At 68.0% G+C, this 56112-nt stretch carries 53 protein-coding genes (1 of these 53 only partly in view); 26 read left to right on the forward strand and 27 right to left on the reverse strand.

What is annotated here, in order from left to right:
• Window positions 1–94 precede the first annotated feature (94 nt).
• Complete coding sequence (locus tag ABE463_RS06610) at window positions 95–2227, reverse strand: methyl-accepting chemotaxis protein (RefSeq protein WP_346467609.1); 2133 nt, start codon at window positions 2225–2227, stop codon at window positions 95–97.
• Between the two features lie 181 nt (window positions 2228–2408).
• Between ABE463_RS06610 and ABE463_RS06615 the strand changes: the two genes are divergently transcribed.
• Both ABE463_RS06615 and ABE463_RS06620 read left to right on the forward strand, forming a co-directional pair.
• Window positions 2409–2861, forward strand: a complete 453-nt coding sequence (locus tag ABE463_RS06615; RefSeq protein WP_346467610.1) for an Rrf2 family transcriptional regulator — start codon at window positions 2409–2411, stop codon at window positions 2859–2861.
• Window positions 2851–3759 carry an NAD(P)/FAD-dependent oxidoreductase gene (locus ABE463_RS06620; protein ID WP_346467611.1) on the forward strand — a complete coding sequence of 303 codons (909 nt, stop codon included), beginning with the start codon at window positions 2851–2853 and terminating at the stop codon, window positions 3757–3759. Before ABE463_RS06615 ends, ABE463_RS06620 begins: the two co-directional genes overlap by 11 nt.
• Window positions 3760–3851: 92 nt before the next feature.
• Here ABE463_RS06620 and ABE463_RS06625 read toward each other — a convergent pair whose 3' ends face one another.
• Window positions 3852–4811: an aldo/keto reductase gene (locus ABE463_RS06625; protein WP_346467612.1), complete on the reverse strand. Its 960-nt coding sequence runs from the start codon at window positions 4809–4811 to the stop codon at window positions 3852–3854.
• Window positions 4812–5035: 224 nt separating this feature from the next.
• Between ABE463_RS06625 and ABE463_RS06630 the strand changes: the two genes are divergently transcribed.
• Window positions 5036–5845 carry a methyltransferase gene (locus ABE463_RS06630; RefSeq protein WP_259262074.1) on the forward strand — a complete coding sequence of 270 codons (810 nt, stop codon included), beginning with the start codon at window positions 5036–5038 and terminating at the stop codon, window positions 5843–5845.
• A gap of 127 nt (window positions 5846–5972) precedes the next feature.
• Entirely contained in the window at window positions 5973–6515 is a 543-nt protein-coding gene (locus ABE463_RS06635; RefSeq protein WP_346467803.1) for a pseudouridine synthase, read from the forward strand.
• 56 nt (window positions 6516–6571) lie between these two features.
• Here the strand turns inward: ABE463_RS06635 and ABE463_RS06640 are convergent, their stop codons facing one another.
• Both ABE463_RS06640 and hrpB read right to left on the reverse strand, forming a co-directional pair.
• Window positions 6572–6961 carry a hypothetical protein gene (locus ABE463_RS06640; RefSeq protein WP_123729857.1) on the reverse strand — a complete coding sequence of 130 codons (390 nt, stop codon included), beginning with the start codon at window positions 6959–6961 and terminating at the stop codon, window positions 6572–6574.
• 183 nt (window positions 6962–7144) lie between these two features.
• Window positions 7145–9649 (reverse strand): ATP-dependent helicase HrpB, encoded by a 2505-nt coding sequence (gene hrpB, locus ABE463_RS06645; RefSeq protein ID WP_346467613.1) that lies wholly within the window; start codon window positions 9647–9649, stop codon window positions 7145–7147.
• A gap of 90 nt (window positions 9650–9739) precedes the next feature.
• Here hrpB and ABE463_RS06650 point away from each other — a divergent pair, with 90 nt between their 5' ends.
• Both ABE463_RS06650 and ABE463_RS06655 read left to right on the forward strand, forming a co-directional pair.
• Window positions 9740–10261, forward strand: coding sequence for a hypothetical protein (locus ABE463_RS06650; RefSeq protein WP_346467614.1), 522 nt, complete (start codon window positions 9740–9742; stop codon window positions 10259–10261).
• Between the two features lie 52 nt (window positions 10262–10313).
• On the forward strand, window positions 10314–11111 hold the full coding sequence (locus tag ABE463_RS06655) for a TatD family hydrolase (protein WP_346467615.1): 798 nt from the start codon (window positions 10314–10316) through the stop codon (window positions 11109–11111).
• A gap of 22 nt (window positions 11112–11133) precedes the next feature.
• Here ABE463_RS06655 and ABE463_RS06660 read toward each other — a convergent pair whose 3' ends face one another.
• From ABE463_RS06660 to ABE463_RS06675, 4 genes are read right to left on the reverse strand one after another with little or no spacing between them, the layout of a single operon-like run.
• A complete protein-coding gene (locus ABE463_RS06660) occupies window positions 11134–12030 on the reverse strand; it encodes an NAD-dependent epimerase/dehydratase family protein (protein WP_346467616.1) in 897 nt (298 codons plus the stop codon).
• Window positions 12031–12035: 5 nt separating this feature from the next.
• Window positions 12036–12974: a 2-dehydropantoate 2-reductase gene (gene panE / locus ABE463_RS06665; RefSeq protein WP_346467617.1), complete on the reverse strand. Its 939-nt coding sequence runs from the start codon at window positions 12972–12974 to the stop codon at window positions 12036–12038.
• Window positions 12974–13774, reverse strand: coding sequence for an ABC transporter permease (locus ABE463_RS06670; RefSeq protein ID WP_019185458.1), 801 nt, complete (start codon window positions 13772–13774; stop codon window positions 12974–12976). The genes panE and ABE463_RS06670 overlap by 1 nt, the downstream gene beginning before the upstream one ends.
• Window positions 13771–14730, reverse strand: coding sequence for an ABC transporter ATP-binding protein (locus ABE463_RS06675; RefSeq protein WP_121040818.1), 960 nt, complete (start codon window positions 14728–14730; stop codon window positions 13771–13773). Before ABE463_RS06675 ends, ABE463_RS06670 begins: the two co-directional genes overlap by 4 nt.
• Before the next feature lie 104 nt (window positions 14731–14834).
• Here ABE463_RS06675 and ABE463_RS06680 point away from each other — a divergent pair, with 104 nt between their 5' ends.
• The 5 genes from ABE463_RS06680 to ABE463_RS06700 all read left to right on the forward strand — a co-directional run bounded on the left by ABE463_RS06680 (window position 14835) and on the right by ABE463_RS06700 (window position 20453).
• Window positions 14835–15584 carry a ferredoxin--NADP reductase gene (locus ABE463_RS06680; RefSeq protein WP_346467618.1) on the forward strand — a complete coding sequence of 250 codons (750 nt, stop codon included), beginning with the start codon at window positions 14835–14837 and terminating at the stop codon, window positions 15582–15584.
• A gap of 97 nt (window positions 15585–15681) precedes the next feature.
• Entirely contained in the window at window positions 15682–16851 is a 1170-nt protein-coding gene (locus tag ABE463_RS06685; protein WP_346467619.1) for a GGDEF domain-containing protein, read from the forward strand.
• Window positions 16852–16982: 131 nt separating this feature from the next.
• On the forward strand, window positions 16983–18491 hold the full coding sequence (locus tag ABE463_RS06690; RefSeq protein WP_259261996.1) for an alpha/beta hydrolase: 1509 nt from the start codon (window positions 16983–16985) through the stop codon (window positions 18489–18491).
• 34 nt (window positions 18492–18525) lie between these two features.
• Entirely contained in the window at window positions 18526–19272 is a 747-nt protein-coding gene (locus ABE463_RS06695; RefSeq protein ID WP_259261997.1) for an ATP-binding cassette domain-containing protein, read from the forward strand.
• Window positions 19269–20453: an ABC transporter permease gene (locus tag ABE463_RS06700; RefSeq protein WP_121040808.1), complete on the forward strand. Its 1185-nt coding sequence runs from the start codon at window positions 19269–19271 to the stop codon at window positions 20451–20453. Before ABE463_RS06695 ends, ABE463_RS06700 begins: the two co-directional genes overlap by 4 nt.
• A gap of 87 nt (window positions 20454–20540) precedes the next feature.
• Here the strand turns inward: ABE463_RS06700 and ABE463_RS06705 are convergent, their stop codons facing one another.
• From ABE463_RS06705 to ABE463_RS06715, 3 genes are all read right to left on the reverse strand, one after another.
• A complete protein-coding gene (locus ABE463_RS06705) occupies window positions 20541–21269 on the reverse strand; it encodes a transposase (RefSeq protein WP_346467620.1) in 729 nt (242 codons plus the stop codon).
• Window positions 21270–21459: 190 nt separating this feature from the next.
• The gene (locus ABE463_RS06710; protein WP_259261999.1) at window positions 21460–22455 is read right to left on the reverse strand and encodes an energy transducer TonB; all 996 of its coding nucleotides are present in this window, start codon (window positions 22453–22455) and stop codon (window positions 21460–21462) included.
• 187 nt (window positions 22456–22642) lie between these two features.
• Window positions 22643–23254: a TIGR00645 family protein gene (locus ABE463_RS06715; RefSeq protein WP_121040802.1), complete on the reverse strand. Its 612-nt coding sequence runs from the start codon at window positions 23252–23254 to the stop codon at window positions 22643–22645.
• A gap of 106 nt (window positions 23255–23360) precedes the next feature.
• Between ABE463_RS06715 and ABE463_RS06720 the strand changes: the two genes are divergently transcribed.
• The 4 genes from ABE463_RS06720 (at window position 23361) to ABE463_RS06735 (ending at window position 28889) form a co-directional block, all read left to right on the forward strand.
• The gene (locus ABE463_RS06720; RefSeq protein ID WP_346467621.1) at window positions 23361–24050 is read left to right on the forward strand and encodes a glutathione binding-like protein; all 690 of its coding nucleotides are present in this window, start codon (window positions 23361–23363) and stop codon (window positions 24048–24050) included.
• A 170-nt stretch (window positions 24051–24220) separates the two neighbouring features.
• A complete protein-coding gene (locus ABE463_RS06725; RefSeq protein ID WP_346467622.1) occupies window positions 24221–26449 on the forward strand; it encodes a S9 family peptidase in 2229 nt (742 codons plus the stop codon).
• Between the two features lie 39 nt (window positions 26450–26488).
• On the forward strand, window positions 26489–26998 hold the full coding sequence (locus tag ABE463_RS06730) for a cytochrome c oxidase assembly factor Coa1 family protein (protein WP_346467623.1): 510 nt from the start codon (window positions 26489–26491) through the stop codon (window positions 26996–26998).
• Window positions 26999–27077: 79 nt separating this feature from the next.
• Entirely contained in the window at window positions 27078–28889 is a 1812-nt protein-coding gene (locus ABE463_RS06735) for a DUF885 domain-containing protein (protein ID WP_346467624.1), read from the forward strand.
• 83 nt (window positions 28890–28972) lie between these two features.
• Here ABE463_RS06735 and ABE463_RS06740 read toward each other — a convergent pair whose 3' ends face one another.
• Window positions 28973–29431: a hypothetical protein gene (locus ABE463_RS06740; protein WP_019185443.1), complete on the reverse strand. Its 459-nt coding sequence runs from the start codon at window positions 29429–29431 to the stop codon at window positions 28973–28975.
• A gap of 181 nt (window positions 29432–29612) precedes the next feature.
• On the opposite strand from ABE463_RS06740, the gene ABE463_RS06745 reads away from it, so the two are divergent.
• The 4 genes from ABE463_RS06745 (at window position 29613) to ABE463_RS06760 (ending at window position 32246) form a co-directional block, all read left to right on the forward strand.
• Window positions 29613–29861 (forward strand): hypothetical protein, encoded by a 249-nt coding sequence (locus tag ABE463_RS06745; protein WP_019185442.1) that lies wholly within the window; start codon window positions 29613–29615, stop codon window positions 29859–29861.
• A gap of 134 nt (window positions 29862–29995) precedes the next feature.
• A complete protein-coding gene (locus ABE463_RS06750) occupies window positions 29996–30913 on the forward strand; it encodes a bestrophin family protein (RefSeq protein ID WP_346467625.1) in 918 nt (305 codons plus the stop codon).
• A gap of 39 nt (window positions 30914–30952) precedes the next feature.
• Window positions 30953–31942: a porphobilinogen synthase gene (gene hemB / locus ABE463_RS06755; protein WP_346467626.1), complete on the forward strand. Its 990-nt coding sequence runs from the start codon at window positions 30953–30955 to the stop codon at window positions 31940–31942.
• A gap of 43 nt (window positions 31943–31985) precedes the next feature.
• A complete protein-coding gene (locus tag ABE463_RS06760) occupies window positions 31986–32246 on the forward strand; it encodes an SHOCT domain-containing protein (protein WP_346467627.1) in 261 nt (86 codons plus the stop codon).
• Window positions 32247–32311: 65 nt separating this feature from the next.
• Here ABE463_RS06760 and ABE463_RS06765 read toward each other — a convergent pair whose 3' ends face one another.
• Window positions 32312–33184 carry a TolB-like protein gene (locus tag ABE463_RS06765; protein ID WP_346467628.1) on the reverse strand — a complete coding sequence of 291 codons (873 nt, stop codon included), beginning with the start codon at window positions 33182–33184 and terminating at the stop codon, window positions 32312–32314.
• Window positions 33185–33237: 53 nt separating this feature from the next.
• On the opposite strand from ABE463_RS06765, the gene aroE reads away from it, so the two are divergent.
• The 3 genes from aroE to dinG all read left to right on the forward strand — a co-directional run bounded on the left by aroE (window position 33238) and on the right by dinG (window position 36700).
• Window positions 33238–34083, forward strand: a complete 846-nt coding sequence (gene aroE / locus ABE463_RS06770; RefSeq protein ID WP_259262009.1) for a shikimate dehydrogenase — start codon at window positions 33238–33240, stop codon at window positions 34081–34083.
• Between the two features lie 10 nt (window positions 34084–34093).
• A complete protein-coding gene (locus ABE463_RS06775) occupies window positions 34094–34456 on the forward strand; it encodes a hypothetical protein (RefSeq protein WP_259262010.1) in 363 nt (120 codons plus the stop codon).
• Window positions 34457–34597: 141 nt separating this feature from the next.
• Window positions 34598–36700, forward strand: coding sequence for an ATP-dependent DNA helicase DinG (dinG, locus tag ABE463_RS06780; RefSeq protein WP_259262011.1), 2103 nt, complete (start codon window positions 34598–34600; stop codon window positions 36698–36700).
• Window positions 36701–36725: 25 nt separating this feature from the next.
• Here the strand turns inward: dinG and ABE463_RS06785 are convergent, their stop codons facing one another.
• Genes ABE463_RS06785 through ilvD form a run of 3 tightly spaced genes read right to left on the reverse strand, consistent with a single transcriptional unit; the run spans window position 36726 to window position 40471 of the window.
• Window positions 36726–37415, reverse strand: coding sequence for a hypothetical protein (locus ABE463_RS06785; protein WP_346467629.1), 690 nt, complete (start codon window positions 37413–37415; stop codon window positions 36726–36728).
• 4 nt (window positions 37416–37419) lie between these two features.
• Complete coding sequence (locus tag ABE463_RS06790) at window positions 37420–38595, reverse strand: DUF418 domain-containing protein (RefSeq protein WP_346467630.1); 1176 nt, start codon at window positions 38593–38595, stop codon at window positions 37420–37422.
• A gap of 37 nt (window positions 38596–38632) precedes the next feature.
• Window positions 38633–40471 (reverse strand): dihydroxy-acid dehydratase, encoded by a 1839-nt coding sequence (gene ilvD / locus ABE463_RS06795; RefSeq protein ID WP_346467804.1) that lies wholly within the window; start codon window positions 40469–40471, stop codon window positions 38633–38635.
• A 213-nt stretch (window positions 40472–40684) separates the two neighbouring features.
• Here ilvD and ABE463_RS06800 point away from each other — a divergent pair, with 213 nt between their 5' ends.
• Window positions 40685–41248, forward strand: coding sequence for a DUF1190 domain-containing protein (locus tag ABE463_RS06800; RefSeq protein ID WP_259262015.1), 564 nt, complete (start codon window positions 40685–40687; stop codon window positions 41246–41248).
• 3 nt (window positions 41249–41251) lie between these two features.
• The gene (locus tag ABE463_RS06805; protein WP_346467631.1) at window positions 41252–42430 is read left to right on the forward strand and encodes a glutathionylspermidine synthase family protein; all 1179 of its coding nucleotides are present in this window, start codon (window positions 41252–41254) and stop codon (window positions 42428–42430) included.
• A 3-nt stretch (window positions 42431–42433) separates the two neighbouring features.
• Here the strand turns inward: ABE463_RS06805 and ABE463_RS06810 are convergent, their stop codons facing one another.
• From ABE463_RS06810 to ABE463_RS06850, 9 genes are all read right to left on the reverse strand, one after another.
• Window positions 42434–43732, reverse strand: coding sequence for a DUF58 domain-containing protein (locus ABE463_RS06810; protein ID WP_346467632.1), 1299 nt, complete (start codon window positions 43730–43732; stop codon window positions 42434–42436).
• A 31-nt stretch (window positions 43733–43763) separates the two neighbouring features.
• On the reverse strand, window positions 43764–44777 hold the full coding sequence (locus tag ABE463_RS06815; RefSeq protein ID WP_121040770.1) for a MoxR family ATPase: 1014 nt from the start codon (window positions 44775–44777) through the stop codon (window positions 43764–43766).
• Window positions 44774–45952, reverse strand: coding sequence for a DUF4350 domain-containing protein (locus tag ABE463_RS06820; protein WP_346467633.1), 1179 nt, complete (start codon window positions 45950–45952; stop codon window positions 44774–44776). The genes ABE463_RS06815 and ABE463_RS06820 overlap by 4 nt, the downstream gene beginning before the upstream one ends.
• Window positions 45949–47628 (reverse strand): DUF4129 domain-containing protein, encoded by a 1680-nt coding sequence (locus tag ABE463_RS06825; RefSeq protein WP_346467634.1) that lies wholly within the window; start codon window positions 47626–47628, stop codon window positions 45949–45951. Before ABE463_RS06825 ends, ABE463_RS06820 begins: the two co-directional genes overlap by 4 nt.
• Entirely contained in the window at window positions 47618–48610 is a 993-nt protein-coding gene (locus tag ABE463_RS06830; RefSeq protein ID WP_346467635.1) for a stage II sporulation protein M, read from the reverse strand. The genes ABE463_RS06825 and ABE463_RS06830 overlap by 11 nt, the downstream gene beginning before the upstream one ends.
• Window positions 48607–49296 carry an RDD family protein gene (locus tag ABE463_RS06835; RefSeq protein WP_346467805.1) on the reverse strand — a complete coding sequence of 230 codons (690 nt, stop codon included), beginning with the start codon at window positions 49294–49296 and terminating at the stop codon, window positions 48607–48609. The genes ABE463_RS06830 and ABE463_RS06835 overlap by 4 nt, the downstream gene beginning before the upstream one ends.
• 121 nt (window positions 49297–49417) lie before the next feature.
• Complete coding sequence (locus ABE463_RS06840) at window positions 49418–49948, reverse strand: gamma carbonic anhydrase family protein (RefSeq protein WP_259262021.1); 531 nt, start codon at window positions 49946–49948, stop codon at window positions 49418–49420.
• A gap of 70 nt (window positions 49949–50018) precedes the next feature.
• The gene (mnmG, locus tag ABE463_RS06845) at window positions 50019–51908 is read right to left on the reverse strand and encodes a tRNA uridine-5-carboxymethylaminomethyl(34) synthesis enzyme MnmG (RefSeq protein WP_346467636.1); all 1890 of its coding nucleotides are present in this window, start codon (window positions 51906–51908) and stop codon (window positions 50019–50021) included.
• 493 nt (window positions 51909–52401) lie between these two features.
• Window positions 52402–52932, reverse strand: a complete 531-nt coding sequence (locus ABE463_RS06850) for a hypothetical protein (protein ID WP_346467637.1) — start codon at window positions 52930–52932, stop codon at window positions 52402–52404.
• A 148-nt stretch (window positions 52933–53080) separates the two neighbouring features.
• Between ABE463_RS06850 and ABE463_RS06855 the strand changes: the two genes are divergently transcribed.
• On the forward strand, window positions 53081–54040 hold the full coding sequence (locus tag ABE463_RS06855; RefSeq protein WP_346467638.1) for a pyridoxal-phosphate dependent enzyme: 960 nt from the start codon (window positions 53081–53083) through the stop codon (window positions 54038–54040).
• Window positions 54025–54642: a YdcF family protein gene (locus tag ABE463_RS06860; RefSeq protein ID WP_346467639.1), complete on the forward strand. Its 618-nt coding sequence runs from the start codon at window positions 54025–54027 to the stop codon at window positions 54640–54642. The genes ABE463_RS06855 and ABE463_RS06860 overlap by 16 nt, the downstream gene beginning before the upstream one ends.
• A 28-nt stretch (window positions 54643–54670) precedes the next feature.
• Here ABE463_RS06860 and bioC read toward each other — a convergent pair whose 3' ends face one another.
• The gene (gene bioC, locus ABE463_RS06865) at window positions 54671–55555 is read right to left on the reverse strand and encodes a malonyl-ACP O-methyltransferase BioC (protein ID WP_346467640.1); all 885 of its coding nucleotides are present in this window, start codon (window positions 55553–55555) and stop codon (window positions 54671–54673) included.
• A 37-nt stretch (window positions 55556–55592) separates the two neighbouring features.
• Window positions 55593–56112, reverse strand: the 3' portion of a protein-coding gene (locus tag ABE463_RS06870; RefSeq protein ID WP_346467641.1) for an SDR family oxidoreductase. It continues 263 nt past the right edge of the window; the window shows 520 of its 783 coding nt (coding positions 264–783); its start codon lies beyond the right edge, outside the window; its stop codon occupies window positions 55593–55595.

Here is a 56112-nt window from a genome sequence, read left to right on the forward strand (position 1 = left end):
TGGTTTTTTGTGTTTGTTGTATCTCGGGGGTTTGGTTTTGGGGGCCCCCCCCACCGCGGGTTGGGGCGGGCGGGGGCCGCCCACTACGGCTGCATCACGCCGCGCGCGCCAATCCGCTCACCGCCCCGCGCCCGGCATCCAGCACGAACACATCCACCGCCGCATTCAAGGCGACGGCCTGCTCTTCCATGCTGCGCGCCGCCGCGGAGGCTTCCTCCACCAAGGCCGCGTTCTGCTGCGTGGTCTCGTCCATCTGCACCACCGTCTGGTTGACCTGCTCGATGCCGGCCGACTGCTCCTGCGACGCGGCGGCAATGTCGGCCATGATGTCGGTGACGCGCTGCACGCTGCCGACGATCTCGCCCATGGTCTGCCCGGCCTGCCGCACCAGCGCTGCGCCGCTGTCGACATCGGCCACGGACTGATCGATCAACGCCTTGATCTCCTTGGCCGCACCGGCCGAACGCTGCGCCAGCGTCCGCACTTCGCTGGCGACCACCGCAAAACCACGGCCCTGCTCCCCGGCGCGCGCCGCTTCCACGGCGGCGTTGAGCGCCAGGATGTTGGTCTGGAAGGCGATGCCGTCGATGACGCTGATGATCTCGGCGATCTGCCGCGACGAGCGCTGGATGGCGCTCATGGTGGTGACTACCTGGCCGACCACCTCACCGCCCTGCGAAGCGACGGACGCGGCGCTGATCGAGAGCTGGTTGGCCTGTCGCGCGTGCTCGGCATTCTGACGCACGGTGGAGGTCAGCTCTTCCATCGAGGCGGCGGTCTCTTCCAGATTCGCTGCCTGCTGCTCGGTGCGGCGCGACAGATCGCTGTTGCCCGCGGCGATCTCGCCCGCGGCCGTCTGGATGGACTGGGCCGCATGCTTGATGTCGCCAACGATGGTGGTCAGCTGGCCGGTGGTGCGGGCCATGTCGTCGCGCATGCGCGCGAACACACCGTGGAAATCGCCGTGCATGCGCGCGCTGAGATTCCCGCCGGCAATCGCCTGCAGCACGCGTGAGACCTCGCCCAGATCCTGCTCGGTGGTCTGCATCAGGCGGTTGAGGCCGCCGACCATCTCGCCGAAATCGTGCTGGTAGCGCGCTTGATCACCACGCAGGCTGAAATCACCCAACGCCGCCGCTTCGGCCAGTCGCTTGATCTCGGCATTGATCGCGCCGAGGTTGGCCTTGGCCGTGTCCAGTGCCTGGGTGATCACCGCCTTCTCGCCGGGCAGGCGTTCCATGTCCAGCGACAGGTCACCGACCGCATAGCGGCCCATGATCTCGATGGCGCGCAGCTTCACTTGGATGTGGTTGGCGACCAGGGTGTTGTTCTCGCGGATCATCTGACCATAGGCGCCGGGCAGCGCGTCGGCATCCATGCGGTAGCTGATCTGGCCGGCGTCATGGCGCTGGGCCATCGTTGCCTGGGCGGTCAGTACGGCCTTCAGGGTCTGGGTCACCTCGCTCATCGCCGTGCCGAGACGGCCGATCTCGTCGCGGCTGCGCACCACCACCGTGTGCTCCAGATCGCCGCGTGCGACGGCACGGGCGGCCGCTTCCACCGCGATCACCGGTGCGATCACCGCGCGTCGCAGCCACAGCGCCAGCACCACCAGCAGTACCGCGGCGGCCAGCGCCGTCGTGATCGCCGATGCCACCAGCGCGGCACGTGCGCGCTCGGAGGTGGCATTGGTTTCAAATTCGGCACGTTCGTTGGCGCGTGTCGCCAGCGCGTCCAGCGTGGTCCCAACGCTGCGGTCCGCGCCACGTACCAGCGCATCGGCCGCCTGGGTGTCATAGCCACTGGCGGCAAACGCCTCCAGCGCACCGCGGTAGCGGGCCTCAAGGGCACGATGTTCGGTCACGAACTGGCTGGCCAGCGTGCGCGTCTGCTCGTCGCGGCTGGTGGCGAGTGTGCCCGCCAATTCGGCGATGCGGCGTCCTTCCGCATCGAATGCCGCCAGGTGGCGTTCGCGCTGTGCGTCGTCCGCCCCGCGGATCAATACGTTCTTCCACTCCTGCACCTGCAGGCGGAACTCGCGCTGCAGCAGCTCGGCCTGTGCCTTGCGGGCAAGCTCGGGAGGGACCTCGGTGGAGAGGTTGCGCCACGCCGAACCGAGCCCGGCCAGGGCGGCGAGGACGATGATGATCAGGCCAAGCGACAGCGCGCCCAGCAGTTTGAACTGAAGACTCAGGGCGCGTGGATGCGCCGGTGCGGAGGACGTCATGGGAAATGAAAAGTGGGGAAGGGCAATGCGGTATCGGTCTGCCTAAAGCAGGCTGAAGTGCGATGCCAATCACGGTTACCGTTCCATTAAACGTTGTGATGACGGCGTGTAGATGAAAATTGGTCACACATGGAACGAAACAGGACTGGACAGGCAACTATTATGTAACTATCGTAGTTACATGAAATCCAGCAACCAGTTCTCCGACGCGCTGCACGTGATGGCCCATCTGGTCGGCCAGGACGGCCCGCGCACCTCCGAGCAGCTCGCCACCTGCCTGCCAACCCATCCGGTGGTGATCCGGCGCCTGCTGTCCGCTCTGCACAAGGGCGGGCTGGTCACCAGTGTGCGTGGCCATGGCGGCGGCAGCCAGCTGGCCCGGGAACCGGCGCAGATCACGCTGTATGACGTGTACGTGGCCATCGGTGCGCCTGCGCTGCTGCACACCGGCGCCCGCGAGACCGGGCGCGGCTGCCCGGTGCAGCGCGTGGTCAACGACGCGCTCGACGACAGTTACCGCCAGGCCCAGGCCCTGCTCGAGGCCCGCCTGCAGGACACCACCCTGGCCACCCTGGGCGAGGCCTTCGCCCGCCATCTGGCCCACCACGCTGCAGGAGTTCCCCATGACCTTTGATGCGATTGTCGTCGGCGGCAGTTTCGCCGGCCTGTCCGCCGCCCTGATCCTGGCGCGCGCCCGCCGCGAGGTGCTGGTGATCGACAGCGGCCTGCCGCGCAACCGCTTCGCCGCGCATTCGCACGGCGTGCTCGGCCAGGACGGCATCGCCGGCGCCGAGCTGCTGCGCAACGCCAAGACCCAGCTGCTGGACTACCCCACGGTGCGGTGGATCAGTGACACGGTCACCACCGCCCAACCAACCGTGGATGGCTTTGTGGTCGGCACCGAAAACGGTGACAGCTGGGCCACGCGCAAGCTGCTGCTGGCGACCGGCATCCGCGACGAACTGCCCGAATTGCCCGGCCTGGCCGAGCGCTGGGGCCACAGCGTCGTGCACTGCCCGTACTGCCACGGCTACGAAATCGGCGGCGGCGCGATCGGGCTGCTGGGCGGGCATGAGAAGTCCGCCACCATGGCCGCGTTGCTCGCCGACTGGGGCGACGTCACCCTGTTCGCGCACGGCATGACGCTGGAGGCCGACGACCTGGCCGCGCTGCAGCGCCGCGGGGTCAGCATCGAGCATGCGGCGGTGGTTGGCCTGGAAGGCGAGGCGCCAGCCCTGAGTGCCGCCGTGCTCGCCGATGGCCGCCGGGTTGAACTGCGCGCGCTGTTCGTCACCGCCCGGCAGCACATGGCGGCACCGCTGGTCGAGCAGCTCGGCTGTGCGCTGGAGGACAGCCCGATCGGCGTGCTCATCCAGGTCGACGCGGGCAAGCAGACCAGCGTGCCCGGCATCTACGCGGCGGGCGATGCAACGCTGGTGGGCAATATCAGCCTGGCCAGCGCCGAAGGCGTGCGCGCCGGGGTGAGCATGCACCACGCGCTCGTCGCCGAGGACAGCCGGGCCAGCCGATAACATCAGGGGCTCGGCCGGTCCGGGAGCGGAACGCCCGCCCCAAACGGAAACAACCGCCCTGCGGCGGCTGTCCGTGGCAAAGACCTCTGGGCTCAGGCCTGTTCGGCGCTGGCGTCATCCAGCTGCTGAACATCCTGCGCCGACAGCGCGACGTTCGCGGCCGCCAGCACCTCCTTCAACTGCTCGACACTGGTCGCACTCACGATCGGTGCGGTGATGCCGGGGCGCGCGATCAACCACGCGATCGCCACCTGCGATGGACTCACACCATGCGTGCTGGCCGCATCGTCCAGCGCGCCCAGGATGCGCAGGCCGCGCGGATTGACATACTTGTCGACCACGCTCTGGCCGCGCGCGCTGCTCTTGCCCGCGTCGGCAGTGCTGCGGTACTTGCCGCTGAGGAAGCCGCTGGCCAGCGAGTAGTAGCTGATCACCCCCAGCTGCGCCTCGCGCACCACCGCTTCCAACCCGGCCTCATAACCGGCGCGGTCGTACAGGTTGTACTCCGGCTGCAGCGTTTCATAGCGTGGCAGTTTGTAGTCGGCCGATACCCTCAAGGCATCGCGCAGACGCTCGGCGCTGTAATTGGAGGCACCGATCGCGCGCACCTTGCCTTGTTCGATCAGGCGGCCGAACGCGGCCAGCGTGGTCTCCAGCGGGGTGGCTTCATCATCTTCGTGCGCTTGGTACAGATCGATCACATCGGTCTGCAGGCGGCGCAGCGAATCCTCCACCGCGGCGGTGATGTTGTCAGCGGACAAGCCAGGGCGCTCGGCCCACTTGGCGACCTTGGTCGCCAGCACGACCTTGTCGCGCTTGCCGCTGTGCTTGAACCAGCGGCCCAGAATGGTTTCCGATTCGCCGCCCTGGTTGCCGGGCACCCATGCCGAATATGCATCGGCGGTGTCGACCAGGTTGAAGCCGGCATCAACGAAGGCATCGAGCAGGGCGAAGGACGTCTTCTCGTCCGCACTCCAGCCGAAGACATTGCCGCCGAAGGCGATGGGGGCGACATGGAGGCCGGAACGACCGAGTTCGCGCGTAGCAGTCATGGGTGATGTTCTCCCTGGGAATCGTTTCCACAGGATACGGCCGGCGTGGTGACAGCGTTGGGGCAGCAGGCACAAAACAGTGTTCCGGATTGCTGCGTCGCACTAACGTTTTGTGAACACCTGTACACGCTTCGCTGCTAGTCTCGCGGCATCCCGCTACCGGAAGCTCGCCGATGAAAGCCCGTTCGTTGACCTGTGCCTGCCTGTTCACTGTTTCCACCCTGATGCTTGCCACGCCCGCGATGGCGATCAAGCCCGCCGGCCCGAACGCGCAGGTCGCGATCACCCCGGCCGTGCAGAAGGCCGTGCAGGACAGCCGCCGCGATCCGGCCAACGTCAAGCGCGATGCGTATCGCCATCCGGCGCAGACGCTGTCGTTCTTCGGCGTCGCACCGGGGCAGACCGTCATCGAAGTCACCCCGGGCAGCGGCTGGTATTCGGAAATCCTGGCGCCGCTGCTGCACGACAAGGGCCAGTACGTCGCCGCCGTGGTCGACCCGATGGCCGTGGCGGAGGGACGGGGCCGCGACTACCAGCAGCGCAGCCGCGATGGGCTGGACAAGAAGTTCGCCGGCAACGCCGCGGTGTTCGGCAAGAGCCGCGTTGTGGCCTATGACCCGAAGGCACCGGTGTTCGGCCCGGCCAACTCGGCGGACGTGGTGCTGACCTTCCGCAACGTGCACAACTGGCGCAGCAGCGGCCAGGCCGAAGGCATGTTCAAGGGCTTCTTCTCGGTGCTCAAGCCGGGCGGCGTGCTCGGCGTGGTGGAACACCGCGCCAAGGCCGATGTACCGGCAGACGACAAGACCGGTTACGTAGGCCAGCAGCAGGTGATCGCGATGGCCAAGGCGGCCGGTTTCGAACTGGCTGGCAGCAGTGAGATCAACACCAACCCGCGCGACACCAAGGATTACCCGAACGGTGTGTGGACGCTGCCGCCGACCAACCAGCATGACGCGGCCGATGAGGCCAAGTACCAGGCGATCGGCGAAAGCGACCGCATGACGCTGCGCTTCGTGAAGCCGGGCAAGTAAGACACCCCGCGCGGGTGACCGCCCGCGCGTCCTGCTCAAATGAAGATCATCGGCTGACGTTCGCCGCGGATCGCGGCGGCGGCACGGGGATGGGACAATGGGCCATCCCACCGCCGCTGTTGCCTCGATGCTGATCGCCTTCAACAAACCGTTCAACGTGCTGTGCCAGTTCACCGACCGCAGCCAGCCGCCGCGCGCGACCCTGGCCGGTTTCGGGCTGCCACCGGCGGTGTACGCGGCTGGCCGGCTGGATTACGACAGCGAAGGCCTGCTGCTGCTCACCGATGACGGCGGCCTCGCACACCAGTTGACCGATCCGCGGCACAAGGCCGACAAAACCTATTGGGTGCAGGTGGAAGGCACGGTGACCGATGAGCAGGTCCAGGCGCTGCGCCGTGGCGTGCTGCTCAACGATGGGCCAACGCTGCCGGCCGGTGTCGAACGGCTGGAACCGTCGCCTGAGCTGTGGCCGCGCACGCCGCCGGTGCGTTTCCGCAAGACGGTGCCCGATGCGTGGCTGGCGATCACGCTGCGCGAAGGCCGCAACCGGCAGGTGCGACGCATGACCGCGGCGGTCGGACTGCCCACGTTGCGCCTGGTGCGTGTCTCAATGGGCGCGCATGCGATCGGCGATCTTCAACCCGGCCAATGGCGCGAGATCGGATACTAAAAAACCGCCGGTAGCGACCGGCGGTTTCGATGCACGTGCGGTAACGCGTCAGCGAATCAGGCGTCGCTGCCGATATCGCTGGTTTCGTCCACCACGGTCTCGTTGCGGCGGTTGCGTGCGCTGATGCGCTGCGCCTGGCCGTTCACCACGCCGCCGTTGGCAAGCTTCTTCTTCTGCTGCTTGCGGTACAGCGCGTAGCCCAGCAGCCCCACGCCGACAGCGGCGGCGGCGATGGTCACGGCCGGATTGCGGCGCACCACCTTGGCGGCGACCTTGCTGCCGGTCTTGACCGCGCCGAGTGCGGCACCGGTCTTGATCCAGTCGGTGGCCTGCGGCCCGAAGTGACGCAGGTTGCTGCCGGCATGCTTGAGGCCGTCACCGGCGGTGCTGGCGAGGTCCAGGGCACGCTCGAGGGCGCGGTCGGTAATCACAGTCAATCTGCTCATGGGGGGTCCTTGCCTAAAGGTTCTGATCCAGTGTCGCGCGGTGGCCGTGTAGGGCGTGTTATCCATTTGCTACGACCGGATCACGACTGTAGCCGGTTCCTTGCGCTGCGCGAGCCACGTGCCCGGCGATGGTCAGGTGACAGCCATGAATGCGCGCATCGGGTGAGGAAGGGGGCGGGCTGCTCACGTGCCGCGCGGCTTGGCGCGGTGTGTCGCGTTCGCCGTCCACGGATCGTCCGGCCACGGATGCCGGGGATACCGCCCCTTCATTTCCTTCTTCACCTCGGCGTAGGTGTTCGCCCAGAAGTTGCGCAGGTCCTGGGTGACCTGCAGCGGGCGGCCGCCAGGGGACAGCAGGTGCAGCGTCAACGGAATGCGGCCGTCGGCGATGCGCGGGGTATCGCTCAGGCCGAACAGCTCCTGCAGTTTGACCGCCAGCACCGGCGCCTGCGGGCTGATGCCGTCGGCATCCACTGCGTAATGGATCGGGCGCTCCATGCCGGAGGGCACGGTGATGCGGACCGGGGCGTGGCGATCGATCAGCTGGCGTTGCGCCCACGGCAGTGGTGACTTCAACGCTTCGCCGAGGCTGGATTCGTCGAGGGCATCCAGGCGTGTCTTGCCATTGAACGCGGGCGTCAGCCAGGTCGGCAGCGTCGCCATCAACGCTGCATCGGAGACGTCCGGCAACGCCAGCTCCGGCATCCACGCACGCACGGCCAGCGCCCGTGCCTGCCACTGGCGCAGGCCGTCCGTCCACGGCAGTGCCTCCAGCCCGAGTTCGGCCACGGCCTCGGTCAGGGCCCTCGCGGCATGCGCGGGATCCACGCGACCGGCCGAGCGGCTGTCCAGCACGATGCGATCGAAACGGGTTTCGCGCCGCGCGACCAGCGCACGCTTCTCCCCGTCCCAGCGCACCACGTCCTCCTGCGTGAAGCGCGCCGGGAAGTCACGGCGCAGGCGGTTCTCGTCCACCGGCGCGGCGCGCAGCAGCAATGCGTCGCGCGCCTCATAGCGCAGTTCAACGGCAACCAGCCACGGCTCACCGCGCAGGTCGCTGGGATCAAACAAGCGCGCGCTGCGGCCGTTGGCCAGCAGGTAGCGCAGCGGATCGGTCGGGTGGCGGGCGGCGACCCGGTCCGGGAACGCATGTGCGAGCAGGTCGCCGAGCTGATGCGCTTCGACTGAGGAAGGGGGCGCGGCATCACAGCGCAGGCGTCGCCGCCACTGTTTGCTGGCGGCATCGATCGTGGCCAGGCCGCCGCGGTTGGCGTCGTGGGGTGCCCGCCCTTGGCGGAACGCCGCCAGCGCCCGCCACCGCGTGGCGAGCGCATCACCGCCCTGGCGCAGCGGATCGCGCGCTTCCACCAGCGCGGCCAGATCGCAGGCCAGGGCCTGCTCGACACCCCTGCCTGCCGCCATCAGCATCGCCGCCAGGCGCGGATGCGTGCCGAGGGTCAGCATGCGCCGGCCCAGCGGGGTCAGTGTGCCGCTGTCGCTGAGCGCGCCCAGGCGCTGCAGCAGTTCACGCGCGGCGGCCAGTGCACCGGCCGGCGGTGTATCGACGAAGCGCAGGTCGTCACTGCCCCAGGCAGCCAGTTCCAGTGCCAGCGAGGCCAGTTCCACCTGCGCGATCTCGGGCCGACGCTGTGCCTCCAACCGCTGCGACTGCGGCCACAAGCGCCACGCCCAGCCCTCGGCGACACGGCCGGCACGGCCGGCACGCTGATCGGCCGAGGCCTGCGCGATGTTCACCACGTCCAGGCGCGCGAAACCGCTGTTGGGGTCGTAACGCGGCTCGCGTGCCAGACCCGCGTCGATCACCACCCGCACGCCGGGCAGGGTCACCGATGACTCGGCCACGTTGGTGGCCAGTACCACGCGGCGCCGACCGCCGGGATCGGGCTGCAGCACCTGCGATTGCTGGTCCACCGGCAGCTCGCCATGCAGCGGCAGTACCTGCACGGCCGGATCCAGCACGGACTGCAGCGCGGTCTGCACGCGCGCGATCTCGCGCTGGCCGGGCAGGAACACCAGCACATCGCCAGGATGCTCGGCCAAGGCCTGCTCCACCGCTCGCCGTGCCTGCGGTTCCAGCGCCTCGTCGCGGCGGGACGGGAAATGCGCGATCGTCACCGGGAAGCTGCGGCCCTCGCTGCTCAGGCGCGGCGCATCGAGAAACTGCGCCAGTCGCTCGCCATCCAGCGTGGCCGACATCACCACGATGCGCAGGTCCTCGCGCAGCTGCGACTGCACGTCCAGCGCCAGGGCCAGGCCCAGATCAGCGGCCAGATGCCGTTCGTGGAATTCGTCGAACAGCAGCGCGCCCACGCCCTCCAGCAGCGGGTCGTCCTGCAGCATCCGGGTGAGGATGCCTTCAGTCACCACCTCGACACGGGTACGAGCGGAGATCTTGTTCTCGAAGCGGATGCGGTAACCGACGGTCTCACCGACGTTCTCGCCCAGCTGACGCGCCATGAACTGCGCGGCGCTGCGGGCGGCCACGCGGCGCGGCTCCAGCATGATGATCTTCCGGCCTTCCAGCCATGGCGCATCCAGCAAAGCCAGCGGCACCTGGGTGGTCTTGCCGGCGCCCGGTGACGCTTCCAGCACCAGGCGCGTGCCGCGCTCCAGCGTGGTCAGGATCTGCGGCAGCAGTGTGGAGATGGGGAGAATCGGGGGGCTCATGGCACAAGGATACGGCGTCCGCTGCGCAGCGCATTGCCAGCGCGCGGCGGGCGTGTTCCCCTGTGCCGCCCTGACCCCATGGATACCCCGATGCGCTGCGCTCTACGCGTGCTGTCGTTGTTGATCGCAGGCGCCATGGCGCCGTTCGCTGCCATCGCTGCCGAGCTGGCCACCGCCGAGGCGGACACGGCGCTGCACGCACCCTACGATGGCAACCACTGGGCCGTGCTCGTGCGGGCGCAGATCCAGGCGCGCTACCTGCCGGTGGGGTTGAGCGATGACGCTGCGATCCAGCGCGCACTGGCCGATGGCACGTTGCGCGAAGCGGTGTATCCGAGCCTGCAGCTGGCCGACGATGTGGCTTACATCACGCTGAAGGCATTGGCGGGCAGCACGCTGGACCGTCGCAAGGACATTCTGGGGTTGTGCCGGCGGACGGATGGCTTCGCGCTGCTGCTCGATGACACCCCTGATTGCGACGACGATGCCGCGCGCCGCCTGCGTTTCGACGCCACCGCCGACGGCGCGCTGACGTGCCGCGACTGCGCAGCGTTCGGCCTGCCTACGCGGTGGGAGCGCCATGATCGCCCCGCGCGCGGGGCGTCCGATTGAGCCTGCCGGGGCGCAGGTACAATGGCCGGGTTTCCCGTCCTGCAGCAGCCCCATGCAACTGATCGATATCGGCGCCAACCTCACCCACGATTCCTTTGATCGCGACCGCGACGCCGTGCTGGCGCGTGCGCGCGAGGCGGGGGTGGTGCAGATGGTGATCACCGGCGCCAGCCGCGAGCATTCGCCGATGGCGCTGGATCTGGCCCGCCAGCATCCGGGGTTTCTGTACGCGACCGCGGGCGTGCACCCGCACCATGCGGTGGAATACACCGACGAATGCGACGCGGAAATGCGCGCGCTGCACGCCCATGCCGAGGTGGTCGCCGTGGGCGAGTGCGGGCTGGACTACTTCCGTGATTTCTCGCCGCGCCCGGCGCAGCACCGTGCCTTCGAGCGCCAGCTGCAGCTCGCCGCCGAGAACGGCAAGCCGCTGTTCCTGCACCAGCGTGACGCCCATGCCGATTTCATGGCGCAGATGAAGAATTTCGACGGCAAGCTCGGCCCGGCGGTGGTGCATTGCTTCACCGGCGAGCGCCAGGAACTGTTCGACTACCTGGACCAGGACTGGTACATCGGCATCACCGGCTGGTTGTGCGATGAGCGCCGCGGCGCCCATCTGCGTGAGCTGGTCAAGCACATCCCGGCCAACCGCCTGATGATCGAGACCGACGCACCGTACCTGCTGCCGCGCACGCTCAAGCCGCTGCCGAAGGACCGTCGCAACGAGCCGATGTTCCTGTCGCACATTGTTGAAGAGCTGGCCCGCGATCGTGGGGAAGACGTGGCGACCACGGCCGCCAATGCGACGGCGGCTACGCGCGCGTTCTTCCGGTTGCCTGACGCGGCCTGAGAAGGTAGGTACCGGTCGTGGGCTACCGCAGCGCAGGGCGTCCGTCGCCGTGGGCCCACGCATCGTCCAGTCCTTCGCGGTACGTGGTGAAACGCGGCTGCCACTGCAGTGCCGCGCGCGTGGCGCGGCCATCGATGCGCTTGTTGCTGGTGTAGAAGCGGCGCAGGGAGGCGGCCACCTCCGGTGCGTCCCACGCCTGCGCGGCAGGCAGCGGCAGCCCACTCAGCACCGCTGCGTACGCCAGCACATCCTGTGACGGCGCTGGTTCGTCATCGCTGAGCAGATACAGCGCATGGCCTTCGGGGCGCTGCATTGCCGCGAGCAACCCGCTGGCCAGGTCCTCCACATGCAGCCGGTTGAACACCTGCCCCGGCCGCACCACCTGCCTTGCCTTGGCCTGCGCCAGCTGCACCAGCGCATTGCGCCCGCGCCCGTACAGGCCCGGCAGCCGGAACATCGCCGAGGCGATGCCGCGGGCCTGCGCGAGGGCCTGCCACTGCTGTTCCGCGTATAGACGTTTCAGGGCGGTCTCATCGGTCGCATCGGCGGTGGACGCCTCGTTGACCCAGCCGCCAGCGCGGTCGGCATACACCGCGGTCGAAGAGAGATAGCCCACCCAGCGCAGGGCAGGGCTGTCACTCAGCGCATCGGTGAGCAGGCGCAGGGCCGGGTCACCCTCTGCATCCGGTGGCACGGCGCAGACGATGGCCTCGGCCGTGCGGATTGCCTCGCACAGGCCCGCGCTGATCGGTTCGCCTGCCACCAGACGGTGGCGGAGCAGCCCATCCTCCGGCGCACTCGCCGGATCACGCACCGTGCCACTGCAGGCCACGCCGTGCGCGTGCAGCAGCGCGGCCAGATGCCGGCCGCTGTAGCCCAGGCCCAGCACCAGCACGCGGGCGGGCGGCGCGGTAGGCATCGTGCTCAGGCGCTGCGCAGCTGCTGGTAGGCCTGCAGGTGCGCATAGGCCACCGCCAGCAGCGGCGCCGCCTGTCCGGCTGCGCGTGCACGCACCAGCATGTCGCCGACGATATGCCCGGCCTCCACCTGCTGGCCGGCCTCCAGATCGCGCAGCATCGAGGCCTTCAAGGCCGAGCCGGCCTGGGTGGTCGCGGTCAGCGCGATCTCGCGTGCCTTGGCCGGAATCGGCTCGCCAGCCGCCTCGGCAACGGCCACGCATTCGTCGTAAAGTCCGCGCACGATCGCCGCACCGTCATCGGTGGCCACGATCGTGCCGACATCGGCGCGCATCAGGCACGTCGCCGCCGCCAACGTGGTCAGGAAGGTGTACTTGATCCACTGCTCCTGGCCGATGGTATCGGTGGCGACGTGGTCCACCCCGGCCTGCACACAGGCCGCCGCCAGCGCCAGCACGCGCGCGCTGCTGCCGGTGCCGTCGCGCTCGCCGAAGGTCAGCTTGGCCGCCGGCGCCAAGTGCACCACCGCGCCGTCGGCGGCCTTGGTCGCGCTGATGAAGCACAGCCCGCCCAGCACCGCGTCGCGGCCGAAGCGCGCATCGAGATCGGCGTAATGGCGCAGCCCGTTGAGGATCGGCAGCACCGTGGTGCGCGGGCCGACCGCCGGGGCGATCGCTTCTATCGAACTGGCCAGGTCGTAAGCCTTGCAGCTCAGGATCACCAGATCGAACGGCTCGGCGCTCGCCAGTGCGGGCAGCGCCTCGGCGGTGACGTGCTTGACCGGGAACGTCGCATCGCCCAGCGGGCTGCGCAGCACCAGCCCTGCCGCGTCCAGCTGCGCCGCGCGCGCCGGGCGCACCAGGAAGGTCACGTCCACGCCAGCCTGGGCCAGGCGACCACCGAAGTACCCGCCGGTGCCGCCGGCGCCGAGGATCAGGATGCGCATCAGCTGCGCATCCCCACACCACGCTTCAGCAGCCACAGTGCCAGCGCGGTCAGTGCGACCACGAAGCCGATCATCAGCGCGTAGGCCACCCACAGCGGCACGTCGCTGGTGCCCAGCAGGCCGTAGCGGAATGCGTTGACCATGTAGAAGATCGGGTTGGCGTGCGTGGCCGCTTCGGCCCACGTCGGCAGCAGCTTCACCGAATAGAACACGCCGCCCAGGTAGGTCAGCGGGGTCAGGATGAAGGTCGGCACGATCGCCACGTCATCGAACTTCTTGGCGTACACCGCATTGATGAAGCCGGCCAGCGAGAAGATCGTCGCGCCCAGCAGCACCGTGGTCAGCGTCACCAGCGGATGCGGGATGCGCACCGGGGTGAAGAACATCGCGATGATCAGCACGATCACGCCGACCATCAGGCCGCGCAGCACCGCACCGGACACATAGCCCCACAGGATCACCCAGTTCGGCATCGGGCTGACCAGCAGCTCTTCCACGTGGCGGCCGAACTTGGCGCCGAAGAACGAGGAGCTGATGTTGCCGTAGCTGTTCTGGATCACGCTCATCATCACCAGGCCCGGCACGATGAACTGCATGTAGCTGTAGCCGCCCATCTCGCCCACGCGCGAGCCGATCAGCCCGCCGAAGATCAGGAAGTACAGGGTCATGGTGATCGCCGGCGGCACCAGGGTCTGGCCCCAGATGCGCAGGATGCGCGCCACTTCACGGCGCACGATGGTCATCAGGGCGATGCGGTTGCGCTGGCCGTCGGTCAGGACCGGGGTCGGGGTACTGCTCATGCCACGTTCTCCTGGTTGCCGGTGAGGCGCACGAACAGCTCCTCCAGGCGGTTGCTCTTGGTGCGCATCGAACGCACCCGGATACCGGCGGCGTTCAAGGCGTCAAACACGCGGTTGAGGTCCATCGCACGCGGCATGTCCACATCCAGCGTGTGGCTGTCGGTGGCGATCAGGATCGCGCCGTCGATCTCCGGCAGCTGGGCCGGCAGGCTGCCGTCGATGTCGAACAGGAAGCCTTCCACGTCCAGCTTGGCCAACAGTTCGCGCATCGGGCCCTGGGTGACGATCTGGCCGTGATTGATGATGGCCAGGTTCCGGCACAGGTGCTCGGCTTCTTCCAGGTAATGGGTGGTGAGAATGATCGTGGTGCCGGCGGCGTTGATCTCCTTGAGCACGCGCCACATGTCGCGGCGGATCTCGATGTCCACGCCGGCGGTCGGCTCATCCAGGATCAGCAGGCGTGGGCGGGTCATCATCGCGCGGGCGATCATCAGCCGGCGCTTCATGCCGCCGGACAGGGTGCGGCTCATCACCTGCGCCTTCTCCCACAGGTGGGCGCGCTTGAGCTCTTCTTCGGCCATCTTCTCGGCCTCGGCACGCGCCACGCCATAGAAGCCGGCGTAGTTGACCAGGATGTCGAAGGGCTTTTCAAACAGGTTGAAGTTGATCTCCTGGGGGACCAGGCCGATCAGGCGCATGGTGGCGCTGCGGTTGCGCACCAGGTCGCTGCCGAATACCTCGACCTGGCCTTCGCTGAGGTTCACCAGCGAGCTGATGATGCCGATCAGGGTCGACTTGCCGGCGCCGTTGGGGCCCAGCAGGGCGAAGAAGTCGCCCGGGGCCACGTCCAGGGAGACGCCCTTCAGCGCCTGGGTGCCGTTGTCATAGGTTTTGCGGAGGTCACGCACCCGCAGGGCGGGCGCGGCGGTGGGCGCGGGAGTGTTCTGGGAAGCCAAGCTCTTGCCTTCGCGCCTAAGGGCTGGCGCTGGATAGGGGCGGGGAGCGGCTATTATAGAAGACCCCGAGGGCTCGCCCCGGCTACACACTGTCCCGAAACGTCGTGCCTGCCCAATTCCCCCTCAAACTGGTCGACCGGCGCATGCTGGCGCCCACCATCGGCCATTACCAGTTCCTGCGTGATGACGGCCAGCCGCTGGATTTCCAGCCCGGCCAGTTCATCCAGGTCCATTTCGAGTACGCCGACGGCACTGCCACCAAGCGCAGTTACTCGCTGGCGACCATTCATGATCATGCGCTCGGCGCGGGCGACGCGGTCGATATCGCGGTCAGTTTCGTCCCCGGCGGCGCCGCCACGGCCCTGTTCGAGGGCCTGGACATCGGGGGTCACGTCAGCGCCAGCGGCCCGTTCGGCCGGTTCTGCCTGCAGCCGGGCGACCACAACGCCCGCTACCTGCTGATCGCCACCGGAACCGGGGTCACCCCGTACCGGTCGATGCTGCCGCTGCTGGCGACCGCCATGGCCGAGCGCGGGGTGGAGGTGGTCCTGCTGCAGGGTGCCAGGACGCCGGCCGAACTGCTCTACAGCGAGGACTTCTATGCCTTCGCGGCTGCCCATCCGGGCTTCCGCTACGTGCCGTGCCTGTCCCGCGAGCTGCCGGAGAACCCCCATCCGGACGTGCGCCACGGCTACGTGCAGCAGCATCTGGCCGAATTCGCCCCGAACCCGGCCACCGATATCGCCTATCTGTGCGGCAACCCGGACATGGTCGATGCGACGTTCGAGGCGCTGAAAGACGCCGGCCTGCCCACGCCGCAGGTGCGGCGCGAGAAGTACGTCAGCAGTAAGTAGTCCCCCGGCAGCCGTGCCTCAGGGCAGGGCCGCCAGCGGCATCGGCGCGCAGCGGGAGGTAAGATGCGCCGCGCGCCGCTTCCGCCTGGCTGACCCGATGCCCCTGGATTTCCCCACCATCGCCGTGCTCGGCTTCCTGCTGTGCCTGGGCATCGCCATGGGCTTTTCACTGCTGCTGCTGGTACTGCGGCGGCAACCGGCACTGCGGCTGTGGACGGCCAGCCTGTGGATGCTCTCGGTCAGCCTGACGCTGGTGGCGCTGCGGCCCCATCTGCCGCAGGTTGCGGGCATCCTCGTCGGCAACCTCGCCGTCGCGCTGTCCGGTCTCCTCATGCTGTATGGCGTGGCGCGCCATCTGGGCCGCCGGCTGCCCGGGTGGGAGCCGCTGGCATTGGCCGCCACCTATCTCGGCGCCATCGCCTTTTTCCTGGTGGTCCATCCCAGCCTGGTCATCCGGCTGAATGCGTTCAGTGTATTCGCGGTGCTGCTCAACGCCTGGATGGCGTGGTTGCTGCTGCGCCACGCGCCGCCTGCCCAGCGCACCAGCTGCCGGCTGGCAGCGGCGGTGTTCGCCGCGCAGGCCCTGTTGTACCTGGTACGCCTGTTCCTGCCGGTGGCGCCGGATGCGGGCGAGGACATCATGCGCGCTGGTTCGCCGGTATTCGCCACGTATCTGGCCGGCCTGATACTGGAGCTGGCCCGTTGTTTCGCCTTGGTGCTGCTGCTGGTGGAACGGATGCTGGTCGATCTGCAGCGGCTGGCGCGCACCGACGTATTGACCGGCCTGCTCAACCGCGGTGCCGTGCTCGCTGATGGCGCGAACCTGTTGCAGGCGGTGCGCCGCACGCCGCGGCCGCTGGCCCTGCTGCTGCTGGACGTGGACCACTTCAAGCAGATCAACGACCGCTGGGGGCATCTGGCGGGCGATGCGGTGCTACGGCATGTGGCCGACGTGCTGGCCGGCTGCGTGGCCGACCGCGAGCACCTGCTCGGGCGCTATGGCGGCGAGGAGTTTGTTGTGGTGTTGCCCGGAGCCGATGCCGCGCAGGCACTGCAGTGTGCGGACCGGATCCGGCGTTCGCTGCGCGAATCACCGGCCCGCGTGGAGAGCCTGCTGGTGCCGGTCACGGCCAGCATCGGCCTCGCCATCGATGCGGGCCGTGACGACATCGCACGCCTGCTCGGCGACGCCGATACCGCGTTGTACCGTGCCAAAGCCGAGGGGCGCGACCGCACCATCAGCGCAGCGGCGATCCTGGTGGACTGACGCCGCTCGGCGGGTCCACAGGAAGATCTTCGTGCACCGGGCGCAACGGCGGCCTCAACGCGTGTAGTCACATCCGCGCCGCCCGGTCGTCATGGCATGCTGAGACCCTTCACTCCAGGACGAGATCGACCATGCGACTTCCCTGCCGTCCCCTGGCCAGCGCAGCAGTCCTGCTGCTGGCTGCCTGCCAGGCTGCCCCGGAGGCGACGCCCAAAGCGGCAGAGCGCCTCTACGGGACGCTGGCATTCCAGCCCTGCACCCTGACCAGCGCGCAGGCCAGCGCGAATGTCGAAGCCCAATGCACCACGCTGCAGGTGCCGGAGAACCCGGCGTCACCGGACGGTCGCAAGATCGGCTTGAACATCGCCTGGCTGGGCGCCGGCAACGATGGCGCGGGCAACGGCGACCCCGTCTTCTTCGTCGCCGGTGGCCCGGGCCAGGCCGCGACGGAGGTTGCCGCACCGGTCAACATGGCACTGCGCGACGTGCGCAAGCAGCGCGACATCTTCCTGATCGATCAGCGCGGTACCGGCAAGTCCAATCCGCTGAGCTGCCTGGATGCACAGGGCAAGGAACTGCCGCTGGACGAGAATGCGGCGCCGAGCAGCACGCTGATCGAGGACTACGCCCACCAGTGCGCGCAGTCGCTGACCGGCCGCGCCGATACCCGCTTCTACACCACCACCGAGGCCATCGGTGATCTGGATGCGGTGCGCAAGGCGCTGGGCGTGGACAAGGTCAACCTGGTCGGGGGCTCCTACGGCACCCGCGTGGCACAGCAGTACGCCGCGCGCTACCCGCAGCACACCCGCACGGTGGTGATCGATGGGGTGGTGCCGAACGATCTGGTGGTTGGCGGTGACTTCGCCAACACCTTCGAAGATGCGATCAGCCTGCAGTCGGCGCAGTGCCGCCAGGATCCGATCTGCGCCAAGCGCTTCCCGGTGGATACCCGCACGCAGCTGCGCAACGTCATGGCGACCCTGGCCAAGGCGCCGGTCGAGGTCGACTACCGCAACCCGGGCACCGGTCAGGCAGAGCATGGCGTACTGACCGCCGATTCGGTCACCGCCCTGGCGTTCATGTTCTCGTACATGCCCGAGCTGTCCTCGCTGCTGCCGGTCATGCTGGATGAAGCTGCACAGGGCCGTTATGCGCCGCTGATGTCGCTGAGCAAGATGGCCAGCCGCACCCTCGGCGTGCAGATGAACCGGGGCATGCAGTGGTCGGTGCTGTGCGCCGAAGATGCTGATCGCTACCAGGAAGGTGCGCAGGGCGACCGCGTGCTCGGCCCGGAAGTGGCGCGCATGTTCTTCGCCGCGTGCCCGGCCTGGAACGCCGGTTCGCGACCAAAGGATTTCACCGCGCCGTTCGCCTCGACGCTGCCGGTGCTGCTGCTGTCGGGCCAGTTCGATCCGGTCACACCGCCGCGCTACGCCGAGCAGGTGGTCAAGCAGCTGCCCAACGGCCGTCACCTGCTCGCCAAGGGGCAGGGCCACGGCACGATCAACGCCGGCTGCATGCCGCGCATCCTCGGGCAGTTCATCGACACGGCCGACGCCAAGTCGCTCGACGCCACCTGCCTGGATACCCTCAGCCCGGTGCCGGCATTCACCTCGTTCAATGGATGGGCCCCATGAACCGTACTTCGTACCGCACCGGGGAGAGGCGCGCATGATCGTCGCCGAGAACCTGCATAAAGCTTTCAAGACCAAGACCGGCCTGATCCAGGCCGTCCAGAACGTGGGCTTCCAGGCCGAAGACGGCCGCATCACCGGCCTGCTCGGTCCCAATGGTGCCGGCAAGACCACCACCATGCGCATGCTGTACACGCTGATGAAACCTGATCAGGGCCGCGTGCTGGTCGATGGCATCGACGCGGCGGTGGACCCGGTCGCAGTGCGTCGCCAGTTGGCGGTCCTGCCGGACGCGCGCGGGGTTTACAAGCGCCTGACCGCGCGCGAGAACATCGCCTACTTCGGCCAGCTGCACGGCCTGAGCGCGGCGCGGATCCGTGAGCGCACCAAGGTGTTGGCCACGGCGCTGGAGATGGATGACATCCTCGACCGTCAGACCGAAGGTTTCTCGCAGGGCCAGCGCACCAAGACCGCGATCGCCCGCGCGCTGGTGCACGACCCGCGCAATGTGATCCTGGATGAGCCCACCAACGGGCTGGACGTGATGACCACGCGCGCGCTGCGCGGGTTCCTGCGCGGGCTCCGCGACGAAGGCCGCTGCGTGATCTTCTCCAGCCACATCATGCAGGAGGTGGCGGCGCTGTGTGACCACGTGGTGATCATCGCGCAGGGCACGGTGATGGCCGCCGGCAGCGCCGATGAGCTGCGCGCACAGACCGGGGAGAGCAACCTGGAAGATGCCTTCGTCAAGGCGATCGGGACTGAAGAAGGATTGCACGCATGAGTTCGTTCGCCACGCTGTTGACCGTGATGCGCAAGGAACTGCGCGATCTCTCCCGTGACCGTCGCACGCTCGCGCTGACGCTGCTGCTGGGGCCGTTGCTGTACCCGGTATTGATCCTGGGCATGAGCAAACTGGCCGAAAGCCGGGTGAAGACGCAGATCGAGCAGCCGTTGGAAATTCCGATGATCGGCGGCGAGCATGCCCCCAATCTGGTGCGTTTTCTGGCGTCGCAGGGTCTGAATGCGACCGAGGCACCGAAAGACCTCACCGAGGCGATCCGCAGCCAGCGGATCGATGTGGCGCTGCGCATCAGCCCGGACTTCGGCAAGGACTGGGCCGACGGCCGCCCGGCGCTGGTCGAGATCATCAAGGACAGCACCCGCCGCGCTGCCGATATTCCCAGCAGCCGCCTGGAAGCGGCACTGGGCGGCTACAGCCAGCAGGTCGGTGCGCTGCGCCTTCTTGCCCGTGGCATCGATGCGCAGGTGGCGCGACCGCTGGACGTTGCCGCGCAGGACCTGGCGACCGCCGAAGCCAAGCGCGGGATGATGCTGTCGGTGCTGTTGCCGATCCTGCTGACCATCACCTCGTTCCTGGGCGGCGCCTACCTGGTGATGGATACCACGGCCGGCGAACGTGAGCGGCAATCGCTGGAGCCGCTGCTCGCCACTCCGGCACCGCGCAGTGCGATCGTCAGCGGCAAGATCGCTGCGGCCTGCGCTGTCGGTGTGGCGTCGCTGTTGCTGACATTGGCGGCCTTCAAGATCAGCGCGCAGCTCTCTTCCGGCGGGGTAGGCCGGCAGCTCAACATGGGCTTCCTGCCGATGCTGCAGATGCTGCTGATCATGTTGCCGATGCTGTTCATCGGCACCTCGCTGCTGACCTTCCTCTCGGCGGCCGCCAAGAGCATGAAAGAAGCCCAGAGCCACATGACCTGGCTGATGCTGCTGCCGATGCTGCCGGGGTATGCGCTGATGGTGTACCCGATCAAGAGTGAGCTGTGGCAGTTCGCGGTGCCGTTCCTGGCGCAGAACCAGATGCTGCTCAAGATCATCCGCCACGAAGCGATCAGCCCGCAGATGTGGGCGGTTTACCTCGGCGCGGGCTTCGGGCTGGCGGCGCTGTTCTGGTACGCGGCGGTGCGTCGCTACCACCAGGAGCGGTTGGCGATTTCGGGTTGATGCACGAAGGGCTCCGAAAGGGGCCCTTCTTCTTAACGGGGACGGAGGTAGTTAATAACAGGGACGGAGGTAGTTAATTCGGTGGTGTCAGGCGGTCCCGGGACGCTGACCGATGGTCTGCTGGTCGCCGGTCTCCTTGACCGGTCTTCCCGCAGGCCTGCAGACCACGGACCTCTGCAATGCCCGCCCAACCATGTCTTGGAAGCGCGGGCTGCCCAACGCGCGCTCCTGCGCGACGTAGGCCACGATCCGCTCTCGTTCGTCTGGTTGAATGCTGGCCCGCAGCCATTCGCTGTACGCATTCGCACGCGCTTCCGGCGTAGGGCCCAGGAGGGTGTAACAGGGATGTGGTGTCAGCATCGGGTTGTGCTCAAGGCCGAGGTACACCCGAACGCTGGACCATCGATATTCCTCTGGAAACGCTACCATCGCGGCCCGTACCGGATTCAGCTCGATGTATCGATGCACCATCAACAAGTAACCATCGGAATCCACCAGGCAGGATTTGAACCGGCCCTCCAGCAACGTACCGCTCCGCACATGTCGCTTGTTGAAGTACTGCACGTAGTTCTGCCCACACTGCCGCATGGTTGGGGCCAGCCCCTCCGCTGTAGACGGTGTGATCAGAAGATGGACGTGGTTGCCCATCAGCACGAACGCGTGAATGGCAACCGCCTGCTTGCGGCAGGCATTGCGCAACAGGCGCAGGTAGTGACGCCGGTCTTCATCGTCGATGAACAGTGCAGCGCGATTGACCCCACGTTGTATGACGTGAAGCGGGATGCCAGGGAGAACCAAGCGAGCGGAACGGGGCATGGTCGGCAACGTTGATGGCGAACCGTTACCTTGCAGACCCACGCAGGAAAAAGAGCTAGGCCTGTGGTGCACGCAGCCGTAGGAGAAGCGCGCTTAACTACCTCCGTCCCCGTTATTAACCACCCCCGTCCCCGTTAAAGAAAAGGCCCGGATCGCTCCGGGCCTTTCCTCATCCAACGTGACGCCGCGATCAGCCGCCTTCCGGTGCGAAGGCAAGCGTACGGCGCGTCGTGACCGGTGCACCGACCGGCTCGAACTTCCAGCGCTTGACCGCGTTGAGTGCTTCGCGATCGAACACGCGGGCCGGGGTGGCGCGCAGCACACGGGCGGCGGTCACCGAGCCGTCGGTGCCGACCGTGAGTTCGACCAGCACCTCGCCCGAGGTGCCCGAGCGCAGGGCGTCGGCCGGGTAGCGTGGAGCGGGCGTACTGACCGGGCGCAGGCTCGGTGCGACGGCGGCCTGGCGGGTGGCCGCAGCCTGCTGGGCAGCCGCCTGCTGCTGGCGCTGTTCGGCCTCGCGACGGGCGGTGGCCTGGCGCTCGGCATCCTGCGTATCACGACGCGCGGCTTCCTGCTGCGCGGCGATCTGGCGTGCGGCCTCGGCTTCGGTGGTCTGTTGCTGGGCCAGGCGCTGCTGTTCGACCAGCTGCTTGGCGCGGGTCTCGGCGTCCTTCTTGACCTTGTCGGTCTCTTCCTGGGTGCGCTTGAGGGCGGTCTGCATGCTGCCGCTGATGCCCTGCTTCAGACGCGGCAGCGCCGGGGCGGTCGGGTCGACCTTTTCGATCAGCGCGACCAGCCGCTGGGTCTCTCCGAAGTCCTCGCGGCCCAGGTTCTGTTCGGCGGCGATCAGGGTGTAGGGCAGCAGATCGGTCAGCGCGCTCTTGACCGAGGCGTCATCCGGGGTCTTGTCGCGCAGCGCCAGGTAGTACTCGATGGCATTGTCGCCGGCCGGGGCGTACATGCGGTTCTCGCGCAGCGCCTTGCTGGCCAGCTCGCGCAGTTCCTCGGTGCCCATCGACTGGACCTTGGCCGACACCGCCGGTGCGGCCGGGGCAGCAGTGGGGGCCACAGGGGCCGCCGGCGTCGCCGGTGCGGTCTCGTCCTTGCCCGAGCAGGCGGACAGGGCCACCAGCAGGATCATCGGCGCGAACAGCCGCGCCGGGCCATGAGTCTTGACGTGCGACATCCAACTCCCCTTTGAAGACGACGATACGTAGGGCCTGATGCGGTCAGGCCGACCGAAGACCATGGACGTTTCCCGACGTCCACGGCGGACCCGCAGGTGTGCAATCTAGCATCACCCCGCCCGGCCCGGGGGCCAGGCGGCCAGGGCAGGGGGCATCCTCACCGATGCCGCCGCTGCCGTGCAAGCCTCAGTGAGACAGTGCCTTGCTTGGCGTGCCGCTCATCAGCTTGTCGGTGTAGGCGATGCCGATCGCCGAGAGGATGAAGGCGCCATGGATGATGGTCTGCCACATCACACCGTCGGAGGTCATCGTGGAGCACTTGATGACATCGCCCACGGCGGCGACGGCCTTCAGGTACGCCTCGCTGTTGCAGGCGGGCAGGGCGCCCAGGTTGCCGGCACCAATGAAGGTCTTGAGCAGGTGGATCGAGGAGATGCCGATGATCGACAGCGCCAGCTTTACCTTCAACACGCTGGCGTTGACGTGGCTCAGCCACTCCGGCTGGTCCGGATGACCTTCCAGGCGCAGACGCGAGACGAAGGTTTCATAACCCCCGACGATCACCATCACCAGCAGGTTGGAGATCATCACCACGTCGATCAGGCCCAGCACCAGCAGCATGATTTCCTGCTCGCCCATCTGGTTGGCCTGGTGCAGCAGGTGCCACAGTTCCTTGCCGAACAGGAACACGTAGACGCCCTGGGCCAGGATCAGGCCGAGGTACAGGGGCACCTGCAGCCAGCGCGAGGCGAAGATGAGGGTGGACAGGGCGTTCGGGGATTTCGAGGTCGAGCTCATGCTGGAATGCTGCGTTGCGGGGACGGCGCAGCGTAACGGTCCGGCTTGACCCTGCCAAGCCGAGTGACGGACTAGACTCGGGATTCTCTCTTCGCGAGCCCTCGCCATGATCGATCTGTACTACTGGCCTACCCCCAATGGCCACAAAGTCACGCTGATGCTGGAGGAAACCGGGCTGCCGTACCGGATCGAGCCGGTGAACATCGGCGCCGGGGACCAGTTCACGCCTGCCTTCCTGGCGATCTCACCCAACAACAAGATGCCGGCCCTGGTCGACCACCAGCCCACCGACGGCGGCGCCCCGCAAAGCGTGTTCGAGTCCGGCGCGATCCTGCTGTACCTGGCCGAGAAGACCGGCCGCTTCCTGCCGGCCGACACCCGCGGCCGCGTGGCCGTGCTGGAATGGCTGTTCTGGCAGATGGCCGGGCTCGGCCCGATGAGCGGGCAGATGGGCCATTTCAACGTCTACGCGCCCGAAAAGATTCCCTATGCGATCGAGCGCTACAACAACGAAGTGCGTCGCCTGCACGGGGTGATGGACAAGCGCCTGGCGCAGAGTGCCTACCTCGGCGGCGATGACTACAGCATCGCCGACATGGCCAGCTACCCGTGGATCGGGGCCTACGACACGCTCCCGGTGGACTTTGACGCCTTCCCGAACCTCAAGCGCTGGCATGACGCGATCGCCGCCCGTCCGGCCACCCAGCGCGCGTATGCCCTGCGCGAGAAGGTGAATCCGGAGGCCGGCAAGCCGCTCAGCGAGGAAGAGCGCAAGCACCTGTTCGGCCAGCGCTGACGCGTTGGTCGCCTGCCCGGTCATGCCGGCCGCTGGCCGGCTTTCCGGCACGCTTGGCGCGGCAGGATACCCGCCATCGCCGGCACGATCGGAGCGGTTTTGGTTAGGATGAAGCGTTCCCCGTGCCGTTTTCCTGGCCGGGGACTGCCCAGACGCTCCCGGAACCCTCCATGCGCCACCTGTTTGCTTCGCTCGCCCTGATGCTCGCCTCGACCTCGATCGCCCACGCTGAAAAACTGACCCTGGATGCCATCACCGGCCCGCTGCCGTTGTCCGGCCCGACCCTGATGAAACCCAAGGTGGCCCCGGATGGCTCGCAGGTCAGCTTCCTGCGCGGCAAGGATGCGGACCGCAATCAGCTGGACCTGTGGGCGTACGACATCGCCAGCGGCCAGACCCACCTGCTGGTCGATTCCAAGGTGGTGCTGCCCGGCACGGAAACCCTGAGCGACGCCGAGAAGGCCCGCCGCGAGCGCCAGCGCATCGCCGCAATGACCGGCATCGTGGATTACCAGTGGTCGCCGGATGCGCGCACCCTGCTGTTCCCGCTCGGCGGCGAGCTGTACCTGTACGACCTGGGCAAGCAGGGCAAGGCCGCGGTGCGCCAGCTCACCCACGGTGAAGGTTTCGCCACCGATGCCAAGCTCTCGCCCAAGGGCGGCTTCGTCAGCTTCGTGCGCGCCCGCAACCTGTGGGTGATCGATCTGGCGAGCGGCCAGCAGATCCAGCTCACCGGCGATGGCAGCGACACCATCGGCAACGGCGTGGCCGAGTTCGTCGCCGATGAGGAAATGGACCGTCACACCGGCTACTGGTGGGCGCCGGATGACTCGGCGATCGCCTTCGCCCGCATCGACGAATCGCCGGTGCCGGTGCAGAAGCGCTACGAGATGTATGCCGACCGCACCGAGATGATCGAGCAGCGCTACCCGGCCGCCGGCGACCACAACGTCACCGTCAAACTGGCCGTGATCGCGCCGCGCCGGAACGCCACGCCGCGCTGGATCGACCTCGGCCGCAACCCCGATATCTACCTGGCCCGCGTCGATTGGCGCGACCCGAAGCACCTGACGTTCCAGCGCCAGTCGCGCGACCAGAAGACGCTCGAACTGATCCAGACCGAACTGGCCAGCGGCCAGCAGCGCACGCTGGTGACCGAAACCTCGCCGACCTGGGTGCCACTGCACAACAGCCTGCGCTTCCTCAAGCAGGGTGGTTTTGTGTGGTCGTCCGAGCGCAGTGGTTTCGAGCACCTGTACCGCATCTCCGATGACGGCAAGACCGTCACCGCGCTGACCGCCGGCCACTGGCCGGTGGACGAACTGCTGGCCGTGGACGAAGACGCTGGCAAGGTCTACTTCCGCGCCGGCATGGACAGCCCGCGCGAAAGCCAGCTGTACGCCGTGTCGCTGCAGGGTGGGGTGCCGCAGCGCCTGTCGCAGGCCCCGGGCATGCACACCGCCAGCTTCGCGCGCAACGCCAGCGTCTACGTGGACAGCTGGTCCAACACCACCACGCCGCCGCAGATCGCGCTGCACCGTGCCAACGGCGAGAAGATCGCGACCCTGGTCGAGAACAATCTGGACGACCCGGCGCATCCGTACGCGCGCTATCTCGATGCGCAGCGCCCGGTCGAGTTCGGCACCCTGACCGCCGCCGACGGCAAGACCGAGCTGCATTACAGCCTGATCAAGCCGACCGGCTTCGATCCGGCCAAGCGCTACCCGGTGGCGGTGTACGTCTACGGCGGCCCGGCCTCGCAGACGGTCACCAACAGCTGGCCCGGCCGTGGCGATCACCTGTTCAACCAGTACCTGGCCCAGCAGGGCTACGTGGTGTTTTCGCTGGACAACCGCGGCACGCCGCGTCGCGGCCGTGATTTCGGCGGTGCGCTGTACGGCGTGCAGGGCACGGTGGAAGTGGCTGACCAGCTGCGCGGCGTGGCCTGGCTGAAGCAGCAGGCCTGGGTTGATCCGGCGCGCATCGGTGTGCAGGGCTGGTCCAACGGCGGCTACATGACCCTGATGCTGCTGGCCAAGGCCTCGGACAGCTATGCCTGCGGCGTGGCCGGTGCACCGGTGACCGATTGGGGCCTGTATGACACCCACTACACCGAGCGCTACATGAACCTGCCGGGCAACAACCCGAAGGGCTACGAGGAAGCGCGTGTGCTGGCGCATATCGACGGCCTGCGCTCGCGGCTGCTGCTGATCCACGGCATGGCCGATGACAACGTGCTGTTCACCAACTCCACCGTGTTGATGAGCGCGTTGCAGAAGCGCGGCCAGCCGTTTGAACTGATGACCTATCCCGGTGCCAAGCACGGCCTGTCGGGCAGCAACGCGCTGCACCGCTACCGCTTGGCCGAGGACTTCTTGGGGCGCTGCCTGGCGCCCTGATCCGCCATTGCTGCCACCGGCCTGACAAGGAGTGTGCCGATGACATTGCCGCCCGCACTTCCTGGTTCCACCGTGCGCACCGGTTGGTGGCGCCGTCACTGGCGCTGGGCCATGCCATTGGCGGTGGTGGTCGGCATTGCGGCGGCAGCGGGCGCGGTGTGGTTCGCGCTGTCCCAGTGGGCGTACTGGAGTAAATCCAGCACGCCCTACCAGGAGGCCATGCGCCGCGCGCGCTGCAACGTCGAGCTGGTTGAAGCGCTGGGTGAGCCCCTGCGCGATGGCTACCTGCCCGCGGGGTCGATGCATTCCAATGGGCAGAGCCAGTTCGTGATCGGGGTGAGCGGTCCACAAGGGAAGGGCCGCCTGTTCCTCAATGCCAAGCGCAGTGGCGAGCACTGGGACTACCCGATGCTGTATGTGGTCACCGATGCCAACGAGGCCATCGATCTGACCGCGCTGGATGATGCCGAGGCCGCCGAGCGCTGCGCGCTGGCCGAGTGCCGGGCCAAGGGCGAGTGCCCGCCGTCGACTGCCTCGCTGGGCATCTGAGCACCGCATGACCTCCGGCCGATTGCCGCGCCGGGCGTGAGTGCGTAGGGTCGAAGGCATCCTGCCCTGGAGTTCCTGCATGAAGCCGCTTGTCCTCGCTGTTGCGTTGGCCCTGTCCGTTCCCGCCGCGCTGTCGGCCCCGCCGGCCCTGGCCGCCCCGGCCGCCGCCAAGCCTGCCGCCTCGCCGGCCTGGGTCACCCGCAGCAACACGCTGGCGCAGATCCTGCTGGATGCGCAGGGCCCGTTCCAGCCGGAAGAAACCGGCTTCTTCGGCGTGCCTGGCTATGACGACAAGGTGGCTGACTTCGGCCCGGACAACGGCGCCCGCTACCGCGCGGCGATGGCCAAGGCACGCAGTGAACTGCAGGCCAAGCTCGCCACCGAGCGCGATCCCAACGTCCGCCAGGACCTGGCGATCATGATCGCCGCCGCCAACCAGAACATCGAAGGCAGCGAACTCAACGAGAAGTACCTGCTGCCGTGGAGCGACACCCCGCAGACGGTGTTCAGCGGCCTCAACCTGCTGCTGTCCGACCAGGTGCCCGCCGAGCGCCGCGCCAAGGCGCTGGATCGCCTGAAGGCCTACGCCGGGCTTGCCCCGGGCACGCAGCCGGTCACCACGCTGTCGCGTCAGCGCTATGAAGAGCGCCTGGGCGACAAGACCCTGCTGCAGCCGACGAAGATCGAAGTCGAGCAGTCGCTGGCCAACGTGGACACCTACATCACCGGCATCGAGCAGCTGTTCGGCAAGTACAAGGTGGCCGGCGCCGAGCAGGCGCTGCAGGCCATTGCCAGCCAGCTGCGCGAGTACCGCGACTGGACCCGCCGTGAGGTGCTGCCCAAAGCCCGCACCGATGCGCGCCTGCCCGAGCCGCTGTATGCCTACCAGCTCAAGCGCGTGGGCATCGACATCGCCCCGGCGCTGTTGATGCAGCGGGCCCAGCTGGAATTCATGGAAACCCGCTCGGCGATGCGCCAGCTGGCGCCACTGGTGGTGCAGGCCAAGGGCCTGAAGGTCACCGACAGCACCGATCCGGTGGCCGTGGTACGTGCGCTCAAGGGCGACAAGATTCCCGACGATCAGCTCGAGCACCACTACCGCGGCGTGATCGATGCGATCGACCCGATCATCCGCAAGGAAAAGATCGTCGATGTGCCGCAGCGCCCGATGCAGATGCGCCTGGGCTCGGCCGCCGAAAGCGCCGCCTCGCCGGCACCGCATTTCCTGCCGGCGCCGCTGGTCGGCAATACCGGGCAGCAGGGCACCTTCGTGTTGCCGCTGGGCAACCCGGCCGCCGGCGACAAGGCCGCGCAGTACGACGATTTCAACTTCGGCTCGGCCGCCTGGACGCTGAGCGCGCATGAAGGCCGCCCGGGCCACGAACTGCAGTTCACCGCGATGGTCGAGCGCGGCATCTCGCTGGCCCGCACGATGTTCGCGTTCAACTCGGTCAACGTGGAAGGCTGGGCGCTGTATGCCGAAGCGGAGATGGTGCCGTACGAGCCGCTGGACGGTCAGCTGATCGCGCTGCAGTTCCGCCTGCTGCGGGCCGCGCGCGCGATGCTGGACCCGATGCTCAACCTGGGTCAGATCGACCGGGCCAACGCCGAGCGCGTGCTGATCGATGAGGTCGGCCTGTCCAAGGCAATGGCCACGCAGGAGCTGGACCGCTACATGGTGCGCATGCCCGGCCAGGCCGGCAGCTACTTCTACGGCTACACCCGGATTCTTGAGCTGCGCATGCAGACCGAGCTGGCGCTGGGCGATCGCTTCGACCGTTTGGCGTTCAACAACTTCCTGCTCGACCAGGGCCTGCTGCCGCCGGACCAGCTGGCCAAGGCCGTCAATGACGTCTTCGTGCCGAAGTACAAAAGCGCGGCCAAGCGCTGACGCGTTTGCGGTAGGCACCGACCGTTGGTCGGTGCGCTATCCCAGCAGCCACGACCAACGGTCGTGGCCTACCGCGGCCTTCGTTAGCGCTGCGGCGTGATCGTCTGCGTCGGCAGGCGCGGCGCCGGCGGCGGATTCGGGACCCAGATGGCCACACCGGCCGCGCGCTTCTGCGTGGTCGGGATGCCGATGCCGACGCCACCGCCCACGTGCGAGCCGTAGCTGCCGGCGCCGACGGACATGCCCACCGGCGAGCCGCTGGAGCCCACGCCCATCAGGATCACGCCGTTGGCACCGAGGGCGGCGGCCTCACGCTTGAGCCGCATGACCGCAGCATCGGTCTGGCCCTGTGTGCCGAAACCGACCGCACTGGCCGATTCGAGCTGGGCGATTTCCTGTGACCCCGCCGGCGGCGTGGAATAGATCTGCACCGTGGCCGGATCGACCGGGGCACGCGCCTGGCCGAGCATGACCTTGGAGGTGCTGGCGCAGCCGGCGCTGAGCAGCGCCAGGCCCAGCAATGCAGCGCATCGGATGTTCATGGCGTTACCCCTGTGTGTGATGGCTGGGATGATCGGTGCTGGCGACTGAATCGGTCCCAACCCCTGCCAGCGCACCCTAGCACCGCCCCGGTGAGGCCCCCGCCAACGGCGTCTCGCTGCCGCTTGCGCCTGCGCCGGGAACCGCTATGGTGGGCCACGCATTCACCTCAAGGAGCCGGGCATGGGATTGATCAGTCTGTTGTGGGGCATCGTCGCGCTGCTCTGGATGATTGTGGCCCTGATCCCGCTGCTGGGCTGGGGCAACTGGTTCCTGATCCCGTTTGCCGCGGTGGGTGCGGTCATCGCCGCCATCGGCATCCTGTTCACCCACGCCAGCAAGCGCGGCCGGGCCTGGACCGGGCTGGTGCTCAACGGCATCGTGGTGGTGGTGGGTATCGTCCGGCTCGGGCTGGGTGGCGGCATCATCTGAGCGGCCCGTGCGTGGCCCGGGTGCGACCGACCGTCGCAGCTCACGGCCGCCCGGTGCCATCGGCGTAGAATGACCGGCTGCCGCATCCGGCTCCGCCGGCGGTCCACGCCCGTCCGGGCGCTCTCCCTGCACCGATGATCATTCGTCCTCGTCCCCACGGCTGGCAACTGCTCTACATCCTGCGCGGCTCCATTGTTCCGGCGGTGGCCCCGAAGGTGGTGGCGATCCTGCTGCTGTCGATCGCGGTGGCCGCCCTGGCCGAGCTGTGGCATCCGCCGGGCATCGAGCGCGTGTCGGTAGCACCGTTCACGCTGCTGGGCCTGGTGCTGTCGATCTTCCTCAGCTTCCGCAACAACGCCTGCTTCGAGCGCTGGTGGGAAGGCCGCAAACTGTGGGGCCAGCTGATCTATGAATCACGCAGCCTGGCCCGCCTGTGCCAGGCGCTGCTGGTTGACGATCCCGCGCTGCGCGACCGCGCGTGCCGGCTGTGCATCGGCTTCGCGCATGCGCTGGCCGCCCGCCTGCGTGGCCGCGACATGACGCTGGCGGCGCTGCCGTGGGTACCCAAGGCCGATCGCGCGCGGTTCGGCCAGCGCCTCAATGCACCGGATCAACTGTTGGCGATGATCGCTGCCGACCTCGCCCAGGCGCTGCGCGCCGGTCAGCTTGATTCGTACCTCTACACGCAGTTCGAAACACGCCTGCATGCGCTGTCCAGCATCCAGGCCGGTTGCGAGCGCATCCTGACCACGCCGCTGCCGTTCGCCTACACGCTGCTGCTGCACCGGTGTGCGTGGCTGTTCTGCGTGCTGCTGCCCTTCGGCCTGGCCAGTTCGCTGGGTTGGGCAACGCCGGTGGTCTCGGCCGTGCTGGCGTATGCGTTCTTCGGCCTGGACCAGCTCGGCGAGGAGATGGAAGAGCCGTTCGGGCTGGAATCCAACGACCTGCCGCTGGATGCGATGGTGCGCACCGTCGAAATCGATCTGCTCGACAGCCTGGGCGTCCAGCCGCTGCCCGAGCCCCTGCAACCGCGGCAGTACCTGCTGCAGTAATTCCTGCACTCCTTCCTGCATTCCGTTCCGGAGTTCCTCATGGCACACCCCGACTATCGCCCCCGCCGCATGCGTCACGACGAGTTCTCGCGTCGTTTGATGCGCGAGAACACGCTGACCACCGATGACCTGATCTATCCGGTGTTCGTGCACGAGCTGGCCGGCCGCACGCCGGTGGCCTCGATGCCGGGCGTGGAGCGGCTGTCCATCGACGAGCTGCTCAAGGTGGCGGAAGAGGCGCTGGAACTGGGCATTCCGGTGATCGACCTGTTCCCGGTGATCGATCCGGCCGGCAAGTCGCTTGATGCCGCGGCGGCGTGGGATCAGAACGGCTTGGCACAGCGCGCCATCCGCGCGTTGAAGTCGCGCTTCCCCGAGCTGGGCGTGATGACCGATGTCGCGCTGGATCCGTACACCACGCATGGCCAGGACGGCATCATCGATGACAAGGGTTACGTGCTCAACGACATCACGGTGGAGGCGCTGGTCAAGCAGTCGCTGTCGCACGCCGAAGCCGGCGTGGACATCATTTCGCCGTCGGACATGATGGATGGCCGCATCGGTGCGATCCGCCGTGCGCTGGATGCCGCCGGCCACGTCAACGTGCGGATCATGGCCTACTCGGCCAAGTACGCCTCGGCGTTCTACGGTCCGTTCCGCGACGCGGTCGGCAGCTCCACCGGCCTCGGCAAGGCGGACAAGAAGACCTACCAGATGGACCCGGCCAACGGCGACGAGGCCATGCGTGAGATCGCGCTGGACCTGGAAGAGGGCGCGGACATGGTGATGGTCAAGCCGGGCATGCCCTACCTGGACCTGGTGCGCCGGGTGAAGCAGCAGTTCGGCGTGCCGACCTTCGCCTATCAGGTCAGTGGCGAGTACGCGATGATGAAGGCCGCCTTTGCCAATGGCTGGCTGGACGAGCGGGCCTGCGTGATGGAATCGCTGATCGGCTTCAAGCGCGCCGGCGCCGATGGCGTGTTGACCTATTTCGCCCCGCAGGTGGCGCGTTGGCTGCGCGAACGCTGACAATACGCGCCCACCCCGATACAGGACGACGATGATGCAGACGATGGGATGGCTACAGTGGGTGACCTGGACGGCCGGCGTGCTGGCCTTTGCCGTGGTCATCGGGCTGGTGATCCGCGGTGTGCGCCGCGCCGCGCGGCAGGCACCGGAGCAACCCTCCGCCGCCGCGCGCATTGCCCGTGAGGCGCAGCTTTCGCCCGCCTTGCAGGCGCAGCTGGCGGCATTGAACCAGCGCAAGGATCACGGCGAGATCAGCGAAGCGCAGTACGAGCAGCTGCGTGCGCAGCTGCTGCAGGCGCACTAGCGCTCGGCCAGCACGATCACGGGTAGCGCCACGCCACGCGTGGCGGCCTTTCGGCGACCGCAGTGTCAACCGCAGCGGGTACCTCGCGGCGCTGACGGCGCCTTGATCCGGTACAGATCCAGCCCGCCGGCACGCGGTGCGCGTGCCATGCCAGCCAGGACCATCTCCGAAGGCTTGGACGCGTCCACCACCGGCGCGCCGGTCTGGCCGTCGGCGGTATTGAACGACAGCGTCAGCGGCACCGACGCCTGGCGGTGATCGCAGCTCGCCAGCAGGACCTGCGAATGCCCCTCGCTTGCGCGGGTGAATGCCAGTGCGCCGTCATTGCCCAGCCACGCCGCCCCAAGTTCGTCGGCGGCCGTATTGAGCGGGGCCGGCAGGGCCTGCGCGGTACCGAATCCCTCGCCCTGCACGGGCGCCAGATACAGATCGAAGCCGCCCTGGGTCTGCTTGCCGTTGCGTGAGAACAGCAGCGTGCGCCCATCCGGGCGCAGCGCAGGTGCACGTTCGTCGGCGCGGGTGTTGAGCGCCGGCAGGGCCTGCACGGTCCCGAGGGTGCCGTCGGCGGTCACCGGGGCACGGTACAGATCGAAGCCGCCCTGGCCGCCGCTGCGGTTGGAGGCGAAGTACAGCCAGCGGCCATCGTGGCTGAAGTACGGGTCGCGCTCTTCGTTGGCGCTGTTGAGCGCGAGCGGGGCAGGGTCCTGCCAGCGCCCCTCGCGCAGCACCGCCTGCCACAGGTCCCAACCCCCGTGTCCGCCGGCGCGGTCGCTGGCCCACACGATGCGCTGGCCGTCCGGCGCGATCGTGGCCTGGGCTTCGTTGGCCTTGGTCGAGACCACGCCCATGCCCTCGATGCCGAATTCGGAAAGCGCCATCGCGGCGGGTGTGCAGAGTAAACTGGCGCTCAGCGCGAGCAGAGACAATGGAATGCGCATCATCGCGTCCGTTGGGGTTTGCGTTCCATTCTAGGCCCGGAGCAGGACAACCCATGACCGACCGTTACGCCGTATTCGGCCAGCCCATCGCGCATTCGCAGTCGCCGCACATCCATGCCACGTTCGGCCGGCAGGAAGGCCTGGCGCTGGACTACCGTGCGATCGAGGCATCGCCGGGCGAGTTCCTGGCAGCCCTGGAAGCTTTTGCCGCCGAAGGGGGCGTGGGCGCCAACATCACCGCGCCGCACAAGGAAGCCGCCTTCGCGCTGTGCACCACGCTGACCTCGCGCGCCCGCCGCGCCGGCGCGGTCAACACCCTGCTGCGCAAGGGCGACCGCTGGCACGGCGATACCACCGATGGCATCGGCCTGGTCCGTGACCTCACCGACCGCCACGGTCTGGACCTGCGTGGCCGCCGTACCCTGCTGATCGGCGCCGGTGGTTCGGCCCGCAGCGTGGCCCCGGCCTTGCTGGATGCCGGCATCCTGGAGCTGGTGGTGGTCAACCGCACCCCGGAGCGCGCCGACGCGCTGATCGATGCGATGGGTGAGCCGGGCCGAGCGATCACCCGCTACTGGGAAGACATCCGCGAGCTGGGCGATTTCGAGCTGATCATCAACGCCACCTCGGCCGGCCGCGACCGCGCCGCGGAGTTCAAGCTGCCGCTGTCGCTGGTCAACAGCATGACCACCGCGGTGGACCTCAATTACGGCGAGGCCGCGATTGCCTTCACCGCGTGGGCGCGCTCGGCCGGTTGCCGCAACATCGTCGATGGCCTGGGCATGCTGGTCGAACAGGCCGCCGAGAGCTTCCTGCAGTGGCACGCCGTGCGCCCGCAGACCGAGGCGGTCTATACCGAGCTGCGTACGCAGCTGGCCCCGCTGGCTGGCGAGGACTGAGCCGGTGGACATGGATCTGCTGATCTCGATGCTGACCATGCTGGGTGTGCGCCTGCCGGTACTGATCGCGCTGGCGATCGCCGTGGTCTGGGTGGTGGATACCCCGCGCGGCGCGATCCGCAGCGTGGCCTTGGCCGCGCTGGGCGTGATGGCGCTGACCACCTTGGCCGGCCTGGTGCTGAACCTGGTGCCGATGTGGATGGTGCAGCAGGGCAACTACGAGAACCTGCAGCTGATGTCCAAGCTGCTCGGTGCCGGCCACTTCGCACTCAATCTGTTCGAGGCCCTCGCGCTGGTGCTGCTGGTCTGGGCGATGACCCGCGCGCTGCGCGGCCGCGCCGTTCCACCCGCTGCGCCGCTGCCGCCACGCTGAGCGGGTGCAGCCGCCTGTCGCGGTCCACAGTGTTGACGTGGGCCGCGTCACGGATATGAACCGGCGCGGAAAATGGCGCCGGTCATGGCCCCCGGGTCGTGAGAAAATGGGGGCCGTGATCCAGTCAGGCAGTCCACCGGCGTGACCGAAAAAGTTGAAGCCCCCCGCGCCCTGAACGACGAGCTCAAGGCCGGCATCCGCGATGCCTACGCCAAGCTGCAGGCCAATACGCCCGGTTTCAGCACCCGGCGCTCGCAGAGCCAGATGATCGGCGTGGTGTCCCGTGCGCTGTCGCACAGCGGCGGCGTCGGCGTGGTCGAGGCGCCGACCGGCGTCGGCAAGTCGCTGGGCTACCTGACCGCCGGCGTACCGATCGCGCTGGCGACCAAGAAGAAACTGGTGATCAGCACCGGCACCGTGGCGCTGCAGTCGCAGCTGGTCGAGCGCGACATCCCCAATTTCCTCAAGGCCACCGGCATCGAAGCCACCGTGGCGCTGGCCAAGGGCCGCACCCGCTACCTGTGCACCCGCAACGCGGCCGAGGCGCATGGCGACGGCGCGCAGGAAGGCATGTTCGACGACGAACAGCCGTTGTTCGACCGCCCGCTGGCGCCGATCGAGATGGACCTGGCGCAGTCGCTGAGCAAGGCCTTCCTCGAAGGCCGCTGGAACGGTGACCTGGACAACGCGCCGGAAACGATCAGCAATACCCTGCGCTCGCGCATCACCACGCCGGCCTCGGGCTGCGCGGGGCGCAAGTGCGCGTACTCGGCGCAGTGCGCGGTGCTGCGCTCGCGCAATACCGTGCGCGAGGCGCAGATCGTGGTGACCAATCACGCGCTGCTGTTGTCGGCGCTGTCGATCGGGGAGAGCGACAACGGCCAGCCGCTGATCGCGCCGCCCTCGGACATGCTGCTGGTGCTCGATGAAGGGCACCACATCGGCAACGTCGCCATCGACCAGGGCGCGGCCAGCCTCGCGCTGGACGAAATGGCCAAGCGCACCGGCCGCCTGCAGGTGCTGATCGCCGCGTCCTACCGCGCGGTGGACAAGGACAAGCTGGGCAACCTGCTGCCCAATGAGGCCATCGAAGCCGCCGCCAAGGTCAGCAAGCAGCTCAAGGCGTTCCGCGATGTGATCGACCGCAGCTGGCGGCCGGACCCGGCCGCGCAGGAGCCGATGTGGCGCGCTCCGAATGGCCGCTTGCCGGAGATCTGGATGCCCGATATCGAGGCCATCGCCGACGATACCCGCGCGCTGTTCAACTGGGCGCACGCCGCGCTGACGCAGGTGGCCAAAGGCAAGCCCGAGGATGCCGCGCGCGAGCGCCTGCAGCGCAACCTCGGCATGGCGCTGGAGATGATCGAGCAGCAGCACAACCTGTGGACCGGCTGGCGCCGCGAAGACAAGGAGGGCCAGCCGCCGACCGCGCGCTGGATCACCCTCTCGCGCGATGGCGACCTGGTCCTGCATGGCTCGCCGGTCTCGGCCGCGAACGTGCTGCGCAAGCTGCTCTGGGATGAAGTGGATTCGGTGGTGATGACCTCGGCCACGCTCACCGGCGGCGGGGACTTCCAGGCGCTGGCGATCGACAACGGCATTCCGGCCGAAGCCGAGATGGTCTCGCTGGCCTCGCCGTTCGATCTGCCCAACCAGGCCCAGCTGATCGTGCCGGCATTCCCGGTGACCCCGGATGACAAGGAAGGTCACCCCAAGGAAATCGCCAAGTACCTGGTCAAGGAGCTGGACTGGGGCAAGGGCAGCATCGTGCTGTTCACCTCGCGCTGGAAGATGGAAAAGGTGGCCGAGCTGATGCCGGCCGCGCAGCGCAAGCAGGTGCTGGTGCAGGGCGAAACGGCCAAGCAGAAGATGATCGACGAGCACCTGCGGCGCACCTCGGCCGGGGAGGGCTCGGTATTGTTCGGTCTCAATTCCTTCGGCGAGGGCCTCGATCTGCCCGGCGAAGCCTGCACCACGGTGGTGATCACCCAGGTGCCGTTCGCGGTGCCGACCGACCCGCAGACGTCCACGCTGAGCGAGTGGTTCGAAAGCCGCGGCCTGAACGCCTTCAACCTGATCGCGATCCCGCATGCGCTGCGCACGCTGACCCAGTTCTCCGGCCGGTTGATCCGCACCTCCACCGATACCGGCCGCGTGATCATCCTCGACTCGCGGCTGCTGACCCGACGTTACGGCAAGCGCATCATCGATTCACTGCCGCCGTTCAAGCGGGTGATCGGGTAGCGCCGATTGCTCTCTGGCAGCTCGGTCAGGGGGTGCTTCCTTGAGGCGCGGCCGAGGTGTCGGGATGACGGCAGGCCTGGTGGGAGAAGGCCTGCCGGTAGCTCTGGCCGAAGCACCGCACAAACGCATCGACGATATCGAGATTGGGCGGCCAGGCGACCTGTACCACCTCACCGTTGGGCATCGTGAAGTCGAAGAAGCCGTTCTCGACGTCGGTCCCAGGCGGCGCAGGCAGGGCTGCGAGCGTCGCGCGGGCGGCGGCCAGGGCCGGGTGGTCCTTTTCGATGAGCGCGACGCTGGCATCCACGTAAGGATTCCAGCCGCCGGCATCCGGCGCAGGTTTGTAGGTCTGCCGCATCAATGTGACCGCCTGCGCGTCCTGCCCGGCCTGCGCGCGCATCTGCGCTTCATGCCAGATCATCGTGGTGTTGCCGGCGGCCTTGGGCTGCGCACGATAGGCCGCGATGAGATCGGCAGCGGCGAGCTGGCACTCGGCCTTCTCCGCCATCGGTCGCCAGCCGCCTTCCAGATTCTGATCGAACTGCGCCGGGGTCAGCGCCAGCATCGCGGTGCGATCCACGGCGCACGCCTCGGCAAAGGCCGGCAATGCGGCGGCCGACAAGGCCAGTAACAGCAGAGAACGCGTGCCGTGCATCGTCACACCCTTGTTCAGAGGTCTGCACCGAGTGTTTTCCAGTGATGCGTACGGGGTCAAGCGCTCACGCCCGCCGCAACCGCAGGCGCTGCCCCTCGCTGAGGCTGCGCCACAGCCACTCCACCGGGCCGAAACGGTACCGCTGCAACCACCAGGCGCTCAGCCACAACTGCAGCGGGAACACGATCAGCGCTACTGCGAGGATCGGCCACAGCCCATGCCCTTTTCCTAATCCCAGCCCGAAGCCGGCGAACAGCGGCACGCAGATCGCGCTCTGCAGCAGGTAGTTGCTCAACGCCATCCGTCCGGCAGGCACGAACACGCGCAGCCAGCGCTCCGCCCAGGCATGCAGATAGAGCAGCGCAAAGCCGCAGGCCAGCGCGATGCCCAGCGCCAACGGGCCGACGCGATAGCTCACCCGCAGCAGGTAGCCCGGCACACCGCTGCGAAGCGCAGGCCAGGCCTCTTTCAGCGCAGGCACGCACGTTTCCAAGGTGAGGAAGACGGCGGCGATAACCGCGCCGCCCAGGCACAGCATCCGCAGGCTGCGCCGATGCTGCACCGGAGACTGCAGCAGCCCACGGCGGCCCGCCCAGTAGCCGAGCAGGAAGCGGCCCAGCACGAAGAACAGCAGGGCCCAGTTGGTCAGCCGTACCCAGCTGCCGAGCAGCAGGTTCTGCCACCAGGCCTCGAGCAGCGTGCCGGAAGACAGTGCCGTCACGGCGGCGGCGTAAACCTGCGCGCGCGGCGCCATCGTCATCACCCACTCGCGCATCCATGGCGACAGCAGCGGTGGCAGGAACAAGGCGATCACCACGCCGGTCACCACCAGCGCGCGATCGCCGAGGTGACGGAACAGCGGCAGGAGCAGCCCGACCAGCGCGTAGGTCAGCAGTATGTCGCCCCACCACAGCACCGTGGCATGCAGCAGGCCGATCACCGCCAGTGCGGCCATGCGGCGCAGGTGCGGTGCCACGCCCGCTGTGCCACGGGCGTCCATCTGCATGGCAAAGCCCATCCCGAACAGCAGGGAGAACACCGTGATCGCTTTGAGGTCCACCACCCAGCCCATGCCGGTGCGGATCACGTGGTCGAGCGCGGCGCTGGGCAGGGACTGCTGGGTGGATTCATCCAGCAACGCATCCAGCGAGAAGAAGCGCAGGTTGACCAGGAAAACGCCGAGCAGCGCGACGCCACGCAGGGCGTCGATCAGGGGCTGGCGAGGCGATGGCGCGATCATGCGCCGCAGCGTAGCCGATCCGCCCGCGCGGCGCGCCTCAGTCCTCCAGCTTGGCCAGGTCGCGCACCGCGCCCTTGTCAGCACTGGTGGCCAGCAACGCATACGCTTTCAGCGCACCGGTGACCTTGCGTGGGCGCACCTCGCGCGGCTTCCAGCCGAGCGCGTCCTGTTCGGCGCGGCGTGCGGCCAGCGTGGCGTCATCGAGCAGCACATCGATGCGCCGTGCGGGAATGTCGATGCGGATCCGGTCGCCGTCGCGCACCAGGCCGATGGTGCCGCCCGCCGCCGCTTCCGGCGAGGCATGCCCGATCGACAGGCCCGAGGTGCCGCCGGAGAAACGGCCGTCGGTGAGCAGGGCGCAGTGCTTGCCCAGCCCCTTGGATTTCAGATAACTGGTCGGGTACAGCATCTCCTGCATGCCCGGGCCACCGCGCGGGCCTTCGTAGCGGATCACCACCACATCGCCGGCCACTACTTCATCGGCGAGGATGCCCTGCACGGCGGCGTCCTGGCTTTCGAACACGCGCGCGTTGCCTTCGAACACGTGGATGGATTCGTCCACGCCAGCGGTCTTCACCACGCAGCCATCGACGGCGAGATTGCCACGCAGCACCGCCAGCCCGCCTTCGGCCGAATAGGCGTGCGCGACGGCGCGGATACAGCCCTCGGCACGGTCCACATCCAGCGTCGGCCAGCGCGTGGCCTGGCTGAAAGCGACCTGGGTGGGGATGCCGGCGGGCCCTGCGCGGAAGAAATCGTGGACCTTTTCATCGGTGCTCACCGCGACATCCCAGCGCGCGATCGCCTCGGCCAGGGTGCGGCTGTGCACGGTCGGCACGTGGGTATGCAGCAGGCCACCGCGCGCGAGTTCGCCGAGGATGCCGAACACACCGCCAGCGCGATGCACGTCCTCCATGTGGTACTTCGGCGTGTTCGGGGCGACCTTGCACAGCTGCGGCACACGGCGTGAGAGTTCGTCGATGGCATGCAGATCGAAGTCCACCTCCGCTTCCTGCGCCGCGGCCAGCAGGTGCAGGATGGTGTTGGTGGAACCGCCCATGGCGATGTCCAGCGTCATCGCGTTCTCGAACGCTTCGCGGGTGGCGATGCCGCGTGGCAATGCACCCACCTCTTCGCCGCCGTACCAGCGGTGGCACAGCTCCACGATCAGTCGCCCGGCACGGCGGAACAGCTGCTCGCGGTCGGCATGCGTGGCCAGTGTCGACCCATTGCCGGGCAGCGACAGGCCCAGCGCTTCAGTCAGGCAGTTCATCGAGTTGGCGGTGAACATGCCCGAACACGACCCGCAGGTGGGGCAGGCGCTGCGCTCGTACTCGGCGACCTTCTCATCGCTGGCGCTTTCATCGGCGGCGATCACCATCGCATCGACCAGGTCCAGCTTGTGCTCGGACAGGCGCGTCTTGCCCGCTTCCATCGGGCCACCGGAGACGAACACCACCGGAATGTTCAGGCGCAGCGCGGCCATCAGCATGCCGGGGGTGATCTTGTCGCAGTTGGAGATGCACACCAGCGCATCGGCGCAATGCGCGTTGACCATGTACTCCACCGAGTCGGCGATGATCTCGCGGCTGGGCAGCGAATACAGCATGCCATCGTGGCCCATGGCGATGCCGTCATCCACCGCGATCGTATTGAACTCCTTGGCCACGCCGCCGACCTGCTCGATCTCGCGCGCCACGAGCTGGCCCAGGTCCTTGAGGTGCACGTGGCCGGGCACGAACTGGGTGAACGAGTTGGCGACGGCGATGATCGGCTTGTGGAAGTCGCCATCGGTCATGCCGGTGGCGCGCCACAGGGCGCGGGCGCCGGCCATGTTGCGGCCGGCGGTGGAGGTGCGGGAGCGGTATTCAGGCATGGTGGCTGGCAGGATCTGGCGGGCCGTGGGGGCGCGTTTCACCTCGATTCTGCCGAAAAATTCCGGTTGCGTTTGCAACCACCTTCGCCACTGCCGCGGCCCCGCCCAGAGCGAATGCTGAAACGCTGTTCATGTTTTGGACTTTGCCGGTTTTGGTTGTTCGTCCCGATCAGGCATGATTGGCGAGATAACCGTACTAGGGGGCATGACGCCATGAAACGTTCCAGGACCACTGCGCTGCTGCTGATGAGCGCTGCGCCGCTGCTGTTCACCGCCTGCCAGAAGAACGAGGCCGTGCAGGTGCAGGAAGGGCTCTACACCTCGGTGCAGGCCTGTACCGAAGCCACCGGCGATCCGTCCAGCTGCCGCACCGCCTTCGCCGAAGCGCAGAAGCAGTCGGCCGATGCCGCCCCCAAGTACGCCACGCGTGAAGCCTGCGAGGCCGAATACAACGCCGAGCAGTGCGTGGAACAGAAGACCTCCACCGGCCATTCGTTCATCGGCCCGATGATGATGGGCTTCTTCATGTCGCAGATGCTCAGCAACCGTGGCGGCGCGGGCCTGGCCCAGCAGCCGGCGGCGAGCCCGGCCTATCAGGACAAGGCCAAGGGCTGGGCACGCCCCGGTCCGTCGACCGGCGGCATGAACACCGCCAGCGGCATCGGCGCTGGCAAGGCCGGCCTGGCGCCGGTCAACGCCACCCCGAACCGGGCGGTCACCGCCAGCCGCGGTGGCTTCGGCAACACCAGCAGCAACCGCAGCAGCGTCGGCGGCTGATCGATGCAGCGCGTGCGTATCGCCGAGCGCAGCCAATGGCGCGCTCGGGCCGAAGAGTCGGGTTTCCGTTTCCACACCATCGATGGCCTGCCGTACTGGGATGAAACCGCGTACTACGCCTTCACCCTGCGCCAGATCGAACAGGACATCGAAGACCCCAGTGCCGAGCTGCATGCGATGGCGATGGACCTGGTGGACGAGGTGGTGGGCAGCCAGCAGTTGATGGACCAGCTGGCGATCCCGCCGCTGTTCCGCGACTGGATCGCTGACAGCTGGCGCCGCCGCGAGCCGCACCTGTATGGGCGGCTGGATTTCGCCTACGACGGCAGCGGCCCGGCCAAGCTGTACGAGCTGAATTACGACACGCCCACCTCGCTGTTCGAAGCGTCGTTCTTCCAGTGGCAGTGGCTGGAAGACCAGCGCAACCAGAACCGGCTGCCACCGCATGCCGATCAGTTCAACGCGATCCATGAGGCGCTGGTCGAACGCTTCGGTGAGCTGGCCGCCCAGTTGCCGCCGCCGCTGTATTTCAGCGCGGTCGGTGCGTCGGAAGAAGACCAGGGCACGGTCGCCTACCTGCGCGACTGTGCGGCCCAGGCCGGCCTGCGCGGCGACGCGATCGCGATCGAGGATATCGGCCTGTCCGAGGACGGGCGCTTCACCGCGCTCGACGACACCGTGATCGGCAGCCTGTTCAAGCTGTACCCGCTGGAAGACCTGATGACCGAGTCGTTCGGCCAGGCGCTGCCTGCCTCGGGCGTGCAGCTGCTGGAACCGGCGTGGAAGGCGATCCTCAGCAACAAGGGCGTGCTGCCGCTGCTGTGGCAGCGTCACCGTGGCCACCCGAACCTGCTCGCTGCCGAGTTCGACGATGGCAGCGAGCTGCCGCGCGGCTGGGTGCGCAAGCCGTTGTTCTCACGCGAGGGCGCCAATGTGGCCATGCACCTGGCCGATGGCAGCTGGCAGGAAAGCGAAGGCCCGTACACCGGCCCGGCGATCCGCCAGGCCGCGCATCCGCTCACCGCGTTCGATGGCGGTTATCCGCTGATCGGCAGCTGGGTGGTGGGTGATCAGGCCTGTGGCATGGGCATCCGTGAGGACAACAGCCGGATCACCCGCGACAGCGCCCGCTTCGTACCGCACGCGATCATCGACGAAGCGCCGACGCGCATCTATCTCTGAGCGTTACAGCAACCCATCCCGCTTGACCGCCAGGTAGCGCTCCACCAATGCGCCGGGCAGCGCTTCGGCGGTGACATCCAGCACCATCACCCGGTGGCTGCGCAGCGCGTCATGTGCGTCGCTGCGCTGCTGCAGGTAACGCGCGATCGCACCGGCCTGGGTGGCGTCCTGCAGGGTCTCCACCGGCTGGGCCAGCGCATCGTCCAGCGCGCGCTCGCGCAGGCTGGCCACGCAGACCAGATGCTGACGCTGCAGCAGGCGCACCGCGGCGAGCAGATCTTCAATGTCCTCATCGCGCACGTTGGTGACCAGCATCACCAGCGAGCGACGGCGCTGACGCAGTGAAAGCTCGGTGGCTGCGGCGAGGTAATCGGTGGCGACCGGTTGCGCCTGCAGATCGTAGCTGGCGCGCAGCAGGGTATCGATGGTGCCCATGCCGCGTTTCGGCGCGACCCAGCGGCTGTCGCCCCCGGCCGCGAACAGGCCCACGCCGTCGCCTTGGCGCAGCGCGAGGTAGGACACCACCAGCGCCGCATTGAGCACATGATCGAAGTGCGACAGCCCGCCTTCGCTGGCCATCATGCGCCGGCCGGTGTCGATCATCAGCACCAGCTGCTGGTTTTTCTCGTCCTGGTATTCGCGGGAGATCAGCTTGCGCGCGCGGGCGGTCGCCTTCCAGTCGACCTGGCGCAGGCTGTCGCCGACGCGGTACTCGCGCATCTGATGGAAATCCGTGCCTTCGCCGCGGCGGCGCTTGAGGTGCGCGCCAACCAGGCGCGAGGCTTGTTCGGCACTGAACAAGGCGAAGCGCGTCAGCGGGGCGAAGTTCGGGTACACGCGCACCGCCAGCGCCGGCGGCAGCTGGCGCCGTTGATGCCACAGCCGCCACGCGCTGTGCATGCGCAGGTGCACGCCCTCGAAGACGAAACGGCCACGCGCGGTCGGGGTCAGTCGGTACGCAACGCTGCTGGTGACCATCGGCTTGAGCACCAGTGACCGCGGCAGGCCCTGCAGGCTCCAGCCACCGGGCACCAGATCGAATACCTCCACGCGCTGGTGGCGGCTCGATTCCAGCCGCAGCGTCGCCTCACGTTCGACATTCAGTGCCAGCGACTCCGGCAGCTCGCGGTGCACACTCGGCGAGGGTTGGCGACGCAGGCGCAGCAGGTCCACCAGCGCGATCAGCGCCACGCCACCACCGATCGCCCACCAGACCGCGTGCGGCCATGCGCCGATCACCACCGGCACGCCGAGCAGGCCCCAGCCGGCCAGCAATGCCAGCAGCAGTGCGCCCGGCCTCATGCCGGTCGCTCGCGATGGAGGACGCGCCCACTCATTTGCGCGGTGCGTCCACCTTGGCCAGCAGCGCGGTCAGCGCGTCGTCGGCGCTCTGTCCTTCGATCTGCAGTTCCGGCGCGAGCGCAATGCGATGGCGCAGCGCCGGCCTGGCGATGTCGCGCACGTCATCGGGGGTGACGAAATCACGACCGGACAGCACCGCCTGCGCACGCGCCGCACGCACCAGCGCGATGCTGCCGCGCGGGCCGGCACCCAGCGCGATGCCCGGCCATTGCCGCGTGGCGGCGACGATCCGCACCGCGTAGTCGATCACTTCCGGGTCGACCGTGATCGCCGCGGTGGCCTGCTGCAACGCGACGACCTCGGCCGCATTCAGCACGCGTGGCACCTGCGACAGATCGAAATCGGCGGCGCTGCGGCCGGTGGTGATCGCATCGACCATGCGCTTCTCGTCGTCCAGCGTCGGGTAGTCGATCAGCACCTTCAGCAGGAAACGGTCCAGCTGCGCTTCGGGCAGCGGGTAGGTGCCTTCCTGCTCGACCGGGTTCTGCGTGGCCAGGGTCAGGAACGGCGGGGTCAGCGCGAACGCCTTGCCTTCGATGGTGACCTGGCCTTCCTGCATCACTTCCAGCAGGGCCGACTGGGTCTTGGCCGGGGCGCGGTTGATTTCATCGGCGAGCAGCAGGTTGGTGAACACCGGGCCGCGTCGGATCTTGAAGCTCTCCGTCTTCGGGTCATACACCGCATGGCCGCTGACATCGCTGGGCATCAGGTCCGGGGTGAACTGCACGCGGCCGTAATCCAGCTCCAGCGCCTGGGCGAGCGCGCGCACCAGCAGGGTCTTGCCCAGCCCGGGCACGCCTTCAATCAGCACGTGGCCGCCGGCCAGCAGCGCGATCAGGATCTGGTCGAGGACCTCGGGCTGGCCGATGAAGGCGCGGCCCACGGCCTCGCGGACGGCATCGACACGCTCGGACAGCGGTGACGGCGACGGGGATGGCGTCACGGCAGGCGGGGACAACGGCGGCGGAAGCGTCGGCTCGGTCATAGCAGGTTTCTCATCTGGATCAGCAGGCGGATGCGGTCGCGCAGGCCGGCGACGTCGTGGGAAGCGGGTGGGGTCAAGGCGGTCCGCACGCGCTCGTGCGACCACTGCAGTACCGCGGCGATGGCCTGCACCTGGGCCTCGCCGGTGAGGGCGGCTGCCGTCGGCGAGCGCCGCCGCAGGCGGGCCAGGAAGGCGCGGCGCGCTGCGTCATGAAGCAGCGGTGCCTTGCCAAAGCGCAGCAGGTGTTCGCCACTGGCGCGGATGTGTTCCAGCAGCGAGCGGCGTTCCGCGGCGGGCGAAGGCAGTTCACTGCCCAGGCGCTGCGCACGCTGCCACAGCCAGCCGAGCAGGGCCAGCAGCAACGGCGCCCACACCGGCCAGCCGAGGTAGAACACGCGGTTCCACAACGACGGCGGGCGCGAGGCGTAGACCAGCCACATCGTGCCCTTGCCATAGTTGGGCGCCAGCACGTAGCGGGTGAGATCGCGGTGGGCTTTGTCGTGCAGACCATCAACGAGGGCGTTGGCAGCGTTCGGTGGAACGGTCGGGTTGGGCCGGCCCTTGCCCTGCATGAAGGCCATGTCGGCCAGCACATCGATGCGGCCCTGGCCGTGGCGAAGGCGGGCGAAGACCAGGTCATAGTCGTCACCCCACCCACGCTCGAGGGTGATGCCGGCAGGCGGCTCGGCCGAGAAGCGGCGACCATTGCAGAACTCGACATGCTGCGGATCGTCGCGTACGTGGAAGCGCTGGCAGTAGCTTTCGTAGCCGTCGCTGTCCACGCCAAGCGCGTCCAGCAGCGGGCCATTACCGGCGCTGTCCTTTCCGATCGGTGGGGTGCGCACGATCAGATGCCCACCCTTGGCCACCCATGCCATCAGCTCGGTCACGGCCGGCGCCGGGACCTCTCCACTGTCCTGCAACAGCACCACGGTATCGCCCGGCTCCAGCGGCATCCGGGTCAGGTCCAGACGTGGGCGCGACTGCACCGTGATCCCATCCGCACGCAGCGCCTGGCCGAGCACGTACAGCGCGTTGTAACTGGCTTCGCCCTGGGGCGGCAGGTGCTCTGTGTGCGTCACCCGCTCGTGCGTGCGCAGAAACAGGATCGCCAGCGGCACGCAGATCACCAGCAGACCCAGGACGATCACCAGCCAGCGCAGACGGACGCTCACGCGCGCCACCCGAACTGGGCCTGCAGAGTCGTCGCCAGCGCATCGAAGTCATCATCGCTGGGCAGTCGGCCGGCATAGGCCGCGTACTGCCAGACCCGCACGATGCGCGCGAACAGGCTGCGGTCGGCCTCGACCGGCATCCGACGCGAAGCACGCAGGCACTGCGCTTCGGTGGCACCGGGGGGCAGGCTGATCCCGGCGCGCTCGCTCATCGATTCCACACTGGCGCGGTACAGCAGTGCCAGCGCCTGGCGGGGGCGCCCTTCCTGCCACAGGGCACGCGCACGCGACGCGGGATCGGGCGGCACCACGTCCGGTATCCGGATCGCTTCTTCGACGACCACCGTGGCCTTCGCACGACGGCGCTGGCCGGAGCCGCGCAGCCACGGCAGCCAGCGCGGTGCGGTGGCCAGCAGCAGCAACACCAGGACCCCGACCACCGCCCACAGCGTCCATTCGGCGATCCGGGCCGGCAACAGCGGTCCCTTGCTGCCGCGTTTGCCAGCGGCCTTGGCCGCGGCCTCACGTTTTGCCTTCTCCGCTTCGGTTGCATCGCTTTCGATGCGCGTCCACTCGGTGACCTCACGGGTCGGGCTCTGCAGCGGGTCTTCATACGCGCGCTGCACGGCCTGGCGGAAGCCCGCCGTATCCACCGCGTCATCGCCAAAGATGACCGGGGGCGTGTTGTCCGGATCGTTGTCGTACGTCCGCGGCGGGTCATCGGCATCATCGTCTTCGCCGCCGTCAGCGTCGGCGGCCGCGTCCGGAGCCGCATCGGCGTCTTGCGCAGGCGACGCAGCGTCATCGGCCGGCGCCGGCAACGCACCCTTGGTATTGGACTGCGCCGGCGCCTGTTGGGCGTGCAGTGCCGCGCCCGGCCAGACCAGCACGAGGGCCAGGACCAACAGCGGCGCAGCACGCTGCAACCGTGCATGCAGGCGCCGGAAGGCGATCTCCAGATCCCACGCTTCCATCTGGGTACGCCGGTCCAGATACAGCCCGAAGCCGGCACCGACATAGAACGGCCCGAGCAGCGTGGCGGCCGCCCAGAACAGCAGGTTCACACCCAGCTGCATCCAGGCGGGCATGTCCTGCTTGGCCAGCTCCCACGCGGCGCGCCAGGACTCGGACAACAGGTCCACCGGAATGAACAGGAACACCGCCGCGATGCCGCCGACCACCAGCACGATCTCGAAGACCATGCACACCATCGTCAGCAGGACGGCATAGCCCGTCGCGCCCCCGGCGATGGCGCGACGACGTTGGCGACGATGTGCCGGATCAGCGCCTTCCAGCAGATTGACCGGCAGCAGCACCGAACGCAGTGGGCTCAGGCGTCGCCAGCCGAGATAGCTCCAGAAGCCCTGCCAGCCCCATGTGCGCTGCGCGCGCAATGTCGGCAGGGTCGTGGAGGCATCGCCGAACACGCCGCGTGAGATCACGTACAGCGCGATGCGCTCGAACAATGGCTTGAGCCACCACATCGCCAGCCAGGCCCAGCCGAAGCTGTCGGTCCACCAGGCCAGCGCGTTGAGCAGCACGAATACCGGCAGCGACACGATGATCCACGGCGCCCAGATCGCCGCGGCATGCCGGCGCACCAGGGCCATGCCCAGCTCCATGGCTTCCCAGCCCGAGCGCGCGCGCAGCACGACGTTGAGCCGATCAATCTGCATCGGCCGCCCCACGTCCGCCACGCCACAACCACACGAACACGATGGTCCACAGCACAGCGGCAGCGCTGTACTTGCCCCATGCCGGAATTGCCGCGATCGAGGACCAGAACGCTTCGATGAAGGCGGCGATCAGCAGCATCGCCGCAACGCCCACGCACAGCTTGGCGCCGATCAAACCACCCTCGACCAGCGCATCGATGCGCCGCTGGCGACCGGGCGCGAGCAGTTTCATGCCCAGCTGCAGACCCGCCCCGCCGGCGATCACGATCGCGGTCAGCTCGAACGCGCCGTGGCCGGCCACGAAGCGCCAGAACGGATCGCCATGCCCGATGTGCTGCAGATGGCCGGCGACCGATCCGATGCCGACGCCGTTGAACAGCATCACCAGCACCGTGCCGACGCCGGCGATCAAGCCGAAGGCGAACGTGCGCAGGCCGATGCTGATGTTGTTCATGATGTAGTAGCCGAACATCGTCCAGTTGGTGCCGCTGTCGCGGCCCAGGTTGGGCGATGCCGGATCGTACATGCGTTCGAATTCGGCGATGCGCGCGTTGTCCATCAGCAGATGGATCAGCTCGGGGCGCCACAGGATCAGCGCGAAACTGCCCACCAGCGGCACCACGAACAACGCCGCAGCGACCCACATGCTGCGCGCCTGGCTGCGCACCAGCTGCGGGAAATCGGCGAACAGGAAGGCGAGCGCACGCCGCCACTGCGGGCGCGGCGTGCGGTAGAGCAGGGTGTGGCCCTGCTGCATCAGCTGCTGCAGGCGTGCGACCAGCTGCGGGCTGTAGCCGCGCCGGCGCGCCAGCGCGAGCTGCTGGCACAGCCGGCGGTAGCGCTGCGGGAAGTCGGCATCGTCCACGCCGTCAGGGGCGGCTTGCCGGCGCGCCTGGCGCGGACGCTCACCGCGCTGGGCCAGCCAGTGTTCCAGTGCCTGCCACTCGGCCTGGTAGCGGGCGACGAACTGTTCCTGTCTCATCGCCGTCCCAGCAGCCAGTTGGCCATCGCATACAGGCGCAGCACGCCGACCTGGCCGTGACTCCCGGTCAGCGGCGAGGCGATGTCGGCCAGTTCCTGCTGGCGCGGCACCGACAGCCGCGGCGCACGCTCGGCGAAATCGACCACGGCGGCCTGCTCGGCCGGCTGCAGCGGCTGCGGCGGGGCCAGTACGCTGCCGACCGGCACCGTGCCGCCCACTGGCGGCGCGCTCTGGTGGATCACCACGGTTCCCGCGACCAGGTCACCGAGGCGGCGGCCATGGGTATCGAACAGGCTCGACAGCAGTCCCAGCGCATAGCCGAACGGCAGCATGTCCACGGTGCGCAGCAGGTTGCGGGTGATCGCGCTCATCCAGCCGATCGGCCCACCATCGCTCGCCACCACGCGCAGGCCCATCGCGCGCTTGCCCAGGGTGCGGCCCCAGCACGCTTCCTGGACGATGGTGTAAGCCCACATCAACAGGAACATCAGGCCCAGGTACAGGCCTTGGCCGAATCCACCGAGGAAGGCCAGTGGAATGCTCAGCATCATCAGCGAGCCGACCCGGATCACGAAGTCGATCGCCCACGCCAGCGCACGCGGCAACGGCCCGGCCACGGGCAGGTGCAGAGGCACGCCTTCGGGGGTGATGACCTCCCGGTAGGTATCCAGCATGGGCGCGCTCATCGGCAGCGCATCGCGCGGGATCCTGCGGGCGGGCACGAGGGGGGCCGGAGTCCTCTCCGGTCTGCCAGCGGGGGCATGCGGTTCTCGACTGCTTCCTGGTCGGCTGAGGACTTTACCGCAATCAACCCCGGTACTGATCCTTCAGGCGCACATAGTGATCGGCCGAGTAGTGCAGCGACTCGATCTCCTTGTCGCTGAGCGTGCGTGCCAGCCGTGCCGGGTTGCCCAGCCACAGTTCGCCTTCGCCGACCACCTTGCCCGGGCCGAGCACCGCGCCGGCGCCGAGGAAGCCGTGCGTGCTCACCGTCGCGCCATCCAGGATGCACGCGCCCATGCCGATCAGGCAGTAATCGCCGATCGTGCAGGCATGGATGATGGTGCCGTGGCCGACCGTGACGCCCTCACCGATGATCGTCGGGTAGCCGCCCTTGTTGAACGGGCTGTGGTGGCTGACGTGGATGATGGTGCCGTCCTGGATGTTGCTGCGCGCGCCGATCCGCACGTGGTTCACATCGCCGCGGATCACCGTGCCCGGCCACACCGAGACGTCATCGCCCAGCACCACGTCACCGATGATCGTGCAGGCCGGATCGATGTAGACGCGTTCGCCGAGCACCGGCAGCGTGTCGAGGAAGGGGCGGATCGGGGACATGCGGACTCCAGGCAATGACGCGCCCTGCTGGGCGCGTGGTCATGATACCGGGCGCCGTTTCTTCTTTCCGTTACGCGACGCGACTGCGGCGCGCGCGTTCCAGATGCACCAGCAGCAGCGAGATCGCCGCCGGGGTCATGCCGGGGATGCGCTGGGCCTGGCCGAGGGTCTGCGGCCGCACGCGCTCGAGCTTCTGCTGCACTTCCGCCGAGAGACCGCGCACGCCGGCATAATCGAAATCGGCGGCGATGGCGGTGTGCTCGTGACGCTGCTGGCGCTCGATCTCGTCGCGCTGGCGGTCCAGGTAGCCGGCGTACTTCACCCCGATTTCAACCTGCTCGGCGACCTTCGCATCGGCCACGGCCGGGCCGAGCGACGGCACCTGCATGAGCGTGGCGTAGTCCAGTTCCGGGCGCTTGATCAGATCCAGCACGTTGGTTTCGCGGCTGACCGCCACCCCCAGCGCAGCTTCCACCTCGCGGCCCAGCGCATTGCCCGGCGTGGCCCACAGTGCACGCAGCCGTGCGGTTTCCTGCGTCACGGCGTCCTGCTTGGTCTGGAAGGCCGCCCAGCGGCGGTCGTCGACCAGGCCCAGCTCGCGGCCCAGGCCGGTCAGGCGCACATCGGCGTTGTCCTCGCGCAGCTGCAGCCGGTATTCGGCGCGGCTGGTGAACATGCGATACGGCTCGTTGGTGCCGTGGGTGATCAGATCGTCGACCAGCACGCCCAGGTACGCCTCGTCGCGGCGCGGGCACCAGCCGGCATCGTCGCGGGTGTAGCGCGCGGCATTGAGCCCGGCCAGCAGGCCCTGCGCGGCGGCTTCTTCATAGCCGGTGGTGCCGTTGATCTGGCCCGCAAAGAACAGGCCGCTGACGGTCTTGGTCTCCAGCGTGTTCTTCAGCCCGCGCGGATCGAAGAAGTCGTATTCGATCGCGTAGCCGGGGCGGGTGATGTGCGCGTTCTCGAAGCCGCGCATGCTGCGCACCAGCTCCAGCTGCACATCGAAGGGCAGCGAAGTGGAGATGCCGTTGGGATAGATCTCGACCACGTCCAGCCCTTCAGGCTCGACGAAGATCTGGTGGCTGGCCTTTTCGGCGAAGCGCACCACCTTGTCCTCGATGGAGGGGCAGTACCGCGGGCCGATGCCTTCGATCTGGCCGCTGTACAGCGGCGAGCGGTGCAGCGCATTGCGGATGATCTCGTGGGTGCGCTCGCTGGTGTGGGTGATCCAGCAGCTGACCTGCGCCGGGTGCTCGGCCACGCTGCCGAGGAAGGACATCACCGGGCGCGGATCGTCGCCGGGCTGTTCTTCCATCACGGTGTAATCCAGCGAGCGGCCATCGATACGCGGCGGGGTGCCGGTCTTGAGGCGGTCGATCACGAACGGACGCTCGCGCAGGCGCGCGGCCAGCGTGGTCGCCGGCGGGTCGCCCATGCGGCCGGCGGCGTACTGGGTCTCACCCACGTGGATCTTGCCGGCCAGGAAGGTGCCGGCGGTCAGCACCACGGCGGCCGCGCTGAAGCGCAGGCCGGTCTGGGTGATCGCACCGCGCACGGCATCGCCTTCGATGACCAGGTCATCGACCGCCGCCTGGAACACGGTGAGGTTGGGCTGGGCTTCGACGATCTGGCGGATCGCCATGCGATAGAGATTGCGGTCGGCCTGGCAGCGGGTGGCGCGCACGGCCGGGCCCTTTGAGGCATTGAGCGTGCGCCACTGGATGCCGGCGCGGTCGGCGGCGTGCGCCATCGCGCCGCCCAGGGCGTCGATCTCCTTGACCAGATGCCCCTTGCCGATCCCGCCGATGGCCGGGTTGCAGCTCATCGCGCCGATCGTTTCCACGTTGTGGGTCAGCAGCAGGGTGCGCGCACCGCTGCGCGCGGCCGCCAGCGCGGCCTCGGTGCCGGCGTGGCCGCCGCCGATGACGATGACGTCGTAGCGGTAGAAGGTGTCAGTCATGGCGGAGGAGCTCGGGACGGGGCCGGACGGCCCGGATCAGCCCTGGAGGCAGGGCGCGGGTGGCGATTTTAGCGCCATTCGTCGGGGGGCATGATCATCCACCCTCAAGTTGGCACGTTTTCTGCAGATAACCCAATAGCACCCAGGATGGCATGCGCCTTGTGCGTAACGGACCGGAATTGGAACAGGGGCTGGTCCAAGCGCATCGTGGGGAAGCAGAAGGGCCGGTAGTCGGGGGACTGCCGGCCCTCTTTTTTTGCCGTCCCGCGCTGATTTCATGGGCGTCAGATACAAAAGGCCCCGCCATTGGCGGGGCCTTCTGCGTTGTAGGTGCCGACATCCGACAGGGCCGGAACAGGGGGGATCCAGATGTTCCTGGCGGATATCGACATAGAACCGAATGTGACGCCACTTGTCGCTTTTGGCACTTTGTGACCGTGGTCGTCACCGCCCGGCTAGATTGAACCGCCGGGCGCGTGAAAATCAAGCCATATCAGGGCTCAACTGTGCGTTGGTTCGCATTGTTGAGATTCCGCCACGGGGAACCGTTCATCCTCGGGGACGCCGGGCGCGGTGCCTCGGCCGGCCGGGCCTGGGGCCGCGGCGACGGGCGCTGCTGTTGCTGCGGCTGAGGCCGGCGCGGACCACTCACCGAATCCATGTTCCGCCACGGCGAGCCGCCGTTGTTGGGGCGCGGACGATCCGGCGGACGGGTCGGCTGACCGCCATGGCCGTTGCCGGGGCGCGGCGGCGGGCGGTGATTGTGCGGCGGGCGATAGTTCGGGTACGGACGGTAGACCGGGTAGCCGTAGCCACCGCCATACCCGCCGTAGCCGTAATAGCCACCGCCGCCGTAATAGCCGCTGCCGTAACCATAGGGATACCCGGCCGGGTAGCGGTACTCGACCGAGGGTGCGCCGTGGTAGTAGCCGTTGCCACCGCCGCCACCGCCGACATAGTCGTACGTCGCGCAGCCGGACAGGGCCAACAACAGGCCACCGGCAAGAACAAGGCGCATTTTCATGATGGGGTCCCCCCAAAGGGCTGTAGGGCCAGCTTCGGCCCATGGCATTGAATCGGCCCTTAACTTGGCCCGGTCCGAATGAATGGTTGCCATGCTGACATGTTCAGCAAGGCGGGTGTGGATGCGGGGCATACGTTAATCTTGCGTCATGAGCGATTCACCCTTGCCCTGTGTTGACGACGTGCTGGCGGCGGCGGCACGCATTGCCGCGCACGCCTGCGTGACCCCGGTCCTGCGCTCGCGCACGATCGATGCCATGACCGGCGCGACCGTCCTCTTCAAAGCCGAACACCTGCAGCGCAGCGGGGCCTTCAAGTTCCGCGGCGCCTGCAATGCGGTCTGGGCACTGGACGAGGAACAGGCCCGGCGCGGGGTGGTCACCCACTCGTCGGGCAACCATGGCGCCGCGTTGGCGCTGGCCGCGCGTACCCGCGGCATTGCCTGCCATGTGGTGGTGCCCGAGGGAGCCGTGGCCGCCAAGTTGGCGAACATCGGGCGGCATGGGGCCACGCTGTGGCGCTGCGATGCCTCGATCGCCGCGCGTGAAGCCATGTGCGCCCAGGTCCAGGCCGAAACCGGGGCCACCCTGGTGCACCCCTATACCGACCCCCGGGTCATTGCCGGCCAAGGCACGGCTGCGCTGGAACTGCTGCACGCCGCCGACGCGCTGGACGTGATGGTGGTACCGGTCGGCGGTGGTGGCCTGGCCGCCGGCACGCGGCTGGCGCTGCAGACTGCGACCCCCGGCGTGGACCTGATCCTGGCCGAGCCGCTCGGTGCCGCCGATACCGCGCGCTCGCTGGCCGCGGGCGAGCGGCGCATCGATTTCACCCCCGACACCCTCTGCGACGGTCTGCGCGGAACGCTGGGCGTGCCCAACTTCGCGCTATTGCACGGTGCATCGCAGGTGATCACCGTGGCCGATGCCGACACCGTCGCGGCGATGCGGGTGATCTGGCAGGTGCTCAAGCAGGTGGTCGAACCCTCGTCGGCGATCGCGCTGGCGGCGATCTTCGCCGAACCGGAACGCTTTGCCGGCAAACGAGTGGGCGTGGTGCTGTCCGGTGGCAACGTCGATCTGGATGCCCTGCCGTGGGGGGTGGCATGAGCCGACGCACAGGGGTGGGGTTGTTCGGCTGGCTGTGGCGGTTGTGCGTTCTGCTTGCGGTCTGGCTGCTCGGGGTCACCGCGTGGATCGTCTGGATCGGCGAGCGCGACCAGGCGCAGAAGGCCGACGCGATCATCGTGCTCGGCGCGGCGGCGTATGACGCCAAGCCGTCACCGGTGTTCGAAGAGCGCATCCGGCACGGGCTGGATCTGTACCAGCACGGCTATGCGCCGCTGCTGATCTTCACCGGTGGTTACGGCGGTACCGGCGCGCGCTTCTCCGAATCGCAGGTGGCACGACGCTACGCGCTCAAGCAGGGCGTGCCCGATGACGCGATCCTGATCGAGACGGCCTCACGCACCACCCGGCAGAACCTGATCGAGGCGCGGCGCTTGATGGAGCAGCGCAAGCTGCACCGCGTGATCATCGTCAGCGATCCGCTGCACATGGCGCGCGCGCTGCGGCTGTGCCGCGAGCTGGGCATCGATGCGCTGGCCTCGTCCACGCCGAGCACGCGCTTCCGCAGCTTCCACACCAGCTGGCGGTTCCTGGCGCAGGAAATCTATTTCTTCCACCGCGATCTGTTCCCGTCGTCGAGCTGACGCGTCGGCGGTCAGGTAGCGCGCGGTATTACGTCGTTTTGCGGCGGATCGGAATCGCCGAGACCAGCACCGTGGCGACATCGTGCCCGCGCTCGCGGATCGGCGCGCCACCTTCCGGCGCCCACGCGTGTGCGTAGATCACTTCCCAGCTGCTGGGCAGCTTGCCGTCTTCGCGCCGCAGCGGCTCGTAGGCCGCACGCGCGGCATCGAAGCGCCCGCGCCCGGTCAGCGTGTGGCGGCGGTCCTGACGCGCGTTGGTGGCGCCGATCGCCTGCAGCTCGCGCATCAGTGCGGTCAGGTCGTCGTAGGTCAGGGTGAACAGGTCGCGGTCCAGGACCGGATCGCGGAAGCCGGACATCATCAGCGCATCGCCGAACTGTGCAATCGGGGCGAAGCGGCTCACATGCGGCACGTCGTCGGCCGCGGCGAATGCATCGCGCAGTTCGATCAGCGTCTCCGGCCCGAACGTGGAGACCAGCAGCAGGCCGCCGGGCTTGAGCGCGCGGCGGAACCCGGCGAACACCGCCGGCAGATCCTCCACCCACTGCAGGCACAGGTTGCTGAAGATCACATCCACGCTCTGGTCCAGCACCGGCAACGCCTGCGCATCGCCGCACACGCGCGAGAACGGCTTCCACCAGCCGGCCTGCTTCTTCGCCTCACGCAGCATCGGCTGGGCCAGATCCAGCGCGATCACCTGTGCCTTCGGCCAGCGCTTCTTCATGAGCGCGCTGGCGTGGCCGGTGCCGCTGCCGACATCGAGCACCACCTGCGGCTGGCGGTTTTCCAGGTAGTCCAGCGATTCGAGCAGGCGCTTTTCCACCTCGCGCTGCAGCGCGGCGGCGGCGTCGTAACTGCTGGCGGCACGCGAGAAGGCGCGGCGGACGTGATGGGGATCGAAACTGGACGTCATGGGGTACTCACGCCTCAAAACGGTGGTGCGGGTGGACTCAGAAGGTGCCCGGGTAGGCGCCGCCATCGATCAGCAGGTTCTGCCCGGTGATGTAGCCGGCCTGTGCGCTGCACAGGAAGGCGCAGGCGGCACCGAACTCATCGGCGGTGCCAAAGCGGCCGGCGGGAATATGCGTGCGTTTGCGCTCGGCGAGCTGGCCGGCATCGATGCCCTGCTGCTGCGCCAGATACGCGAAGTTGCCGCGCAGGCGATCGGTATCGAACTGGCCCGGCAGCAGATTGTTGAGGGTGACATTGTGGGCGACGGTCTTGCGTGCCAGCCCGGCCACGAACCCGGTCAGCCCGGAGCGTGCGCCGTTGGACAGCCCGAGGATGTCGATGGGGGCCTTCACCGAGGAGGAGGTGATGTTGACCACGCGGCCGAAGCCACGCTCGATCATGCCATCCACCGTGGTGCGGATCAGCTCGATCGGGGCCAGCATGTTGGCGTCCAGCGCGGCGATCCAGTCCTCGCGGGTGAACTGGCGGAAATCGCCCGCCGGCGGGCCGCCCGCGTTG

Origin of the sequence: Stenotrophomonas sp. TWI819 (genome assembly GCF_039673075.1) — a bacterium.
GTDB classification, from domain to species: Bacteria; Pseudomonadota; Gammaproteobacteria; order Xanthomonadales; family Xanthomonadaceae; genus Stenotrophomonas; species Stenotrophomonas rhizophila_B.

Coding starts and splice junctions, on each gene's coding strand:
- ABE463_RS06610 (WP_346467609.1), bottom strand. CDS start 2,227: ATGACGTCCTCCGCACCGGCGCATCCACGCGCCCTGAGTCTTCAGTTC.
- ABE463_RS06615 (WP_346467610.1), top strand. CDS start 2,409: ATGAAATCCAGCAACCAGTTCTCCGACGCGCTGCACGTGATGGCCCAT.
- ABE463_RS06620 (WP_346467611.1), top strand. CDS start 2,851: ATGACCTTTGATGCGATTGTCGTCGGCGGCAGTTTCGCCGGCCTGTCC.
- ABE463_RS06625 (WP_346467612.1), bottom strand. CDS start 4,811: ATGACTGCTACGCGCGAACTCGGTCGTTCCGGCCTCCATGTCGCCCCC.
- ABE463_RS06630 (WP_259262074.1), top strand. CDS start 5,036: ATGCTTGCCACGCCCGCGATGGCGATCAAGCCCGCCGGCCCGAACGCG.
- ABE463_RS06635 (WP_346467803.1), top strand. CDS start 5,973: ATGCTGATCGCCTTCAACAAACCGTTCAACGTGCTGTGCCAGTTCACC.
- ABE463_RS06640 (WP_123729857.1), bottom strand. CDS start 6,961: ATGAGCAGATTGACTGTGATTACCGACCGCGCCCTCGAGCGTGCCCTG.
- hrpB (WP_346467613.1), bottom strand. CDS start 9,649: ATGAGCCCCCCGATTCTCCCCATCTCCACACTGCTGCCGCAGATCCTG.
- ABE463_RS06650 (WP_346467614.1), top strand. CDS start 9,740: ATGCGCTGCGCTCTACGCGTGCTGTCGTTGTTGATCGCAGGCGCCATG.
- ABE463_RS06655 (WP_346467615.1), top strand. CDS start 10,314: ATGCAACTGATCGATATCGGCGCCAACCTCACCCACGATTCCTTTGAT.
- ABE463_RS06660 (WP_346467616.1), bottom strand. CDS start 12,030: ATGCCTACCGCGCCGCCCGCCCGCGTGCTGGTGCTGGGCCTGGGCTAC.
- panE (WP_346467617.1), bottom strand. CDS start 12,974: ATGCGCATCCTGATCCTCGGCGCCGGCGGCACCGGCGGGTACTTCGGT.
- ABE463_RS06670 (WP_019185458.1), bottom strand. CDS start 13,774: ATGAGCAGTACCCCGACCCCGGTCCTGACCGACGGCCAGCGCAACCGC.
- ABE463_RS06685 (WP_346467619.1), top strand. CDS start 15,682: ATGCCCCTGGATTTCCCCACCATCGCCGTGCTCGGCTTCCTGCTGTGC.
- ABE463_RS06690 (WP_259261996.1), top strand. CDS start 16,983: ATGCGACTTCCCTGCCGTCCCCTGGCCAGCGCAGCAGTCCTGCTGCTG.
- ABE463_RS06695 (WP_259261997.1), top strand. CDS start 18,526: ATGATCGTCGCCGAGAACCTGCATAAAGCTTTCAAGACCAAGACCGGC.
- ABE463_RS06700 (WP_121040808.1), top strand. CDS start 19,269: ATGAGTTCGTTCGCCACGCTGTTGACCGTGATGCGCAAGGAACTGCGC.
- ABE463_RS06705 (WP_346467620.1), bottom strand. CDS start 21,269: ATGCCCCGTTCCGCTCGCTTGGTTCTCCCTGGCATCCCGCTTCACGTC.
- ABE463_RS06710 (WP_259261999.1), bottom strand. CDS start 22,455: ATGTCGCACGTCAAGACTCATGGCCCGGCGCGGCTGTTCGCGCCGATG.
- ABE463_RS06715 (WP_121040802.1), bottom strand. CDS start 23,254: ATGAGCTCGACCTCGAAATCCCCGAACGCCCTGTCCACCCTCATCTTC.
- ABE463_RS06720 (WP_346467621.1), top strand. CDS start 23,361: ATGATCGATCTGTACTACTGGCCTACCCCCAATGGCCACAAAGTCACG.
- ABE463_RS06725 (WP_346467622.1), top strand. CDS start 24,221: ATGCGCCACCTGTTTGCTTCGCTCGCCCTGATGCTCGCCTCGACCTCG.
- ABE463_RS06730 (WP_346467623.1), top strand. CDS start 26,489: ATGACATTGCCGCCCGCACTTCCTGGTTCCACCGTGCGCACCGGTTGG.
- ABE463_RS06735 (WP_346467624.1), top strand. CDS start 27,078: ATGAAGCCGCTTGTCCTCGCTGTTGCGTTGGCCCTGTCCGTTCCCGCC.
- ABE463_RS06740 (WP_019185443.1), bottom strand. CDS start 29,431: ATGAACATCCGATGCGCTGCATTGCTGGGCCTGGCGCTGCTCAGCGCC.
- ABE463_RS06745 (WP_019185442.1), top strand. CDS start 29,613: ATGGGATTGATCAGTCTGTTGTGGGGCATCGTCGCGCTGCTCTGGATG.
- ABE463_RS06750 (WP_346467625.1), top strand. CDS start 29,996: ATGATCATTCGTCCTCGTCCCCACGGCTGGCAACTGCTCTACATCCTG.
- hemB (WP_346467626.1), top strand. CDS start 30,953: ATGGCACACCCCGACTATCGCCCCCGCCGCATGCGTCACGACGAGTTC.
- ABE463_RS06760 (WP_346467627.1), top strand. CDS start 31,986: ATGGGATGGCTACAGTGGGTGACCTGGACGGCCGGCGTGCTGGCCTTT.
- ABE463_RS06765 (WP_346467628.1), bottom strand. CDS start 33,184: ATGCGCATTCCATTGTCTCTGCTCGCGCTGAGCGCCAGTTTACTCTGC.
- aroE (WP_259262009.1), top strand. CDS start 33,238: ATGACCGACCGTTACGCCGTATTCGGCCAGCCCATCGCGCATTCGCAG.
- ABE463_RS06775 (WP_259262010.1), top strand. CDS start 34,094: ATGGATCTGCTGATCTCGATGCTGACCATGCTGGGTGTGCGCCTGCCG.
- ABE463_RS06790 (WP_346467630.1), bottom strand. CDS start 38,595: ATGATCGCGCCATCGCCTCGCCAGCCCCTGATCGACGCCCTGCGTGGC.
- ilvD (WP_346467804.1), bottom strand. CDS start 40,471: ATGCCTGAATACCGCTCCCGCACCTCCACCGCCGGCCGCAACATGGCC.
- ABE463_RS06800 (WP_259262015.1), top strand. CDS start 40,685: ATGAAACGTTCCAGGACCACTGCGCTGCTGCTGATGAGCGCTGCGCCG.
- ABE463_RS06805 (WP_346467631.1), top strand. CDS start 41,252: ATGCAGCGCGTGCGTATCGCCGAGCGCAGCCAATGGCGCGCTCGGGCC.
- ABE463_RS06810 (WP_346467632.1), bottom strand. CDS start 43,732: ATGAGGCCGGGCGCACTGCTGCTGGCATTGCTGGCCGGCTGGGGCCTG.
- ABE463_RS06815 (WP_121040770.1), bottom strand. CDS start 44,777: ATGACCGAGCCGACGCTTCCGCCGCCGTTGTCCCCGCCTGCCGTGACG.
- ABE463_RS06825 (WP_346467634.1), bottom strand. CDS start 47,628: ATGCAGATTGATCGGCTCAACGTCGTGCTGCGCGCGCGCTCGGGCTGG.
- ABE463_RS06830 (WP_346467635.1), bottom strand. CDS start 48,610: ATGAGACAGGAACAGTTCGTCGCCCGCTACCAGGCCGAGTGGCAGGCA.
- ABE463_RS06835 (WP_346467805.1), bottom strand. CDS start 49,296: ATGAGCGCGCCCATGCTGGATACCTACCGGGAGGTCATCACCCCCGAA.
- ABE463_RS06840 (WP_259262021.1), bottom strand. CDS start 49,948: ATGTCCCCGATCCGCCCCTTCCTCGACACGCTGCCGGTGCTCGGCGAA.
- mnmG (WP_346467636.1), bottom strand. CDS start 51,908: ATGACTGACACCTTCTACCGCTACGACGTCATCGTCATCGGCGGCGGC.
- ABE463_RS06850 (WP_346467637.1), bottom strand. CDS start 52,932: ATGAAAATGCGCCTTGTTCTTGCCGGTGGCCTGTTGTTGGCCCTGTCC.
- ABE463_RS06855 (WP_346467638.1), top strand. CDS start 53,081: ATGAGCGATTCACCCTTGCCCTGTGTTGACGACGTGCTGGCGGCGGCG.
- bioC (WP_346467640.1), bottom strand. CDS start 55,555: ATGACGTCCAGTTTCGATCCCCATCACGTCCGCCGCGCCTTCTCGCGT.